Below are 45,873 nucleotides of genomic sequence, written 5' to 3' on the forward strand. Positions count from 1 at the left end.
TATTACCTTTAACACGTGCTGCTTTATCAGATAATGATAAGTCTGAAATTATTAACTACATTTATGGAATAGCCATGCTATTAATAGCAGCTTTTGGTACCACCTTAGGTTTCCCATTAGGTACAGTTGCAACAGCAGTTGGCGTTCTATTTATTGCCTACACTTGGCTAGGCAGCTTTTTAATAAAATAATGACAATACTTATACATCCAACCTATTTTCCAACCATTGCAACTTTTGTAGCCATTACAAAAGCAGATCATGTTATTTTAGAAACTCAGGATAATTACCAAAAACAAACCTATAGAAACCGCAGCTATATTTATGCTGCTAATGGTAAATTACAATTAAGTGTCCCAGTTGTTTTTAGTCAGAAAAACAGACAAAAATACAGTGAAGTACAGATTGCAAACGATTATAAATGGCAGGATAACCATTGGAAATCTTTAGAATCTGCCTATAGAACGTCACCTTTTTACGAGTATTATATAGACGAATTACAGCCACTTTTTACAGAAACCTTCAATAGTATTTTAGAATTTAATATGAAGTGCTTAGAAGTTATTTGCGAATGTCTTCAGCTGGAAATAAACATTACAAAAACCGAAGTTTTCGAAAGAGAACCTGAAAACATAAAAGACTATAGAGGTTTAGTAAATGCTAAAAAAGAAAACATTATTGCTTTAGAACCTTACAATCAAGTATTTTACACTAAACACGGCTATATTAACAATCTAAGTATATTAGATTTACTTTTTAATGAAGGTCCTAATACTATTAGCTATTTAGAATCTCAAAACATTCTGTAATGTACCAAAGCATTATACATTATGGTATTCACTTTTTACTGCCCTTAGCTGTAGCTTTATATTTTTTTAAACCACAATGGAAAAAGGCTTATATAATTATGATTTTAGGCATGTTAATAGACTTAGATCATTTATTAGCAAACCCAATATTTGAAGCCAACCGTTGTAGTATAAATTTTCATCCCTTACATAGTTACTATTTAATACCGTTGTACATATTCTTAGTATTTCCAAAGAAAACAAGATGGATAGGTTTAGGATTATGTATTCATATTCTTGCGGATGCTGTAGATTGTTGGATGATGAAAGGTTGAAGTTGAATAATAAAACTAATTTACCCTTTTCCTGATGCCTTTTTCTTAATCCAAACTAACCTTAGCCATAATAGGAAAGTGATCTGAATACTCAACATCATAAGTTTTAAAACCATTCACTTTAAAAGCAGGATCAGCAAATATAAAATCAATACGCATTGGAAAAAACTTGAAGTTATACGATCTTCCAAAACCGTTTCCAGCCTCTTTAAAGGTATCTACCATATCTCCTTTTACTTGCTTATAAACATAAGAGAAAGCGGTATTATTAAAGTCTCCGCAAATAATAGTTTTATACTTACACTTATTTCTATGCTTTAAAAACAAATCGGCTTGAGACTGTTGCATTTTAAATGTTTTACCAACACCATTAAATAATTTCTCAGATTCTTTAGTGGTTAGGGTTTCAACTTTCGGGTCTATACGTAACGACTGTAAATGTATATTATAGATTCTAATAGTGTCTTTAGCCTTTACTATATCTATATAAATAGCATTATTAAAGGTATTTGGGAACTCTACAGATCCAGAATTTATTATTGGATAATTAGAAAAAATCGCTTGTCCGTAGTTTTTCTTTTTTCCTAAAAGCTTTTCATATTTATACTTGTAAAAAGACAATTTTGTACTTTCTCGTGGATGGTATTCTTCTAAAGCTAAAACATCTGGTAATTCTGTTTTTATAAAATCGACTAACTTCTCTTCGGTATCATCATTAGGGATCCATTTATAGAGATTAAATAATCTCACATTAAAATTCATAATAGAAATATTGTTTTCATCCTCTATGGTCTTCGATTCAGAAAACTTATACAAAGAGCCAAAAATAGAATATCCAATAGCTAATATAAGTAACGATAATAGCAGTTGTTTTTTTATTTTAACTAGCCAATAAACAAAAAACAAAACATTTAACAGTATTAATATTGGGACACCTAAACCCAACACAGAGAGGGCTGCAAACGTTTTTGGAGGCAGTAATGGTAAGATATAAGAAAGCAGTAAAATAAATGCCACAACAGAGTTGAAGAAGAACATTATTTTTTCGAAAAACTTTAATTTTCGCATTTTACTTTCCTGCTTTAAATAGATATTCTTTTTCTGCGGCAGAAAGACTATCGTAACCGCTTTTACTAATTTTATCTAAAATAAGATCTATTTTCTTTTGGTTATTAAACTCACTAAATTCGCCTTTAGTATAACCACCAACCTTAGATTTATCTTTATAAACTGTTTTAAGATTTCCTTTTTTACTCGCCTTAAACCATGTTGTAATTTTACTTACTGTATTACTAAACCAACTCCCAATATCATTTCCTTTATCTAATTGTTTAGTATAAATATATCCAAAAACAGCTCCTCCTAAATGAGATAATTCTCCTCCTGCATTTGCATAAGGTATTAAAGCTATAAATGAAATAAGATACAATACTGTTAGCACCCAAAGCTTAAGCTGAAACACACCAAACAAGTTTAAGACATAGTTTGGGGATTTAGTGGTTGCACCGACTAAAACTGAAAAAACAGAAGCAGAAGCACCTAGTAATATCGCAGATTCATCTACCAAAGCAGGTAAGAGATTATACGAGACAACAAATACTAAACCACCTACTAATCCACCAACAAAGTAGTAGTTAATAAGTTGTTTTACAGAAAAGAAGGTTAAAAATATACGTCCGAAATAATACAAAGCAATCATGTTTCCTAAAAGATGCCAAAAACTAGTATGCATAAAAGCATAAGTAAGAAACGTCCAAGGTTTAAATATAAGTTGATTTAAATCTTCGGGTAGCGCTAAGTAATCTTGAAATAATAATAAATATGATTTTGTTGCTAAAAAATAGACGGTATTAAAAAGTGCTACAACAGCAAAAACACCAATGTTTACGAAAATTATTTTTTCGTGAACAGACGCTAAATTATACTTGTATTTTAAATCTGAAAGCAAACTCATTAATTAGCTCTATTTTTTTTGATTAGTTGTTTCTTCCAATACCACATCATAATAAATCCTGTAATTGCGCCACCTATGTGTGCCATATGCCCAATATTTGTAGAACCTACTAATGGTGTTCCTGTTAAAACTGCAGAAACAACATCTCCTGCTACATAAGCCATAACTAAATATTTAAGCTTAATAGGAATTGGAGGAAACATTAGCATAAACTCTACATTTGGAAACAAATAAGCAGTTGCAACAGCAACACCCATAACTGCACCAGAAGCGCCTAAACTAATTTTGTTAAAATTAGTAACTAAGTTTTTAAAAGAGTTCTCTGTTAATAATGACTCCCAAGCAGGATAATACTTTCCTTGACTTAGCGTAGACATTATATCTGTTTTATTAAAACCTGAATTAGTTAATGTATTTATTGCTAATTCTATTTGTATGTAATCTACTAAAACACTTAAAACCACCGCTCCTAATCCTGCAGAAAAATACAAAATTAAAAACTTATTCTTTCCTATCGCCCTTTCTAGCAACGTCCCAATAAAAATAAGCATTAGCATGTTAGACAATAAGTGCATGAAGTCTAAATGCATAAAAAAGTGTGTTACTACCTGCCAAATATGGAAATCGTTATTTAATGGATAATACATAACCATCCATTTGTTAAACAAGGTTGTATCTCCAAGCGTAATTGATGCTACAAAAAATATAACATTAATAATTACAATATGCTTTATTACTTCTGTTAACTTAATCATTATACAAACTTTTTATCCAACTCGTCTACAGTCATCGTTACAAACGTAGTTCTATTAGTTGGTGAAACGTTAGGTTCCTTACATGCAAAAAGTGAATTCACTAAATGCTCTTGTTCCATTATTGTTAGGCTCTGTCCTGTTTTTATAGCCAAACTTTTAGCTAAAGATTTAGCGAGTAAATCTGTTGGACTAAAGTTACTATCAGGCACTTCATTTTCCACGTCATTAATAAGTTGTTCTAAAATAATAGACACTTCACTTTCAGGAACACTTACTGGAACTCCTGAGATTTCTACTAATTCTTCTTTTATGGTTTGAAAAATAAAACCTGTATGTTCTAAATCTGTTTTTAATTGATTTATAATATTAATTTCTTGTGGTGAAAAATGAAGCTGTAGCGGAAACAGTAATTGCTGACTCATAGCTTCTTTAATCGTCATGTTTTTTAAGAAATCTTCATACAGCACACGTTGGTGCGCACGATGCTGATCTATTAATAACATACCAGATTTTATAGTACTTACAATGTATTTATTATGAAATTGATATGTACTTTGCTTCTTCTCTACTTGATTATCATTATCGAAAATCGACTCGTTTTTAGTCGCACTTTCAAATTGAACCTCGCTAAAATCTTGTTGTGTTTGTGTCCCTTTAGATTCTAAACCTACATACAAACTTTCCCAATTAGAACTTGGTGTCTTTTTGTAAGAACTATTACTTACAGTTCCGCTATTACTAGATTGTTTTTCTTCTCTAAACGGATTAAAACTTCTATCGATTTCTACAGAAGGCTCTCCTTTTTGTTGGTAGCTATACGGTGTATCTAAATTTGCATCTCGGTCGAAATCTAAAACAGGTGCTATATTAAACTGTCCTAAACTGTGTTTTACTGCCGAACGTAAAATGGCATACAATGTATGCTCGTCGTCAAACTTAATTTCAGTTTTTGTAGGATGTATATTTATATCTATTGTTTGTGGATTCACCGTTAAATTTAAAAAGTAACTTGCGTGAGCTCCATCTTTTAAAAGTCCTTCGAAAGCAGATCCTATTGCATGATTTAAGTATGCACTTTTAATAAATCTATCGTTTACAAAGAAAAATTGTTCTCCTCTAGTCTTTTTAGCAAACTCTGGTTTACCAACAAAACCCGATATTTTTAGTACTTCGGTATCTTCGTCTACAGGAACTAATTTTTCATTTGTTTTTGTTCCAAAAATATTTACAATACGTTGTCTGTAATTACTATCTGGAAGGTTAAACGTCTCACTACCATTATGAAACATTACAAATCCAATATTAGGATGCGCTAATGCCACACGATGAAACTCGTCTACAATATGGCGTGTTTCAACTGTATTAGATTTTAAAAAATTACGTCTTGCAGGAATGTTATAAAACAAGTTTTTAACCGAAATAGAAGTCCCTTTTGGTGTTACCACAACCTCTTGGCTGTTTACAGTACTACCTTCAATTTCTATACAAGTGCCAACATCTTCGTTTTCTTGCTTTGTTTTTAATTCTACATGTGCAATTGCAGCAATACTTGCTAATGCTTCACCTCTAAAACCTTTAGTGTTAAGTAAAAAAAGATCGTCTGCTGTTCTAATTTTAGAAGTTGCATGACGTTCGAAACTTAATCTCGCATCTGTAACGCTCATACCTTTACCGTTATCGATAACTTGTACAAGTGTTTTTCCTGCGTCTTTAATTATAAGTTTTATTGTGGTTGCTCCAGCATCAATAGCATTTTCCAGCAATTCTTTAACAACAGAAGCAGGTCTTTGCACAACTTCTCCTGCTGCTATTTGGTTTGCAACATGATCTGGTAATAATTGAATGATATCTGCCATTTACAGCTTAAAAAAATATAGTGAGATCGAAATCGATTATAAAAAGAAAAATTAAGACTAAAACGGAAATAATAATTAACACACGTCTGTTAACGGCTTTATCTGGTGAATTTTGATATTCATCTACAGCTTTTAGCAATCGCTTTTTAAGACCACCAGAAGCTTCTAATGTAGAGCGTTCGGAATCAAATTTACCTTTCATAGCAAACGGACTCCCATCACCCTCATAAAAACGAGGCTTATAATTATAACGCTTATTTTGTTTTAGTTTAAGTCCCATAACAATTATAGTTTATATTCAAGATAGTACATAACTGCAATAATAATGCCTAATAATAAAAGTAATAGCGGTAAGCCCATTTTACGTTTACCTGCACCTGTTTTCCTGGTACGTTTCCACTCTGAGGTCATCTCTCGCTTAGCATCAAAATCCGTTTTTGCATCCTTGATTTCGTCTTTAGAAAACCTAGAATTATAATTAAACGTTTTGTTTTTTCTATTATTAAACACAGTGTTATTTTATACTATTGAAATACACTCAAAAGTACTGAAAATACAGAAGAATTTATATAATGAAATGCTAAATTTGTTAACAGACACTTGCTAAAAGCAATATAAAGAGACTGAGTACATGTTAGGTTTATATGGAAAGCGAAGCAACTTTAAGTATCGTTTTTAGTATAAAACATAAAAACCCAACTGAAATTCATTTAGTTATCACAGAAGTTTGTTCCTAAAAAAACAGTAGTTGGTACTTGTTTAAAGTATATTCTGTTTTAAAATCTATTAGATTAATAACAGAATATTAAATACTACTATAACTTACTAATAACGGCCATTTTAATAGCAGCTACAGCAGCTTCTGTACCTTTATTACCATGTATACCTCCAGAGCGCTCGATACCTTGCTGCTCGTTATTATCTGTTAATACACAGAAAATCACAGGCACATCGTGCAGTATATTTAAGTCTTTTATACCTTGAGAAACACCTTCGCAAACAAAATCGAAATGTTTAGTTTCACCTTGAATTACACTTCCTATTGCAATAACAGCATCTACATTTTGTTTTTGCATTTTTTTAGAACCGTATATTAACTCAAAACTTCCAGGAACGTTCCAACGTGTAATGTTTTCTGGTAATACGTTATGCTCGATTAGCGTTTCGTAAGCACCTTTATACAAACCTTCTGTTATATTGTCATTCCATTCTGAAACAACAATCCCAAACCGAAAGTCCTTCGCGTTTGGGATTGATGCTTTATCGTATTCCGATAAATTATTATTTAATGTTGCCATGTTTATTTTCCGCTATAGCGATAAATTATTTGTTTGACATTGCTTGCGCTTTCCCAATAAACACTTCTACTGAAGAAGCTTCAGGTGCATTAGGATAAGTATCTTTAATAGTATTGAAATAACCTAAAGCTTCAGAAGCTTTTCCTAAATTTAAAGCAGTAATACCGGCTTTGTAAAAGAATGTAGGTGCAGTTAATTCGTTATTTCTCATTTTTGCAGCTTGTAAGTAATACTTTAAAGCTTGCTCTGGTTGCTCTAATTGCATAAAAGCATCTCCAATAGATCCTTTTGCCATAGGTCCAGCTGCTTGATCTTCACTTTCAAATTTATCTAAATGCGTAATTGCATTTTTATAATCTTTTAAGTTTAAGTAAGCCATACCAGCGTAATAGTTTGCTAAATTAGAAGCAGGTGTTCCACTGTATTCTTTTATAATATCTAACATACCATATTTACCTTCGCTACCTTTTAGTGAAACGTTGTAAAGAGAATCGCTAGAAATACCATTTGCAGCATCGTTAAATTGCTTTTGTGCGTGGTACATTTCGTTCATTCCATCTTCATTTGCTGGTTCTTGAACTAATTTAGTGTAAGCTAAATAACTTAAAACTAAAGCCGCTACAACTCCAATAATAATGAAAATGTATTTTTGATTAGCAGCAACAAAGTCTTCTGTTTTAGAAGCTGTCTCATCTAAGGCATCAAATACTTCCGCAGTTGTTGAGTTTTCTCCCAAGTCTTGCTCGATAACTTCTTGTTCTTTTTCCGTTTTTGGTTTGTAACCTCTTTTCTTATAAGTTGCCATGTATATTTTTATTTATGCCTCGCAAAAATAAAATATTTCTTCATATATAAAAGCTTATTTATTTGTTATTTTGCAAGCCACATATATTTGTAAAAATAACAGCTACAACATTTGTGAAAATAGTCTATGATTTTAAAATCACTTTCCTTAGTAAATTACAAAAATTTCGAGAGTAAATCTCTAATTTTTAACGACACCATAAACTGTCTTGTTGGTAACAATGGCGTAGGTAAAACAAATATTTTAGATGCTATTTACCACCTCTCTTTTGGTAAGAGTTATTTTAATCCTGTGGCCTCTCAAAACATTAAACATGACGAAGAATTCTTTGTTGTAAATGGCGATTATAGTAAGGAAAATAAATCTGAAAAGATTGTAGTTAGCCTAAAACGCGGTCAAAAAAAGGTAATTAAACGTAACGGAAAGGCATATAATAAGTTTAGCGAGCATATTGGATTCTTACCTTTAGTTATAATTTCGCCTGCCGATAGAGATTTAATTACAGAAGGAAGCGATACCCGAAGAAAATTTATAGACAGTGTTATTTCGCAAAGCGATAAAACCTATTTAGACGATTTAATTAAATACAATAAAACACTAGCGCAACGTAACAGTTTATTAAAATACTTCGCGCTTAATAATACTTTTAATATTGATACGCTAGAAGTTTACAATAGCCAATTAACAGATTTTGGCACTAGCGTTTTTAATAAAAGAAATGCTTTTTTAGAAACCTTCATCCCTATTTTTAAGGCTAGATATAAAGCCATAAGTAATGGTAACGAAGTTGTAGATTTAGTTTATAAAAGTGATTTGTTTGAAACAGATTTAAACACATTACTTAAACAAGTTATTAATAAAGATAAAATGGTACAATATACTAGTGTTGGTGTACATAAAGACGATTTAATCTTTAATATAGACAGTCATCCTATTAAAAAGTTTGGTAGTCAAGGACAGCAAAAATCATTTTTAATTGCGTTGAAATTAGCACAGTTCGATTTTATAAAGCAACAAAGTGGTTTTAATCCTATCTTATTGTTAGATGACATTTTCGATAAGTTAGATGAAGAACGCGTAACGCAAATAATAAAATTGGTGGACGATGAAAACTTCGGACAATTATTTATTAGCGATACACATGCTGAACGAACAGAAAAAGCCGTAAAACAAGTACATCAATCTTATGAGATATTTAAGTTGTAATTTGTAGTGTCATTGCGAGAAGTGACGCAGGAACGACGTGGCAATCTTTTAATTATATAAAATTCACACTATGAAGAAAAATATTTTTGTTTTATTAGTATCTATTATCGTTTTTAGTTGTTCTCAAAAACCAAAAACTTTAATAGCACACCTTGATGGCTATTGGGAAATTGAAAGTGTATCATTATCTAATGGCGCAAAAAAGGATTATAACGTAAACCAAACTGTAGATTATATTTCTATTGGTGATAATTTAAAAGGTTTTAGAAAAAAAATGAATCCTCGTTTTGATGGTAAATATGAAACTTCAAAAGATTCAGAAATACTTGAACTAAAAATAGAAAACGATAGTTTAAACTTATATTATTCGACAGAATTTTCTAAATGGAAAGAAACCGTTTTAATGGCAAATAAGAGTCAGTTAAAAATTATCAACCAAAATAACGATGTATATTTATACAAACGTTTTATTCCTATTATAGTAGAGTAAATTACTAATTTAATAAATGAGCCTTCCAATGTATTGGAAGATAAATATGGCAAAAAGAAACAATAGTATTTTAAACATTCAAGACGCACTACAAGATTTTGTAGAAAGTAATAAATTAGAAAAAGGATTAGACAAGGTTAATGTTCGCGATGCTTGGGTAAAATTAATGGGTAATGGTGTCAATAATTACACAACTTCTGTAGATATAAAAAACGAAACGCTTTACGTGCAATTAAGTTCTAGTACTTTAAGAGAAGAATTAAGCTACGGAAAAGATAAAATTGTAAAAATGCTTAATGACGAATTAGGGAAAGATTTAATAAAAAAGATAGTATTAAGGTAGTTTCTCACTAAATCAAGCTATTACTACTCCCTATAAAACACAGCTATATTCTCTTTTATTTTTAATATAAAAAACATTAAAACTTCAAAATCAAATAAACCTTTATTTGGTTTTATCTGTAATTTAAAAAAGCGCACAAGTACAAACATGTTACGAGAATATTAAAATAAACTTAGTATCAATCTGTAATTAAGACAGATACATCAATATTATTAAATTGTAATCAAAAAAAATAAAAGCAGATTCTTTAATAAAAAATATTATATTTGTTACTTATTATAAATTTAATATTTTTTAAAATGGCTCAAGGCACAGTAAAATTTTTCAATGATTCTAAAGGATTCGGTTTTATAACTGAAGAAGGATCAGACAACGACCATTTCGTACACATTTCTGGATTAATCGACGAAGTTCGTGAAGGAGACGTAGTAGAATTTGACCTTCAAGAAGGTAAAAAAGGTATGAACGCAGTAAACGTAAAAGTAGTATAATTATATATATTCAATTTACTTTATTACAAGTTAAAGCTCACTATTAGTGAGCTTTTTTTGTTTTAATGCTGTTACAACAACAGCAAAAAAAAGCGCAACTATTGGTTGCGCTTTTTTACTTTATATTATTTCTTTTTATTGCTTCATTAATTTAATAACACTCTTAGTTTCTTTAGAAACAACCGTCATAAAATACAATCCTGAAGCAACATTCGATAAGTCGATTGCTTTAGTTTCGTTCATATTAGACAGATCTACAGTTTTAATAAAACGACCGTTAATATCATAAATTTCGGCTTTCACTAAATTTATTTGTCCTGTTTTCTTTAAGTTAAAAGTTCCGTTTGATGGATTAGGATACACTTTAACAAAGTTACTTATTGCATCAAACTCTGAAACAGATAATGAATAATCACAGTTATAAACAGTTAACTCGTCTAAAAACCAACCTTCACGACCGTTACATCCATCAGTTCCTAAATCGAATCTAAAACTTATTATACTATTTGCAGTAACACCTAAAGATGATAAATCGATAACACTTGTTCCCCAACTTCCTTTGTTAGAACCAGGATCTGTACCTGTAAAAGCAGCTTGACCAGCCATAGGATTATCATTTCCGGCTCCTGCTGTATTTAACAATCCATTATAACCATTATTAATAAAGGCAGCAGTAGGCAAATTAGCCCAAGCTCCTGAGTCTATTTTATATTTAATGTTTCCACCATCCCAACTAAGTTCTGTTCCAACATAATGATTAAAAGCCATTTCAAAAGTACCTGTTGTAATATTTGGCATTGTAATTTCCGGACTTACCAATCTCATGATTCCATTTTGGAAATCTGTTGCGCAATCTCCTCCATAAGTATCACCTATAGGTGCATTTATAGCATAAATACCTGTTCCTACTCTCCCATTTGGAAGCGTTGCTTCTAATTGCCAATCTCTTGCCGTCCAAGTTGCAGTTGATGCTACTTGCTCAACAGTCCAACCTATCATTCCTGTTTCCCAATCTTCGAAAAAGATTGGATTATTTATACCTGCATCACAAATTGCTGGAGCATCTCCTATAATAGGTGTAAAACCACATTGTGTAGGCTCTATACGCAATTCTACTGCTAACACAGCATTTACAACTTGTTGCACATCGAAAGCTGTGATTATTTCTCCTGATGGTCCTGCCGTAGCTGCAGTTGTAGATAAACCTTCAAGGTTAATGCCTATTAAATCGTTAGCAGAAGCTTCTAAAGCATTTGCTAAATCTGTAAAATTACTTGTTCCTGTTAAATATTGACTCTGTGCTCTCCAAAATATATGAGCAGCTTTTGTAAAACCAATACCTGTAATTACTTGTCCATTATAACTTCCTCCATCAACCAACAAAGCATAAGCATGATTTGGTACACTTGAATTTATATGCACTCCTCCAGAATCTCCATCACTACACCAATACTGTCCATCTGTAACTTTTCCTGGATGCCCATTACAATTAGGGTTCCAAAGATCACGAATTGGAGCACTAAAAAATGTAGCGTCCTCTCCCATTCTCCATCTGTCTGAACTATTACAACCATTTCTTAAAGAAAAATCTTCTCCAGCATCTTCGTAATTATTAATTAAATCTATGGTTTCTCCCCAAATATCTGAATACGACTCATTAATAGCTCCAGATTGCCATGCATAAATTAAACCACTTGTGTACTCTGTATAGGCGTGTCCCCATTCGTGAGCAATAACATCGTCTGCTGCAGTACCGTCTGTATAATTTGTAGTCGTACCATTCCAACTTGCATTTGCTACATTAGGATTATTATTTATGGTAAGCATTTTTCCGCCAGCGCCATCAAAAGATTCGAAACCAAAAGTGTTATTAAAAAAATGATACATGTGTGCAGAAGTCTCTACCTCATTTTTTTGCCATATTGTTAATGTTCCAGGAAAAGGATCTCCTTCTTCCCAAACAGTGTTTGATAAATCATTTTCGAAAACCTCACGATCTAACGCATGTGCAATACCTGTAAACTGCTCTACAATATTTCCATTGTGTGCGTTTACAAATACAAACTCCCTTACATCGTTGTTGTTTCTTACTTCAATTTCATAAACCAAATAATTAGCACCTTTAAAGCCTTGCGCTAATCCTTTTTGGAACACATATAACTTACTCTGGTGCGCTTGTAATGCATCACCCGAATTATTAATATCTTGATTTTCGATAGTTTGAATAGCAATTGCATTAGCTTCAGTTTTAGATAAATTAACTGTAGCATTCAATTTAATATCTGTAATATAATTACCGTTTATAGCCGTTAAATTGTTTTCAGCATTAAAATGAAATAATAATTTTCCATCGTAAACAGGTACTCCATTATATAGCTGATTTAAAACAACATGCTTAAGTCCTAAATTATCGACTTCTTCTACTTCTAATTTAAAAATACCGTTGGTATCTTTAATATTGTAAATTGATTTGTTTTCATTTAAAAAATTGAACGCCTTTTCTACAACCGAATTACCATTCAGTTTTAAAGGATTATCGTTCGAGAATTTAATAAATTTAGGAACGTTAGAATCTTTGTTAATGGTAACAAATGCATTTGTTTTTTGTTTAAAGTTTTCAATAGCTCTTTCTGTGGTTTGCGCTTGAGAAAAAGCCGAAAACAAAAAGCAAACTAAGAGTAGACTTTTAATAATTTTCATAGAGATTTTTTTTAGTCTCGCTAAATTACTTGATTATCAGGTACAAAAAAAGCCCAACTCGTTAAAGTTGGGCTTAAATGTGTGTTTTTACCGTTTAAAAGTCTTAAAACATCTCTCTTCCTGAGAAATGAAAAGCACCTTCAATTGCAGCATTTTCATCACTATCACTTCCGTGTACAGCATTCTCTCCTATTGAAGCAGCATATAGTTTACGAATAGTACCTTCTGCAGCATCTGCAGGATTTGTAGCACCAATTAAAGTTCTAAAATCATCAACAGCGTTATCTTTTTCTAAGATGGCAGCTACTATAGGACCACGTGTCATGTACTCAACTAATTCTCCAAAGAAAGGTCTTTCGTTATGTACTGCGTAAAATGCTTCAGCATCAGCTGTAGTCATTTGCGTTAATTTCATTGCTACGATTCTAAAACCAGAAGCATTAATTTTTTCTAAGATTGCTCCAATATTTCCTTTTTCAACAGAATCAGGCTTAAGCATTGTAAATGTTCTATTTGTTGCCATTTTAATTTTTTATAAATTTGGTGCAAAAGTAGTACAATTCTATTTATAAACAATAATTTTCAATATTAAAAAATTGTATCTTCGCAACCTATGACTATACAAGATATTTTAGAGATAAAAGCACTCTTATCGACACCAAAAAAAATAGCAATTATACCGCATAAAAATCCAGATGGAGATGCAATTGGCTCTACACTAGGTTTATTACATTATTTATTACAACTTAATCAAGATGCTAAAATTATTGCTCCCAATGATTTTCCTGACTTTTTAAAATGGCTACCAGGTGTAGAAACCATTAAAAATCATGAGATGGAAATGGAGGAAACAGAAGCATTTATAAATGATGCAGATGTTCTTTTTACTTTAGATTTTAACGCTTTTCACCGTACAGGTAATATGGAAACCGTTTTGGCTAATAGTAGTGCTTTAAAAATAATGATTGACCATCACCAGCAACCAGACGACTATGCTAAATATATGTTTAGCGATGTGTCTATGAGTTCTACTTGTGAAATGGTTTATCATTTTTTAGATAAACTTGATGCTTTAGACAAAGTAAATGCACAAATAGCAACTTGCCTTTATGTTGGTATAATGACAGATACAGGATCGTTTAGATTCCGCTCTACAACAAGTACAACACATAGAATTATTGCTAATTTAATAGACAAAGGCGCAGACAATACTGCAATACATAATAATGTTTACGATACTAATAGCTACAACCGTCTACAATTATTAGGTTGTGCTTTAAGTAATTTAAAAGTATTGCCAGAACATAAAGCAGCATATATTACGTTATCTCAAAAAGAGTTACGCGATTTAGATTATAAAAAAGGAGATACAGAAGGTTTTGTAAACTATGCCTTATCGCTTAACGATACTGTTTTAGCAGCTATTTTTATTGAAGATAAAAAACAAGGTATTATTAAAATATCTTTACGCTCTAAAGGTAACTTTTCTGTTAACGAATTGTCTCGTGCTCATTTTGAAGGTGGAGGCCACACAAACGCTGCTGGAGGTAAAAGTGACACTTCTTTAGAAGAGACCGTTGAAAAATTTATTAGTATATTACCTGCTTATAGTAAAGCCCTAAATAATGAATAAACTTATACTTCTACTCTTTGCTTTTACTTGTGTTTTTGCTTGTAAATCGCCAGAAGCTAGAAAGCCAGAAACTGTAAAAACAGGTTCTTTTATTGAAGAATCTGCTATACGCAACAAAAAGCTATACGAAGCTGAGGAAAAAGCAATAGAAGCCTACATTACTGCACAAAGTACTAAAGAATTTAAAGCTTCAGAATTTGGATTTTGGTTTTCTCAAGACTCGTTGGTTAGTGTTGACAATTCTAAATTACCAGAATTTAGCGACATCGTTAATTTTGACTATTCTATTTCTGCTTTAAACGGACAAGTTATATATTCGGCTTCAGAATTAAAAAATAGAAATTACGCCATGGACCAAGAAGAACTTTTTACTGGTTTACGAGAAGGTTTAAAACTAATGAAAGCTGGAGAAACATATACCTTTATATTCCCATCGCAAAAAGCATATGGTTATTATGGAGATGAAAACAAGATTGGTAGAAATACACCTATAATTAGTCAAGTAACAGTAAACTCAATTACAACAAAACAATAATTACTAAAAATGAAGAACATTAAACACACTATGAAATTTTTAAGCCTTGTCTTATTCGCACTAGTAAGCATGAGTGCATCTTCTTGCCAAGATAATAATCAATATCCAGATTTAGAAGATGGATTATATGCGCAAATTGAAACTACTAAAGGTACAATGGTTGCTAAATTGTTTTACAAAAAAGCACCAGTAACTGTTGCCAATTTTGTTGGCTTAGCAGAAGGAACACACCCGAGTTTAGAAGGTGACTTAAAAGGAAAACCTTTTTACGATGGTATTATTTTTCACCGTGTTATGGATAAATTCATGATTCAAGGTGGAGACCCAACAGGAAGTGGAACTGGAAGCGCAGGATTTAAATTCTACAGCGAATTCGATACTACTTTAAGCCACGACAAACCAGGCATTTTATCTATGGCTAACTCAGGAGGTTTAAACACTAACGGTTCTCAATTTTTTATTACCGAAGTACCTTTTACAAGGTTAGATGCTTTTACAGCAGATGGTAGCTTAAAAAATTGTAATGCTGGTGGTACAAGTTGTCACCCTGTTTTTGGAGAGTTAGTAAAAGGTTTAGAAGTACAAGATTCTATTTCTAACGTTGCCGTTTCTAAAGACAGAAATACACTTAACAAACCTTTAGAAGATGTAGTAATAAACAAAGTAACAATTATACGTAAAGGAAAAGATGCTAAAGCTTTTGATGCACCTAAAGTATTTACAGAGTTAGAACCTCTTTTACCACAACGTTTAGAAGATATGCAAAAGAAGCAAGTTGAACTAGCAAAAGAAAAATCTAAAGCTGCTGCCGAAGACTTTAAAAAAGCTAATGCAGATTTAGCTGGAGATATTTTTGAGTCTCCAACAGGAATGGTAATGATACTTAACAAAACTGCTAACGGTGAAAAACCAAAAAGCACAGATAAAGTATTAATTAAAACAAGTGGTTACTTTATGAATGGTAACTTACTTTACACAACAGATGTTGAAGTTGCTAAGAAATTAAACCAATACGATGAGCAACAAGAAAAAGGTGGTGCTTACAATTCTTTTCCAATGATTTATAATGAATCTGCAGGTTTAGTTGCTGGTTTTAGAGAAGCAATGCTAAGAATGAATGTTGGGGATAAAGCAAGAGTCTACGTACCTAGTTATTTAGGTTATGGAGCAAGCGGACGTCCTCCAAGAGTTCCAGGAAATACAGATTTATATTTTGATATTGAAATAGAAGGTATACAGTAATAAAATTCTAAAATTTTTTACAAAAAAAGCCTTTCAGTTTATTCTGAAAGGCTTTTTTTATACTCTTAACGATCCCTTTAAAAGGAAGCATCTACTACTCTATTCTTCTTGATATTTTAAGTAAAATAACTTAACTTCGTTTAAAATATTCTTTTACTTAAAGAATTACAAACCAATATTTTACTACTATCGCTCATACATTAAAAACCTAATGCAATCTCTAATTATGAAAAAAACTGCGACAATTTTACTTATTCTTTTTATGGTAACCTCTGTTTTTTCTCAAGTCCAAGAATCCGATTTAATTGGTACTTGGTCTGTTATAAAACTAGAAATTAACACTGCCAATTTAGACAACATTGATAGAGAACATTACGAACCTTTAAAAAAAGCTCTTAAAGAGTCTATATTCGAGATAAATGCTGACAAAAGCTTTACACTTAAAATTGATTTTAAAGATTTAGAAGATTATGTTCAAAATGTGATTTGGTCTTTTAATAAAGAAATAGCAATGCTTACTGTTAATGATAGAATAGGTGGAAAAAACGAAGATGAAGGCACCATAATAGATTTTAAAGTATACGAAAATAAAGGGCAATTTTTATTTACAGCATTAGATGATCTCTTTTATTTATATGTAAAAAAAGATAACGTTTCTACAACAAATCCAGAATACGCATATAAAACATTAGAGATTAAACATGGTGATGCAAACGAATTTAGTGACAGTAATCTAGCCAATATTTGGACCGATGCCAACAGCCTTAACGACCTTGCGTGGCATGCCTACTTAGAACATAACGATATTGATGTTTTACTTAAAGCTATTAAAATAATAGAACGCTCTGTTGCATTACAGAGAAACACTTTTAATTTAGATACTCACGCTTCATTATTATACAAAACAGGCAATTACACCAAAGCCTTAAAAAAAGCGAAAGAAGCTATTGAAAGTGCCAAAAATGATAATATAGATTACAGTGAAACTACTAAATTAATCGATAAAATTATTGACAAATTATAATCATTATAGCGTACTCGAAAATATAATATAAAAACACAATATTTATAATAATGATTTCAGAGCAGATTAATTCTCAAGCCAACAAACAGAAAATAAATATAAGTGAACCTTCAATATTGATTAGGATTAGTAAAGCTTTTAAACACTCTATGTCGGAAAGAGAACTTTATGACTTTACTCGCGGTTTTTGGAAAGTTAAAATTAAGAATGCTGAAAAGGCGATATATGGTTTTGCAATTTATCGAGGTGTAATTCAAGAAGTTTACGAAATTTCAAAATGGCAGAAAGCTGGCTCAACAGAAAATGTACGGAATTCAAATATTGCTGAACTAAAAAAAATAGAAAATCGTTTAGAGTTTATTGGAGAAATTGCAAAAAATAGTATCAGAGAAAAATATCGATTTAAATCAGTAGCACATTATTTCAAAAAAGGAAATTCGAATCCAATAATGTATATTAATATAAATGAAAAATAACTTGCTTTAGTATATCATAAACACTAAACCGCTTGTTCTCGATATTTGACATGACGAATAAAAATAGATTAACTTCGTTTAATATGACTAAAACACTATGCCAAAAGAATTAAAATTAGAAATTGAGCCGCACAATTTCAACACATTTATTCTAAAATCAATTTTATCCATTTTATTAATTCTCTTTTTAGCATTTATTCTCTTTGTGTTTGTAACACCAAATTTGAAAGACAATTACACGCTACCAATAAAAATAATTACAGTTTTATTTATCCTAATTTTAGTGTCACAATTTATTTTTAGTCCTACAATATATCTGTATTCGATATGTATTTCAGAAACAATAACAGAACTAAAATGGCAGAAAAACGGAAAACATAAATGCCAACAATTTACTAACGCGAAAATTACAACAGAAGTAATTCCAAATGGTAAAAACAATCCTTACCTAAAATTAGAAATTAACGACAAGGATTCTCAATTAATACTAAAACAGCACACAATTGGAGAATGGACTTTTAATAGACTTAAGAAAACTGAAAATGACATAGAAAAATACTATGCATAAAACCGAACTAAAAATTAAAACAATTTTATAGAAACATACATTGTTAGTAATTTAAATGAAGTATCTAACCTTAATAATAGTAGTATCCACTTTAGTTTTATCTTGTCAAAAAAATATTGAAATTGACGAAAATAGATTATTTATAAAAGGAGGAATTAAAAGCGGATTAGTAATATCTAAAGTAAAAGATAATCGATTTAAAAAAGATAATAAGTCATTTCCTCTCTTATACTCTATAATAGAAAAAGCGCGTTTAAAAATCAACGGTGAAGGTATATCAGCTACTTACAATTATGGTGAAGAAGAACATTTCTTCAATAAAAAAGCATTTGAATATAAAAGCGAACTCTATTTTAACATTAAAAACGACTTTTACGAATGGACTTTAGAAAAACCTACCAGCAATAAAACTTACGAAAAACTGCCAATTAATTTAGAAAAAGAACATTGGTACATTATACATAACATTACCTTTAGAGGATCTAATAGTTATTTGAGATTTTACATTAATAAAAATGGAGAATTTGAATATGACGATTTAAAATATGTCATGGTAAGTCCTATTTAAATCATATAAATGCAACCTTCAAAAATCAATTTCACAAATCTTAATTTAGTTCTTATTAAGAGCTTACTAAACATTAAACGGCTTATTCCCTATACTTGACATTGCAAAAAAATAAGCTAACTTCGTTTAACGTATGATATAAAACATTGTATGCAATTTGAGAAATAAAAACAATTCAAAATAAATAGATTTCACTTCAAGAATTTATAGACAGAGGAATCAGAGGTTGGAATGCCATTAACAATAGAAATAACAATACGACTAATAAATACGGAATAGTAGCATTAACAGAAGAGAAAAAACTACGTAAATTAACACCTAAACGTAATACGGTTTTTGGGATAAATTCAAAAAACTGTTTAATTAACAAGTTCCGTAAAACCTATAAATCAACCTCTTCAAAAATCCATATAAAAAAAAGCTACTAATTCATGAGTATTACCAAACCAACCAAGAATACATTAAAAACAGCATGGCATACACTTATAAGTAACTCTGCATGGCGTTGGTTTCAGAAAGCATTTGTATTGATTATTTTTTCATTAGCAGTAAATCATTTAGCTACGCACGATAATTTTATAGATAGTGAATCTTACAGATTCCCTATAGAAGGTTTTCTATCAACTATTGTTTTATTTATTCTTATTGGAATTATTACCAATCTTAATTTTAAATTTTACAAGAAAAAGTATTTCTCCAAAAAGATAGAGCTTGCTACTATATTATGGTTTATGGTTTCTACTCTTGGGTATATTACAATTATGTACATTCCTGTAAATATTATTTTAAATATAGTTGTAGGTGGACAAACAGTGTTCTATTATTTATTAATTGGTTTGTTAATTACCTTATTATTGAGTTTTATTTTTATAAGTATATTGTATGCACCAGACATATATAGTTTATATAAACTCTCTATAAAAGATGCTGAAATCACTATTGAAAGCGGCGCGAAAACAACCAAGCTTACCTATAAAAATATCGCGTGCTTTTACAGCGAAAATAAAATTGTATATACTGTTAAAAATGATGGCACAACAATTAACACTGGTTTTACATTGAATGAGCTCGAAGAAAAAATAAACGATCAATTGTTTTTTAGAGCCAATCGGCAAATTATCATTAATAAAGATGCTGTAGACCAAATTGAAAAGATTGAGAATGGTAAGTTAAATATTCGATTAAAAGCTTCCATTAAAAATGATGCAATTACTAAAATCAATATCAGTCGTTACAAACGAAAAGCATTTATGAGTTGGATTCAATAAAAGAAGCCTAAAACAACCGACTATTCAGATATAAATTTAAGACCATTCAGTAACAACACGAGTATTTAAAGAGGTTCTCAGAGATTTTGTTCATTATTTCGCTTAGAAATTAAAACCACAAAAAATGAACAAAATTAACTTACAACCAACATTAATCCCATTAATTACCATTGCAATCATCTTGTTTATATGGTTTGGACCAATCCGAATAAACTATATAGAAAACATTATTATTTCTATAATAATTATTATTGCAAATTATATAGAATATAAAGGAAACCCATTTGCAGCACTTGGATTTCAACGTAAAAAATTCACATTAAAAAACATCCTGATACTTGCACCATTAGCTGCACTAGGTCTCTTTGCTTTTTATGTATTTGCAGTTGTTCCTGGAATTACAAAACTAACAGGAGTTCCTATAGATTATTCAAGTTTCGATCAATTAAAAGGAAATCTTCCAGCCTGTTTAATTGCTTTATTAGTAGTGTGGGCCACTGCAGGATTTGGAGAAGAAATTATCTTTCGTGGTTATTTTATGCGACAATTTGTAAAATTCTTTGGAGAAAGCAAAGTTAGTATTGCATTTAATATTGTCTTACTTGCTTACTTTTTTGGCTTTATGCACAGTTATCAAGGAATTACAGGACAACTGGTTGCAGGTTTTATAGGAGCACTATTTGCTCTAATATTCTACTTACGTAAATACGATTTATGGTTTATTATTGCTGTACACGGTTTTTTTGACACCTTTGCTATAATTTGTATTTACTATGGTTTGGCATAACAGAGACGCTAAACAGACCTCTACAAATCTAACATAAACAAATAAGTGTAACCTTAAAAAACAATCTCATCAACCTTAATTTAACTATGAATAACAACTTGTTTTAATAGCTTATTGAACCACCAAACTCCTTATTCCGAAAACTTAACTTTATAAAAAAAATAGTCGAACTTCGTTTAACGTATGATATAAAACATTGAAACGATTTTATATCAATGAGACATCGGGTTATCCATAAGTTGAAAACCGAACTTAATAGATCAAAGCCATGAATAAATGAAAAAAAGAACAAATGTACATGAGTTAATAAATTTAAGAAGTGGTTTGTATGCAAGTGTACATAAAAGTGAACTATTTTCAGAGGAATACGAAACTCTTTATAATGTTGATGTTAAATTATCTCACAAACTATTATTAGGAGATGGAATGTGCATTAGTCATGGTTATAATTTCAGCGTAGCAGAGCGTTTTTCCCTTTTCCCTTCTGTTCTACCTAACCAACGAGATATGACTAAAGAGCAATGGAAAGAAAAATATCATTTTAACAGATGGTCAATGCACTTACAAGATTATTGGGAATCAACTAAAACAAGAGAAAAGATAGATGTTCATAAGTTAATCAACATAAGAAGTGGTATGATTACTGTTGAACAACAGAATCTTGATACAGGTGAATTTGACCGCATAGATTATATAGATACTAAATTATCACATAATTTACTGAATGATTCATTTTGTAGTCGTCATTTGTACAAAATCCCTCTTTTTTTGAATGGTTTTTATTATATAGATTTGGATGAGCGCAATATTAATAAAGAGAAATGGAAAAAATTGAATCATAAACATAGGGCTCATTTAAGATCAATTATGGATGAAGACTATTTTTAACAATGATTCATAATTCAAAAAACCAATGGCTAACACCGTATAAAATTAATTGCTAGGTTCTAGCCTACTTACGAAAGTCGTCGCGGGCTTTCTATTCGTAATTTATTTGCTAAATTTAGTTTCTTAAACCACGCAACAAACCGTTAAACGATCCTTCAAAAAAGTACTATTCTAAAACTGTACTTTTTTATTTTTATACTTAAATTTAAATAAGTGTAACCTTAAAAAACAATCTCATCAACCTTAATTTAACGATGAATAACAACTTGTTTTAATAGCTTATTGAACACCAAACTGCTTATTCCAAAAACTTGACTTTCTAAAAAAAATAGTCGTACTTCGTTTAACATTTTTGTATAAAACATTGAAACGATTAATATCAAAGAAACATTTTAAGTCATTTTAGAATGAACCAAAATCAATAATGGATTATTTAAAAGAGAATATTACTTGGGAAGTAATAGTATTAGCATTTATACTTAGTATAATATACGATTTATTAAAAAAAATCTTTTTTTGGTTAGTTGAAACTTCTTCAAAAGTTGCTAAATGGAAATCCAATAGAAATATACTTTCCTTAATAAAGTTTTATAAAGTAGAAAACGAGCATATTGAAAAAATAGTAAAAAAAGATGAGGTTTTCTTAAAAAAAGCTGCGAAAGAATTAATTTATGATTCAATTTTTGGTTTTACAATTTTTATCTTGCTTTTAATTTTGAATAATATAGAGAGGCGTATATTATTCTATGGAGTACTTGGATCATGTTTTATTCTATTGCTTAAAGTTTTCTCAGGTTTCGTATATTATATAAAGCTTTTTTACAAAGCAAAATACCATAAAAAGTTCATTAAGATTAATAAGCAACGAATTTCCAAATTAGAAAAAATATTATCATCAGAACTATAAACGCTTTACAACAACCCACATAATTAATGGCTTGTTCTAGCCTACTTGGAAATCTCTTATTAATTTCCTTCTCATTCATTTTGTTTTGCTAAATTAGTTACATACAAAAAACCACTAAACGAATCTAAAAAAAAGCACAGTCCTAAAACTGTGCTTTTTCTATTTTGTATTATTTAGAAATTCAATAAGTGAATCTTCTAATACATTATTTCTTAGGTATCTCTTTTAAGATCTCTAAAACAAAATTCCAATATTTTTTAGCCGAAGAAATACTTGCTCTTTCATCTGGAGAATGCGCTCCTTTAATAGTTGGTCCAAAACTAATCATTTCCATCTCTGGATAGTTTTGACCAAGAATACCACATTCTAATCCTGCGTGACAAGCTGCAACGTGTGCTTTCTCTCCGTTTATTTTTTCATATAAACTACTTAATACTTTTAATATAGAAGACTCCATATTTGGTGCCCAACCCGGATAATCTCCAGACAACTCAACCTCACAACCTGTAAGCTCAAAAGTTGCTCTTAAAGTATTTGCTAAATCGTCTTTAGAACTCTCTACCGAAGAACGTGTTAAACAACCCACTTTAATAGCACCATCTTTAATAATTACTCTTGCAACGTTATTAGATGTTTCTACTAAATCTGGAATATCTGCACTCATTCTAAACACACCATTTAAAGCAGCATATAAAGCACGAGTAATACCTTCTTGAACGCCTAAGTCCATTATTTTTTCTGGAGTATCCACTTTAGAAATCACGACTTCTAAATCTGGCTCCATTGTTTTCATTTCTGTTTGAATAGATTTTACTAATAAATCCATTTCAGTAATAAAAGCATCTTCATGTATAGCGTCTATAGCAACTACAGCATTACTTTCTCTTGGTATTGCGTTGCGTAAACTTCCACCATTTATTTCAGAAATACGTAATCCAAAATTTTCGAAACCATCAAATAACAAACGGTTCATTATTTTATTTGCATTACCTAAACCTTCATGAATTTGCATTCCAGAGTGTCCGCCTTGTAAACCTTTTACAACAATGTGGTACCCAATTTTAAACTCTGGTGTTTCTTCTTCTTCGTAAGTTCTTGTAGCAGTTACATCTATTCCTCCTGCACAACCTACTCCAATTTCATCGTCCTCTTCTGTATCTAAGTTTAATAGAATACCTCCAGAAAGCAAGCCTCCTTTTAGTCCCATTGCACCTGTCATCCCTGTTTCTTCATCTATAGTAAACAACGCTTCAATTGCAGGATGCGCGATAGTTGTACTTTCTAAAATAGCCATAATAGTTGCCACTCCTAGTCCATTATCTGCACCTAAAGTTGTGCCTTTTGCTTTTACCCAGTCACCTTCAACATGCATCTCGATACCTTGAGTATCGAAATCGAAAGTAGTATCACCATTTTTTTGGTGTACCATATCTAAATGCGATTGCATAACAATAGTTACGCGATCTTCCATTCCTTTTGTCGCTGGCTTTTTAATAATAACGTTTCCAACTTCGTCTTCTATCGTTTCGAAACCTAGTTTTGCTCCAAAATCCTTCATAAAAGCAATCACACGTTCTTCCTTTTTAGAAGGTCTTGGCACTGCATTTAAGTCGGCAAATTTGTTCCACAATTCTTTTGGTTCTAAAGCTCTTATTTCTGAATTCATCTGTTATTTTATTTTATGAATTGCAAAAGTACAAAAAAGACTTGTGGTGATGTTAAAACTGAAGCCATCTAACAGAAAATTAACTATTTTTGAATTATGCTGAAAAACAAAAAAATATTAATTGCATTCTCCATAATTCCTGCCATTCTATTAGTAAAACTACTTGCTAAATTTCCAGAATTTATTGAAACCTATTACAGCAAAGGCTTATACCCATTAACATCAAAATTATTTCGCTATACCTTAGGATGGTTGCCATTTTCGTTTGGCGATATTGTTTATGCGTTTGCTATTATCTATAGTATAAGATGGCTTATTAAAAATAGAACACGCGTTTTTAAGGATTTTAGAAATTGGTTAATAGATGTGTTTTCGGCTTTATCTATTATCTACATTGCTTTCCATTTGTTTTGGGCAATGAATTATTACCGATTACCGCTTCATAAAAACCTAACTTTAAAAGCAGATTATACTACTGAAGAACTGCTAAAAGTGACTCAAAACCTCATCGATAAGTCTAACGCTATTCATCTTAAAATAACAAAAAACGATACTGTAAAAGTAGATTTCCCTTATTCTAAATCTCAAGTTATATCTAAGGTACCCGAAGGTTATTCGGCATTACAAAAAACATTTCCGCAGTTAGAATACAACGGAACGAGTATAAAAAAATCTATGCTTAGTTTACCATTAACGTATATGGGTTTTAGCGGATATTTAAATCCGTTAAGTAACGAAGCTCAAGTAAACAGTTTAATTCCTGTGTTTAAATTTGCAACAACCGCTTCTCACGAAGTAGCACACCAATTAGGTTATGCTGCAGAAAACGAAGCTAATTTTATTGGCTTTTTGGCAGCTACAAACAACGAAGATATTTACTTTAAATACTCTGGTTATACTTTTGGTTTACGCCATTGTTTGCATGAGGTTTACAGACGCGATCCAGAGCAATATCAAAAATTTACAGCAACCATTAATCCTGGTATTTTAAAAAACTATCAAGAGGTTCGCGAGTTTTGGGACAACCATAAAAACCCAATAGAGCCTTTATTCCATTCTACTTATAGCACGTTTCTGGAAGCCAACAACCAAAAAGGAGGCATGAAGAGTTACAGCTATGTTGTGGCATTGCTTGTTAATTATCTTCAAGACAAAAGACTTTAACAATATTCATTAGTTTTAAAACTTATCTAATTACTATATTTAGTCTTTAATATTTTTTCAAACTAACTCATGATTAAAAAAACTCTACTATTCGCTTTTCTTGCGTGTACAATTAATCTTTTTGCACAAGAAAACGTTCCAAAAAATGATGGTGTAAAAACCATAAGTTCCAACTACACAGCCATTACTAATGCTAAAATTCATGTCTCGCCTACGCAGGTTATAGAAAATGGAACTTTAGTAATTAAAGATGGTAAAATAGTTTCTGTTGGAGCAAACATTTCTATTCCTAAAAATGCTGTGGTTACAGATTTATCTGGAAAAAGTATTTATCCCTCTTTTATAGACATCTACTCTACTTTTGGAGTTGAGCAACCTAAAAGACCAGAAGGCAATTCGCGAAGACCACAATACGATGCCGCAAGAGAAGGCTATTATTGGAACGACCATATTAGAGCCGACCAAAATGCAATCGATAAGTTTAAGTACGACGACAAAGAAGCTAAAAAACTTATGGAAGCTGGTTTTGGAGTAGTAAACACACATATAGAAGATGGTATTATTCGTGGTACAGGAACCTTAATTGCTTTAAATTCTGAAGGCAGTGATGCTAATAGAATATTAAAAGAACAATCTGGGCAGTACTTAGGAACTAGTAAAAGTAAAACGTCTAAACAAGCTTACCCAACATCAATAATGGGTGCTTTTGCATTATTGCGCCAAGTAAATATGGATGCCAAATGGTATGCCTCTGGAGCTGCAAAAGAAAAAGACAGAACTCTAGAAGCTTTTAACAGAAACAAAAATCAGGTTCAAATTATTGAAGCTGGTAGTAAATTAAATGCGTTGCGTTTAGATAATATTGGCGATCAATTTAACACTCAGTATGTTTTTGTTGGTGGTGGCGATGAATACGAATACATTAAGGATATTAAAGCAACTAACGGAACCTTTATTTTACCATTAAATTTCCCAGATGCTTACGATATGGAGAATCCGTTTTTAGGAAACTCTGTCGATTTAGCCGATTTAAGAGAGTGGAACCAGAAACCACACAATCCAAAAATATTAGCAGATAATAATGTAAACTTCGCGCTTTCTACATACAAGTTAAAAGATGCAAAAGAGTTTATGCCTAATCTTTTAAAAGCTATCGACGCTGGATTATCTAAAGAAAAAGCATTAGCTGCATTAACTACAATTCCTGCTCAAGTTTTAGGACAAACGAGCACATTAGGAACATTAAAAGCTGGAGCTTATGCTAACTTTTTAGTGACTTCTGGAGATGTATTCGAAAAGAAAACTACAATTTACCAAAACTGGGTTACTGGTATTAAAAATGAATTAAAGCCAATGGATAATACAGATATTCGTGGTGATTATACTTTCAATTTAGAGAACACAGATTACGAATTAACTATTAAAGGTGAAATAGAAAAGCTAAAAGCAGAACTAAAAGCTAACGACAAAAAACTAGGTTCTAAAATTAGTTTTAATGACGATTGGCTAAACCTTACCTTCTCTACAGTAGATACTACAAAACAAGAGTTTATCCGTTTGGTTGCTAATATAGATAACACCTCTACCTTTAACGGAAAAGCTATTTTCCCGAATGGAAATGAAATGTCTTTTACAGCAAAAAAAGCAGAAGAGAAAACAGGTGAAGATAAAAAAGACGAAAAGGATAAAAAAGAAGACGATGATGAAGAGGATAAAAAAGAGAACAAATTATTTCCTGTAACCTATCCTAACATGGCTTATGGTTTTGAAAGTTTACCACAACAAGAAACTTTATTATTTAAAAATGTTACCGTTTGGACTAATGAATCCGATGGTATTTTAAAAAATACTGATGTATTAATTAAAAATGGTAAGATTTCTAAAATCGGTAAAAATTTAAGTGCTTCTAACGCACAAATTATAAATGGTGAAGGCAAGCATTTAACAGCTGGAATTATAGACGAGCATTCGCATATTGCAACCTCATCGGTTAACGAATCTGGACATAACTCTACTGCAGAAGTAACACAAGAAGATGTTATTAACCCAGAAGATATTGGTATTTACAGAAATCTTGCTGGTGGTGTAACTTCTATACAAGTACTACATGGTTCTGCAAACCCAATTGGTGGTCGTTCGGCAATTATTAAACTTAAATGGGGAGAAACAGCTAATAACTTAATTTACAAAGATTCTCCTAAATTTATAAAATTTGCTTTAGGTGAAAACGTAAAACAAAGTAATTGGGGAAGTACAAATACGGTTCGTTTTCCACAAACAAGAATGGGTGTAGAACAGGTTTATACCGATTATTTTCAGCGTGCAAAAGAATACGATGCTAAAAAGAAAAGCGGACAACCTTACCGAAAGGATGTAGAAATGGAAGTGATTGCAGAAATATTAAACAAAGAGCGTTTTATAAGCTGTCACTCGTACGTGCAAAGTGAAATTAATATGTTAATGAAGGTTGCAGAGAAATTCGACTTTAACATTAACACATTTACACACATTTTAGAAGGTTATAAAGTAGCCGATAAAATGAAAGCACACGGTGCTGGTGGTTCTACCTTTAGCGATTGGTGGGCTTACAAATACGAAGTAAACGATGCCATACCATTTAACGCTGCAATAATGCATAATGCAGGTATTACTGTTGCTATTAATAGTGATGATGGTGAAATGTCTAGACGTTTAAACCAAGAGGCTGCAAAGTCTGTTAAATATGGTAACGTAAGCGAAGAAGATGCTTGGAAGTTTGTAACCTTAAATCCTGCAAAATTACTACATATCGATAATCGTGTTGGTAGTATAAAAGTGGGTAAAGATGCAGATGTTGTTTTATGGAGCGATCATCCAATGTCTATTTACGCTAAAGCGGAAAAAACAATTATTGAAGGTATAACGTATTTTGATATTAATCGTGATAAGCAATTAAGAGAAGCTATTAAAAAGGAGAAAAACGAATTAACATCGTTAATGCTTCAAGCTAAAAACAAAGGTTTAAAAACGAAGCCAATTGAGAAGAAAGAGAAAGCTCATTTTCACTGTGATTCTGAGTTTTAGAAATTACTAGGCAGCTTTACTCTAGTAGCTTACTTTTAAATTAATAAAAAAGTTTTTCGCTTTCGCGGAAATAATAAAATACAATTAGAATGAAAAAATTAAAATATAACATACTGGCTTTTGCTTTATTACTTTCATCGGTGGTAATTGCACAACAAACTCCAGCATCTAAACAAACAAATGCTATTTCTATTGAAGGTGCAACCGCACATTTAGGAAACGGACAAGTGATAGAGAATTCGCTTATTATGTTTAACGATGGGAAAATTACTTTTGTTGGTAGCGCAAACATGAAAATTGCTCGCCAAGGTAAAGTAATGCAAGCCCAAGGAAAACATATTTACCCAGGTTTTATAGCACCAAACTCTACTTTAGGATTAGTAGAAGTTGATGCTGTTCGTGCTAGTGACGATGCCGACGAAGTTGGTGCTATGAATCCGCACATTAGAAGTTTAATCGCTTATAATACCGAATCTAAAATTGTTGAATCTATGAGGCCTAACGGTGTTTTAATGGGCCAAATAACACCTCGTGGCGGACGTATTTCGGGAGCTTCATCTGTAGTACAGTTTGATGCTTGGAATTGGGAAGATGCAGCTATTAAAGCAGATGACGGTATTCACATGAATTGGCCAAGTCCGTTTTCTCGTGGTCGCTGGTGGTTAGGTGAGCCTTCTATGTTAAAAGAAAACAAAGATTACAAAAAACAAGTTGAAGAACTAAGTACTTACTTCGCAGAAAGTAAAGCATACCAAGCAAGTAATAAGTCTCCAAAGCATTTACCTTTCGAGGCGTTACAAGGTTTAATTGACGGTTCTAAAAAACTATACGTACATGTAGATGCAGAAAGAGGGATTACAGACGCTATTACTTTTACTAAACAAAACAACATAAAGCATTTGGTAATTGTTGGTGGTTATGAAGCTAATAAAGTAAGTAGTTTATTAAAACAAAACAATGTTCCTGTTTTATTACAACGTGTACACAGCAAGCCAAAAAATGATGACGATGATTACGATTTACCTTTTAAATTAGCAAACGAGCTAGTAACATCTGGTGTATTAGTAGGTTTAGAAAATGCAGGAGATATGGAACGTATGAATGCTAGAAATCTTCCTTTTTTAGCAGGAACTTGTGCTGCTTATGGTTTAGATAAAGAACAAGCTTTAAGTTTAATAACTTTAAATACTGCAAAAATTTTAGGTGTTGCTGCTAAAGTAGGTTCTTTAGAAGTTGGAAAAGATGCTACACTTTTTATAAGTGAAGGCGATGCTTTAGACATGAGAACAAATAAGCTAGAAAAAGCGTATATTCAAGGTAGAGACATTAGTTTAGAATCTCACCAAACCGAGTTATACAAACGTTACTCTAATAAATATAAAAACTAAATATTATGAAGGTTTTATTATTCTTTTTACTACTAAATTTTATGGCTTTCTCTCAAGAAAAGGAAGCACCAACTAAAACACAACCTCTATTTTTATCTACTATAAATATAGATGGCTCATATTTTACGCAAACAAATTTAGATGCTATTTCAAAAAGTATAAAAACAACCTCCTCTACTCTAGTAAAGTTAGACAAGATTGATAATCGTAATCTAGTGGCATTAACAAGAAATGCTAATAAAATCTATAAGTATTCAGATTTTAACTCTAAGTCTAATTTAAATGTAGCGTTAGATAATGTTATGTTTTCTGGTAATTTTTTCAATCCGAAAGAAACCCATTACACAGCATTATATAATGAATAACAAAATAGTACAAACAAAAAAAGCGAGCCAAACGGCTCGCTTTTTTTATTCCTTTATATTCTAATTACTCAACAGCAACTGCTGGTTTCTTGTAAAAAGAATCTTCTTGAGCCGTTTTTGTTAACTTAACATCTGTAAACAATAAGTCATTTTTCATTTCACCAATAGTGAAACCTTCAGCTTTATACCATTCTAATTTAGATGGTAACTCTATACCATTAACCATTTGCCAATCTGCATAACGTACAAAGTTAAAACTAGTCGCTTTCTCTTTAGAGAAATAAGTAACTGTGTAACCTAACCAAGCCATTTTGTTTGTATCAGCATCGTAAAATAAAATGTATTCATCGTCTGACGATTGTCCAACACCAGCATCGAAACTAATTTTTATTCCTGGATACTCTTTATCGTTATAAACTAAAGGCTCTACTTCTGAGTAAGAAATACCATTATCTGCAAAAACAAAAGGCATACCATAGAAATAAAACATTAAGTTGTAGTAAAACTCAGGTTTTCCTTCGTATTTATTATCTCCTTTATCCATTACCCAAGCCTCAGTACCATCGAAACCTAACTTAAAAGCATCAGTTTCTATTAAAGAACGTCTGTTATGCAAGTCTACTGTTGTTTTTTCATCACCAGTAGGCTTTTTCATTGTAAACTCTAATGTTTTAAAGCTATTCCAAGCTTCTACACTACCGTGTGCATTAAATACTTTAGACACATTTTCTGGATATACAGAAGTTGTAACATCTAATGTTTCTTCAGCGTAATCTACATTCTCAACTGGTTTTGTTTCTTGCTTACAAGATGCAAATAGGATAGCTACAACTGCTAATATTAAGTAATTCTTCATAAAATATTTTGTTAGTTTTTATTGTTTAAGATTATTTTGTCGTAACCCGAAACTTATCATTACAAAAAAAGCTTCAGTAATTCACTGAAGCTTTTTTTAAGTTTATTTAGACAGCTATTTACTCTACAAAAGTTCCAGCTTCTGGCTTTGCAAATAATTTAGAGTCTGCTGCTGTTGTAGACAACTTAACATCTGTAAATACATTTGGTGTTTTAGCTTTATCTGTAGGCTTATCGTTTTTAAAACCATAACCTGTTATCGAATTTGGTAATTTTAAACCATTTACTTCTTGCCAATCGCCGTATTTTCTAAAATGTAATTCTTTTTTATCTATACCTTCTACAAAAGAAACGGTATAACCTAACCACTCCATTACATACGTTTCTGGATTGTAGTACATAACGTAACGATCTTCTGGTGTTTCACCAACTCCTGCGTTATAAGTTACTTGTATTCCTGGATACGTTACACCATCTATTACAAGCGGTTCTGCATCTGCATAATTAATACCATCGTCTGCTAGTACAAAAGGCATAGCATAGAAATAAAACATTAAGTTGTAACCAAACTTAGGATTGTATCCTTTATAATCACCATCGGTTTTATTAACAAACCAAGGTGTTTCGCCATCGAAACCAATTGTTGAATTTGGACTATCGATTAAAGCTTCTCTTGAATCTAAATTTGTTAAAGTTACTTCTTTACCAGATTCTTTTTCTTGAGTAAAAGAAAGTGATTTCATAGATTTCCAAGCATCTATTCCACCATGTGCATTAAAAACTTTAGTAAGATTTTCTGGAAAAGCAGGTGTTTCTACTTTTGCTTTCGCAGATTCCATAATGGCTTCTTTTTCTAATACCATTTCTTTTTCTTGCTTACATGCCGAAACTATAATTAGTAATGCAAAAAGGAATAATTGATTTTTCATTTGTTGTGTTTATATTTTTGGTTTTTACGAAACGTAAATTTAACGCTTACAAAAAAAGCTTCAGCGTTAACTGAAGCTTTTTAACTTAATTTTATAACTATTATTCTATTATTAGCTTTTTTACGGTTTGAGTATTTTCGTATTTCAGTTTCACAAAATATAGTCCTGACTTTAGGCTTTTTACATCAAGCTGTAATGTTTGGTTTATAGTTGTACTTATCACCATTTTTCCTTGAATGTCTATTACTTTAACAGTGGCATTTCCGCGTAAAGCGTTATTTAATTTAATATTTAAAATACTTGTTGCAGGATTTGGGTAAAAAGCAAAATCTATAGTATTAAATTCTGTGGTGCTTAAAGCGACATTAAATTCTAAATAATCTGCTATTCCACTTGCATTAGTATCATCATCTGTTGGATCTCCATTGGCATTGTAGTCTTCGTTAATTGTTAAAACACCATCGCCATCGTCATCATCGTCTAAATAATTTTCGATTAAATCATTATCTGTATCCACGAAAGTATGTTGTGTTGTTTTACCAGAAACTATGGCAATTTCATCTATTGTAGGTACATTATCACCATCATCGTCATCGTCTAAATAATTAGGAATGGTATCCATATCTGTATCATCATCGTCTAAATTCCCGTTTCCGTTTATGTCTTCATCTGTATCTGTTACACCGTCTGAATCACTATCAACACAACTAACTTCTGTAACTATAAACGAAGCGTAATCTGAATAGCATCCGGTATTATTATCACCCACATATAAACCATAAACATCTGCCATAACTACATTAAGTGTTGGTCCAGTTTCTCCTGTCATAATTATACCATTCTGATACCAATCAAAATAATAATTACCTGTTGAAGTATCGAAACCAGAATCTATAATAACCGATTCTCCTGCACAAAAACTGTATTCGCTATCTATTGTCACTGTAGGTAATACGCTTACAGTTAATTGCAAAGCAACTGAACTTATACAACCTGAAACGTTATCTTCTGCTCTCACGTAAACAATTTGTGGGTTAGCTGTATTGTAATACGGACTAACAATTTCGACTGTACCATCGTTCATCTCCGCTCCTATTTGTGTACTAAAGTAGGTTAAAGTAATATCTGTTTGGCCATTTAATATTTCTGCATTAGCATATTCTAATACAAAATCTTCTATCTGATCACCTGTATTATTCACATCGCATTGGTTTAATATTGAAGGTTGAATTAGTAATGGTAGAGAGTTAACAATTATATCAAAATCTACCAATGCAAAACAGCCAGTTGTGTTGTTCTCTGCTCTTGCAAAAATAGTTTGAGTGTTCGCTACAACATTACTATATGTGTTTGATAACATATTTACATTATTGGTCGCATCTGCCATTGTTTCGTAATAAGTAACGGTATAACCAGGTGCTCCTCCAGTAATTTCAATATCGGCATCAGTTAATGTAAACGTTCCAAATCCATCGTTATCATCATCACAATATTCTAGTGGTGCTGGTGTAAATACAATTGGGCTTTGGTTAACAACTAGATCTAAAGTTGTAGTATCAAAAGCACCCGTACTTAACTCCTCTACTCTTACATAAACCGTTTGTGGGTTTGATGTATTTGTAAATGGACTTGCTAAAGGATTCATGTTTGCATCTGCATCCATTTGATTTCCGTAATACATTACTGAGAAATCATTAGAATTCTGACCTCCTAAAACCTCAGCATTTTTAATCGTTAAATCGAATACTGCAATGCCATCAGCAATGTTGTCATCGCAAATTTCTAAAGGCGTTGGTGCATTTGCTACTTGTGCAAAAGCACAAAAGTTAGTAATAATAAATAATAGCGAAAAAAGTAATTTTTGTTTCATGGTAGTGTTGGTTGGTTTTGATTGATTTGATGTAATTACTTATAAAACACCTATAAGCTACAAACTCCTATTATAAATATTTTAAGAACAGTAGATTTAGCTTAAATTTGCTTTAAGTATAAATATAAGATTTTCCTTAATTAAAATGAATATTAAACAGATAAATAGCACCCAAAATGCATTAGTAAAACAAATTGTTTTATTAAAAGAGAAATCTCGCGAACGCAAAAAAACAGGATTATTTTTAATAGAAGGTGCTCGTGAAATTGAATTAGCAACAAAAGGAAACTATACATTAAAAACTGTTTTGTTTTATGCTGAATTATTTACTATTGACAACCTTAAAACGCTTAATTTAGATACTACAGAGCTTATTGAAATAAGCAAAGAAGTGTACCAAAAAATAGCATATAGAGAAACTACCGAAGGTATTATTGCTATTGCAGAAAGCAAACAGAATACTATTGAAGCTTTAAATTTTAAAAATGATAATCCGTTAATTTTAATTGCTGAAGCTCCCGAAAAACCAGGAAACATTGGTGCTATTTTACGTACCGCAGATGCAGCTAATGTAGATGCTGTAATTATAGCAAACCCAAAAACAGATTTATATAACCCAAATATTATACGCTCTAGCGTTGGTTGTGTTTTTACCAACCAAATTGCAACTGGCTCTACCCAAGATATAATTGCTTTTCTTAAAGCTAAAAATATTAATATTTACTCTGCTATTTTACAAGAATCCCAAGACTACCATAAACAAGATTACACGCAACCAACTGCAATTGTTGTTGGCACAGAAGCTACGGGATTAAGTGATGCTTGGCGTAAAGCTGCAAAACAGAATATAAGTATTCCTATGCAAGGCGCAATAGATTCTATGAATGTATCTGTAGCAGCAGGTATTCTAGTTTTTGAAGCCAAAAGACAACGCGATTTTAAATAGGAGCAAAAAAAATAGCTTTTAGAACACTAAAAGCTATTTTTTTTAAAGACTTAAAAATCTATTTAATTATTCTTTTATAGCTAATGCCTTCGTTAGAAATTAATTTAATTAAATAAATTCCATCATTATAATTCTGGAAATTTATTTCTAAATTATTACTTTCTTCTTTTGCTTTAGACGTTATTAATTGGCCTTGCATGTTATAGATTTCTACTTTTAAAATACTACTATCTCCTGCTTCAATAAATAAAATATCTTTTACAGGATTAGGATAAACCTTCACTTCTTTCAACTCAAAATTATCCACACTTAATAATGCCGGATCTGTTGCTATTTTAAAGTTATTAGTTATAAAATTACCTGTAAAACTATTTCTCATGTTTACATAAATAGTCTCTGGATCCATTGTATTTGTATACGCCTCTGGATTAGTAATCTCATTAGTTTCGGTTTCAGCATCAGCTAAAGTTAAATAGTATTTAAAATCGAAATTATAAATTGTGGTATCTACTGCTCCCAACATTTGTGCTTCATTAACACGTAAATTAAAAACAGATGTTCCGTTATTATCTGTATCATCAATTACTACATCGCCTGGTTCTTGTTCCATAAGTGGCATAGCTCCAAAAGAGCTTTTTCTAACAAATAAAGCACTATCGTAAGTGGTATCTGCTGCATCTGCAATAACAATTTTTATAGAATAAATATCTCCAATCACTAAATCTCCCAAAAGCATAAAAACGTTTGTTTGTCCGTTAAAATTTATTGGAGAATCTTGAGGTAAAATATAATCTGGATTTGCTGTAGCGGCAGATGCATCGTAATTATATCTATTAAAATATACTTGGTTTGTTGGTGCACAAGAGTCGCTTCCGCCACCGCGAACGTTTAATATAGAAATAGGATCGCTAGTACCAGGAACTAATGCAATATTTTGCGATGTTCCGGTAACAATATTTGTTAAGATAAAAGCAAAAGTGTCCGGGAAATTACATTCAAATAAACCATATTCTTCAGAAGCTAGTATAAAATCTAAACTCACTGTTGGTACTTGCGCTTCAAAATCGAATTGAATAAAAGATGCATTATTTGTACTCGATACAGCAGTATAAAATTCTAAATCAGTATCTCCTGGCCATGACGAACTACCATAGCTCATAATAGTAGTATTTGGGCCTGGAATAGACAAAACATTTCCTGTACTTAATACAATACCTTCGGTAAAATCTAAATCGGTACCATTAGAATTAAAAGCAGCAAGTCCATTAACACTCCCAAAATCTAATCCAGAACTTGAAATAAAATTAGAAGCTGGAAAATTAGGGTTTCCTATTAACTCATCTTCAATAAGCTGTTGTGTTGTATAACTTTCGTTTATTGTAATTTGTGCAAAAGAGTAATTAAATGCAATTAAGATTGCTAAAAGTAGTAGTTTTCTCATATTGTGTGGTTTAGAACATAAATATATAAAAAATCTTATTGATTACCTTTGCCAAGATTTAAAAACTAACATCTAATTTTATTAAATGACCTCAACGACTTTATTCTATATTCTTATTGCAATTTTACTTATCAGTTTTTGTATCGACCAGCTATTAGACGCCTTAAATGCTAAACATTATAACGATACTATTCCCGAAGTTTTAAACGATGTTTACGATAAAGAAGAATATCAAAAATCTCAAAATTATAAGAAAACAAATTATAAGTTTTCCTTACTAACCGCTGCTTTTTCTTTGGTAATAACCTTAGCTTTTTTCTTTTTAGATGGCTTTGCTTTTATAGACGCATTAGCAAGAAGTATTACTAGTAACGAAATAGTAATTACACTTATATTCTTTGGCATTATTATGTTAGGCAGCGATATACTAACGACACCTTTTTCTTATTACAAAACTTTTGTTATTGAAGAAAAATTTGGATTTAATAAAACCACAAAAAAACTTTTTATAGCAGATAAAATAAAAGGTTGGTTAATGATGGTTATTGTTGGCGGTGCAATATTAGCTTTACTAACATGGTTTTACCAAACTACAGGAAACACATTCTGGATTTATGCTTGGGCATTAATTGCGGTATTTACTCTATTTATGAATCTCTTTTATTCTAGACTAATTGTACCTTTATTTAATAAGCAAACACCATTAGAATCTGGAAGTTTAAGAGATGCTATTTCTAACTACGCAAAAACTGTAGGTTTTAATTTAGATAAAATTTATGTTATCGATGGTTCTAAAAGAAGCACCAAAGCAAATGCCTATTTTTCTGGTTTTGGAAGCGAAAAACGTGTAACACTTTACGATACTTTAATTAACGATCTTGAAGAAGAAGAAATAGTAGCAGTACTAGCTCACGAAGTTGGCCATTATAAAAAGAAACACATTATTTTTAATCTTGTAGCCTCTTTATTATTAACTGGTTTTACTTTATATATTTTATCACTTTTAATTTCTAATCCATTATTATCTGAAGCTTTAGGAGTATCAAAACCTAGTTTCCATATTGGCTTAATTGCTTTTGGTATTTTATATTCTCCAATCTCTACAATTACTGGTTTAATTATGAATTGGTTCTCCCGTAAATTTGAATACCAGGCCGATGATTATGCAAAAAATACATATAAAGCCGAACCTTTAATTACGTCGCTTAAAAAGTTATCTAAAAATAGTTTGAGTAATTTAACGCCGCATCCTGCTTATGTTTTTATGCATTATTCTCATCCTACCTTGTTAGAGCGTTTTAGCAATTTGAAGAAGTAAAATTGATTTTAATTTGTAAAAAAAATAGTCGAACTTCGTTTACTTATGATATAAAACATTGAGATGTTTTTTTATCAACGAGACATAAACGAACCTTTTCAAAATACTACTCCAAAAATCAGAATTCATCCTACGTTATTAGAGCGTTTTCATAATTTGAAGAAATAGCATTAACTTGACTTTCTAAGAAAAATAGTCGAACTTCGTTTACGTATGATATAAAACATTGAAACGCTTTTATATCAACGAGACATTGGCAACAAGCGCAAAATAACACGCTGAAAAATGAAAAAATTAACAATAATTATATCCATATTTTTAATGGCATTTACAAATTATGTAGATGTTGGAGATCCATCTATTCAAGCAGTTTGTAAAATAACAACTGAAAATGGTGAAACACACGAAGGTTTTGTAACTTTAATAAATGGAAGTTATGATGGAATGCATTCTAATGGTTTTTATCTCTATCAAGATGAACATTATAATTGGACAACATTATTTGACTTTGAATTACATAGTTTAAAAAAGAATGGAAAAACGAAATATAACATTGGAAATTTTAGTCCAGATGCAAAGGAAATTTATTTTATAGCTCATACTTGGGGAAATGATGTTTATTCTTCAAAAGATTCTAAAAAGGTTATTAACGACTCTAATGGAAAACACTTAATTAAGAAAACGGAATTAATTCATCAATATAAAATGTTCGATTCAATTCCTTTATTTAAGGAACTTCAAAGAACTTATCACATAAACTATAACAAAACAGATTCTAACACGAAGAAAATAGCAATGAATAACATTATATCATTCGAGATTCTCAAAAACCCAAATTCAAAATGGTTAGAAAAAATTGAACAAGCTCGAAAAATATATTTAAACGACAATAACGGAGAAGAATCGACTGGAGATTATCTGGAACCAATATGGATACACGAATTAATTAAAAACCCGAAAAAGTTTAAGGAATTGAAAGAATATTTTAAAAGTTGGAAAAATAAATAAAAGCCAGTTGCCAACACCGTGTATAATTAATTGCTTGGTTTTAGCCAATTTACGAAAGTCCTCGCGGACTTTCTATCTGTGTTTTATTTACTAACTTTAGTGCTTAAAACACGCAACTAATCATACACAACAACGTAAACGAACCTTTTCAAAATACTACTCCAAAAATCAGAATTCATCATACATTGTTAAACAGTTTTCGTAATTTAAAGAAATAACACTAACTTGACTTTCCTAAAAAAATAGTCGAGCTTCGTTTACTTATGATATAAAACATTGAAACGCTTTTACATCAACTAGACATTGTGTGTAAGGTAAAAAAAAATCAAATACATAACTTTACTTAAACTTAATATAAAAATTATGAATCTAGAAACTGCCATTTTAGTAGTTATTTCAGTACTCGGAATTTTTTCCGCCATTATGGTTATAACCAGAATATTTGGGTTAAGAACATTTGCAAAAATGTCAAGTTTTGATTTTGCATCAACTATTGCGGTAGGTTCAATATTAGCCTCAATTGTAATAAATAAAGATCAAGGAATCTTAAAAGGTATTTTAGCTCTTTTTTGTGTAATAGGATTTCAAACATTATTCTCTTTTTTGGTCAGAAAAAATGATTTATTTAATAAGCTATTTACCAACAAACCACAGTTCCTAATGAAAAATGGTGAAATCCTTTATGATAATTTGAAAAGATGTAACATTGGAGTGAGCGACTTGATGGCTAAATTAAGAGAAGCTAACGTACATAAGCTATCAGAGGTTCAAGCAGTAGTTTTTGAAAGTACTGGCGATATTTCTGTATTACATAGTTCTGAGATTAATGAAGTGGAAGATATAATTTTGAGAGATGTAGAAAGCAAATAATTCTGTCAAAAAAAAATTCGCTCTATCGAACAAGAAAATAAATAGTTAAATGGACTTAACATTATTACGGTAAAGCCCTACACATAACACCGAATATAATTTATTGCTTGCTTCTTGCCTAATTGCGAAAGTCCTCTCAACAAATCTTATACCAACACATAAACGAACCTTTTTCGAAAATATTCCTCAAAATAAAAACATTGATTACTTGATAAAATCTACTTATCAATATAAAAACAACCACTATCTTCAATTAAAGTTTTAATTAAAAAGAATAAGTGCTATACAAAAGAGGCTAAACTTAATTAAATAAAAAAAATTAACTTAGCATAACATTCCTAATTTGTTAAGTACATAGATTTGATATCTATTAATAGACATTTAAGCAACTAACCACTAATGAAAGTAGATACTAATTCTGAAATTACTGCCATAATTGCTACAAATAAAGATGGTATAGTATATCAATTTAATGATGCAGCCGAAATTTTATTAGGTTACTCTTCAAAAGAGGTCATTGGTTTAGAAAAAGCGCCTTTTTTTCTAATAGAAGATGAGTTTAATAATTTTAGAAAAGATATTGCTACTAGATATAAAGAAAACCTAGATTCCGATCCTTATAAATTATTAGCAAAGCATAATGGTTACGATTCTCGCGAATGGACAATCATTAAAAAAGACGGTTCCAGGTTTATAGGCCACTCTACACTTACGCCCTTAAAAAATGAGCATGGAGAAAATACTGGTTTTTTAAGAATGCTAAAAAACATAACAGATCAAAAAAATATAGAAAACGAACTATTGCGTAAAAACCAAGTATTAAATGCTGCCGAAAAAATAAGCATGATGGGACATTGGCAGTGGGATACTATTACAAATAGTGTAAAATGGTCTAGCAACCTTTTTAACATTTTTGAAGTCGATACCAACCAAACTTTACGTTTTGAAACCTACTTTAGTTTTGTACACCCAGAAGATAAAGCTACTGTAAGTGCTTCTTTTGATAAATCTATAAAAGATAAAGTTTTTTACGATTTATTACATCGTATAAAATCGACTAGCGGTAAAACAAAAACAATACAACTATTAGGCGAAGTACTTACAGACAAGGCAGGAAATGTAATTGAAATTATTGGTACCTGTCAAGATGTTACCCAACAAAGAATGGCCGAAATTAAATTTAAAGGCTTACTAGAATCGGCGCCAGATGCTATGGTAATTGTAAACGATCATGGAAAAATACAATTGGTTAATAAACAAGCAGAAAAACTATTTGGCTATCAATCTCAAGAACTAATTAACAAACCTGTAGAGTTACTTATACCAGAAAGATATAGTAATATGCACTCGTTGTATCGCGAAAACTTTTTTGGCATGCCTAAAACCCGAAAAATGGGTGAAGAAGGTACAGATCTTTATGGTATTAATAAAGACGGAAAAGAAATACCAATACAAATAAGTTTAAGTCCGCTTAAAACAGAAGAAGGTTTATTATTTTCTGCTGCTATAAGAGACATTACAATTCAAAAAAAGGCAGAAAAGAAGATATTGGAAGCTAAAAATAGTTTAGAAGTTTTAGCTAATAAGCTCACGATACAGAATACACAATTAGCAGATTTTGCACAAATAACATCTCACAATTTACGTGCACCTGTAAGTAACTTAAATTCATTATTAGATTTTTATAATATAGCAGAAACTGAAGATGAAAAAGTTATTTTATTTGAAAAATTCGAAACTGTAATAAACCATCTTACCGAAACTTTAAACACCTTAATTAAAGCTTTAAAATCTAAAAATGAAGGTATTGAAAACATGGAAACTATTACGTTTGATGATATTTTAATTAAGACAAAAGAAATATTATCTGGACAAATTTTAAAAACAGACGCTAAAATTACTAGCGATTTCTCAAAAAGTCCAAATATTGAGTATAATAAGTTTTATTTAGAAAGTATTTTTCTTAACTTGTTAAGTAATGCTATAAAATATAAATCTGAAGATAGAGCTCCCGAGATTTTTATTCAGTCTGTAATAGAAGATGGTGTGCAAAAAATTGTGTTTAAAGATAATGGTCTTGGCATAAATTTAAAACGTCATGGCCACAAAATGTTTGGCTTAAACAAAGTGTTTCATAGACATCCAGACGCTAAAGGCGTTGGTTTATTTATGACTAAAGTACAAATTGAATCCTTAGGAGGTAGTATAACTGTAGAAAGCAAAGTCAACACAGGCTCTTCTTTCAAAATTAATTTTAACAAATAAGAATGAATAGAAATTTCAACTTTTGTATTGTAGATGATGATGATATCTATCAGTTTACCATAAAAAAAACAATTGAGTCTCTAAATTTAGCAAAAAAAATAATTGCTTTCTCTGATGGTGAAGAGGCTTTAGATTTTATGATTAAAAATCTTAATAATGACGAAGAACTTCCTGATGTTATATTATTAGATATAAACATGCCAATAATGGATGGTTTTCAATTTATGGAAGAGTACATTCAAATTAAACCCAAATTAGATAAAAAAATAACTATATATATGGTTTCTTCTTCGGTGGATCAAACAGATATTGATAGAGCCAATAGAATAAGTGATGTTTCAGATTATATTATTAAACCTATTAAACCGGGTAAAATAAAATCTATTATAGAGAAGTTATCTGCATAAGAAAAGATGTAGAGATAAAAAAAATAAGGCTTAATACAATTATTGTATTAAGCCTTGTTTTTTTTTAAAATTAATCGACTACTCCACTACAAAATCAAAATACTCATTTCTATAAGGTTCACCACGTAAAGTAAAATGCCACCATTCTTTAGGGTAATTTCTAAAACCATTAGTAAGCATAACTGTTTGTAGTTTTTGTCTGTTTTTAGACTGCTCTTTAGTCAGGTTCTTGTTTTCCACCCAAGATTCGCTGCCAAAAAAATCGTAAGGCGATCCCATATCTAGCGCTTCTCCTGTTTTTAAATCTACAATAGTAATATCTAAAGTACTGCCACTACTGTGTCTAGATTTAGAAGCAATATAACCTGCTTTAAACAAGTTTCTTTTATTTACCTGAGGATAAAACTGTTGTTTCATTAATGTATCGTTAACCACTTTTGCCCAACGTACAAAATGATTTACTGCACGTTGTGGCCTGTAAGCATCGTATATTTTAATGCCCAGATTTTGCTTTACCAATTCTGTTTGTACCTTTTTTAAGGCAGCAGCTGTTTGTTTGGTCATTATTGCCACATTGGCATTATAGCCATCTATTGTTTCACCAACAAAGTTATTATCTCCACAATATTGTAAATCTACTTGAATAGAAGGTATTTCTATTTTAGCGTACACAAAACCTTCTGGTAATTGTGCAAAAGACACCATTGTATATAATGTTAGTAAAAAGGAAAAGGTAAATCTCATAGTACAGAATTTATACGCTAATTTAGATAAATAATAATTTATCAATAGTATTTTACTGTTTTACGTTTAGTAAAAGCTTCAAATTAATTAATATTTATGTTTCCTTCAGAAGAAATAAAACTCAATTTACCAGATGCAGATATTAGCTACTACCCTAATTTCTTTTCTAAAATTGAATCGCATGCGTTTTATAATTCTATTCTAAATGAAACCAATTGGCAACAAGATGCTATTACCGTTTTTGGTAAAACACATCCACAACCAAGATTAACAGCTCTTTTTGCTAATAACAACAAACCATATCGCTATTCTAATATTACAATGTATCCCGAAAAATTCTCGGACGTTTTATTAAAAATAAAATTAAAAATTGAATCTAAAACCAATGCTAAATTTACCACTTGCCTTGCAAATTTATATAGAGACGGAAACGACAGTAATGGTTGGCATGCAGATAATGAAAAGGAATTAGGTGAAAATCCTATAATAGCTTCTGTTACTTTTGGTGCTGCACGTTATTTTAATTTAAAGCATCAAAAAAACAAAAACTTAAAACAAAAATTGCTATTAGAAAATGGCAGCTTACTATTAATGCAAGGTACTACGCAGCATTATTGGCAGCATCAAATTGCAAAAACAAAAAAAGAAATAAAGCCTAGAATAAATTTAACTTTTAGAGTTATAATTTAGATTAACGAAAGTATTAAACACAAAAAAACCAAAGTCCCTCAACTTTGGTTTTCTGTATTTGCGATATATCTTTGGTTAGATTTAGGGTTACTATATCAAAAAAAAGCGATGCAAATATTAATTAATTAATCCATTGACTAAAAAGTATGTCTCTTAGTACACTGCAAATGTAGGGTAGTTATTTTGTTTTGGACGTTTAAAAGCATCATTATTCGATGAAATACCATAAATTTTAACATTTAACGACGAAATAGACAATAAAGTCGTTAAAAAGCACTCCTCAAATAGAATAAAAAACTATTTTCTGTTCAATATTAAACTGTAAATTTGCGTTGTAAGTGTTACAAATAGCATTCATATTGTAATACAGTAATATTTAAAATAAATATATCATGAAAATAAAGTTTCTAATTGTTTTAATGTTTTTAGGTAGTTTTTCTTTCGCTCAAGAAAACAACTATACCGCTCAAGAAATTGCTGTTAACAAATTAATTGACGGTACGCTACTTATTCCTAATGCTATCGAAAAACCAAATCTAGTTATTATTATAGCTGGTTCTGGACCTACAGATCGCGATGGAAATCAGAATTTTTTAAAAGGAAACTCTCTTAAAAAACTAGCACAAGGCCTATCTAACAAAAACATTGCAACCTTTCGTTACGATAAACGTATTGTAAAACAAATAAGAAAAGGGAATATAGATAAAAACATGATGTTTGATGATTTTGTAGTAGATGCAAAATCTGTTGTTACTTTTTTTAAAGACTCAAAAAAGTATAACAAAATATACATTGCAGGACATAGCCAAGGTAGTTTAGTTGGTATGCTAGCAGCAAAAGATAATGCTGACGGTTTTATATCGCTTGCTGGAGCTGGCCAGTCTATAGGTAAAGTTATTATTGATCAAGTAGAAAAAACAGCACCTATTTACCTAGAAGATACTAAGCGTGTAATTAAGGTTTTAGAAGAAGGAAAAACGACTACAGACTTTCCTCCTGCTCTAGCCTCTATGTTTAACTTAGATGTACAACCTTTTATTTCTAATTGGATACAATATAACCCACAAGTAGAAATAAAAAAATTAAACATGCCAATACTAATAATAAATGGCACAAAAGATTTGCAGGTATCTGAAGCTGAAGCCAAACTTTTAAAAGATGCAGTACCAAATGCTGAAATAAAGATTATTGATAAAATGAATCACATTCTAGTACCTATTGAAGGTGGGACTTTAGAAAACTCTAAGTCTTACAACGAATCTGCAAGAGCGTTATCTCCAGAATTAATTGAAGCTATTATTGCATTTATAAAATAACAGAATTATTTATTTAAAATAAAAAAAGACTCACAACTATGTGGGTCTTTTTTTGTTTAAACTTATACCAATAGAAAAAGCGCCTTATTAACTAAGACGCTTTTTCATACTAACCAACCAAAAATATGGTAATTACCACTCTTCTTTTAAAGTAACCACACTCTAAAATTGTCGTTGCAGTAATTACTATTTGTATTTCAATTAACGTGCCAATTCTATTTTGTAGTATTAAAGAGTTCTAATTTTATGAAACTTTTCACATTTAAAAGCTAAACTGACAACGCAACTTACTTTATCTATTAATGCATATTAATTCGAAACTTAGTAGAATAGAAAAAGCGTCTTATTAACTAAGACGCTTTTTCATACTAACCAACCAAAAATATGGTAATTACCACTCTTCTTTTAAAGTAACCACACTCTAAAATTGTCGCTACGGTAATTACTATTTGTATTTCAATTAACGTGCCAATTCTATTTTGTAGTATTAAAGAGTTCTAATTTTATGAAACTTTTCACATTTAAAAGCTAAACTGACAACACAACTTACTTTATCTATTAATGCATATTAAATAGAAACTTAGTAGAATAGAAAAAGCGCCTTATTTACATAAGACGCTGTTTCATACTAACCAACCAAAAATATGGTAAT

Annotated in this window: 46 protein-coding genes (1 of these 46 only partly in view); 30 read left to right on the plus strand and 16 right to left on the minus strand. The window is 30.9% G+C overall.

The genetic code is table 11. The features are described from left to right. The 3 genes in view from Q0935_RS10625 to Q0935_RS10635 are tightly spaced (each overlapping or abutting the next) and all read left to right on the plus strand, a layout consistent with a single transcriptional unit that may run on beyond the window. A protein-coding gene (locus Q0935_RS10625; protein WP_299385712.1) for a tetratricopeptide repeat protein crosses the window boundary here: on the plus strand, positions 1–191 show its 3' portion. 1,039 nt of this gene lie to the left of the window's left edge; only the last 191 of its 1,230 coding nucleotides appear in the window; its start codon lies off the left edge, out of view; it ends in the stop codon at positions 189–191. Continuing rightward, positions 191–808, plus strand: a complete 618-nt coding sequence (locus tag Q0935_RS10630) for a WbqC family protein (RefSeq protein WP_299385714.1) — start codon at positions 191–193, stop codon at positions 806–808. The genes Q0935_RS10625 and Q0935_RS10630 overlap by 1 nt, the downstream gene beginning before the upstream one ends. Further along, positions 808–1,122 (plus strand): DUF6122 family protein, encoded by a 315-nt coding sequence (locus Q0935_RS10635; protein WP_299385717.1) that lies wholly within the window; start codon positions 808–810, stop codon positions 1,120–1,122. The genes Q0935_RS10630 and Q0935_RS10635 overlap by 1 nt, the downstream gene beginning before the upstream one ends. A 45-nt stretch (positions 1,123–1,167) precedes the next feature. Here Q0935_RS10635 and Q0935_RS10640 read toward each other — a convergent pair whose 3' ends face one another. The 8 genes from Q0935_RS10640 to Q0935_RS10675 form a co-directional block, all read right to left on the minus strand. Next, entirely contained in the window at positions 1,168–2,190 is a 1,023-nt protein-coding gene (locus Q0935_RS10640; RefSeq protein ID WP_299385719.1) for an endonuclease/exonuclease/phosphatase family protein, read from the minus strand. 1 nt (position 2,191) lies between these two features. After that, entirely contained in the window at positions 2,192–3,076 is an 885-nt protein-coding gene (locus Q0935_RS10645; RefSeq protein WP_299385722.1) for a rhomboid family intramembrane serine protease, read from the minus strand. After that, positions 3,076–3,831, minus strand: coding sequence for a rhomboid family intramembrane serine protease (locus Q0935_RS10650; RefSeq protein WP_299385725.1), 756 nt, complete (start codon positions 3,829–3,831; stop codon positions 3,076–3,078). The genes Q0935_RS10645 and Q0935_RS10650 overlap by 1 nt, the downstream gene beginning before the upstream one ends. Beyond that, a complete protein-coding gene (mutL, locus tag Q0935_RS10655; protein WP_299252137.1) occupies positions 3,831–5,687 on the minus strand; it encodes a DNA mismatch repair endonuclease MutL in 1,857 nt (618 codons plus the stop codon). Before mutL ends, Q0935_RS10650 begins: the two co-directional genes overlap by 1 nt. A gap of 7 nt (positions 5,688–5,694) precedes the next feature. Next, complete coding sequence (locus Q0935_RS10660; protein ID WP_299252134.1) at positions 5,695–5,967, minus strand: riboflavin synthase subunit beta; 273 nt, start codon at positions 5,965–5,967, stop codon at positions 5,695–5,697. Positions 5,968–5,972: 5 nt separating this feature from the next. Beyond that, a complete protein-coding gene (locus Q0935_RS10665; protein WP_299252131.1) occupies positions 5,973–6,197 on the minus strand; it encodes a hypothetical protein in 225 nt (74 codons plus the stop codon). 305 nt (positions 6,198–6,502) lie between these two features. Next, positions 6,503–6,985, minus strand: coding sequence for a 6,7-dimethyl-8-ribityllumazine synthase (gene ribH / locus Q0935_RS10670; protein WP_299385728.1), 483 nt, complete (start codon positions 6,983–6,985; stop codon positions 6,503–6,505). Positions 6,986–7,010: 25 nt separating this feature from the next. Next, positions 7,011–7,790, minus strand: a complete 780-nt coding sequence (locus Q0935_RS10675) for a tetratricopeptide repeat protein (protein ID WP_299385731.1) — start codon at positions 7,788–7,790, stop codon at positions 7,011–7,013. Positions 7,791–7,916: 126 nt separating this feature from the next. Between Q0935_RS10675 and Q0935_RS10680 the strand changes: the two genes are divergently transcribed. The 4 genes from Q0935_RS10680 to Q0935_RS10695 all read left to right on the plus strand — a co-directional run bounded on the left by Q0935_RS10680 (position 7,917) and on the right by Q0935_RS10695 (position 10,320). Further along, the gene (locus Q0935_RS10680; RefSeq protein ID WP_299252121.1) at positions 7,917–8,996 is read left to right on the plus strand and encodes a DNA replication/repair protein RecF; all 1,080 of its coding nucleotides are present in this window, start codon (positions 7,917–7,919) and stop codon (positions 8,994–8,996) included. A 70-nt stretch (positions 8,997–9,066) separates the two neighbouring features. Next, positions 9,067–9,486: a hypothetical protein gene (locus tag Q0935_RS10685; RefSeq protein ID WP_299385732.1), complete on the plus strand. Its 420-nt coding sequence runs from the start codon at positions 9,067–9,069 to the stop codon at positions 9,484–9,486. A gap of 46 nt (positions 9,487–9,532) precedes the next feature. Then, complete coding sequence (locus Q0935_RS10690; protein ID WP_299385734.1) at positions 9,533–9,829, plus strand: DUF721 domain-containing protein; 297 nt, start codon at positions 9,533–9,535, stop codon at positions 9,827–9,829. 299 nt (positions 9,830–10,128) lie between these two features. Further along, positions 10,129–10,320 (plus strand): cold-shock protein, encoded by a 192-nt coding sequence (locus Q0935_RS10695; RefSeq protein ID WP_055437464.1) that lies wholly within the window; start codon positions 10,129–10,131, stop codon positions 10,318–10,320. A 135-nt stretch (positions 10,321–10,455) separates the two neighbouring features. Here the strand turns inward: Q0935_RS10695 and Q0935_RS10700 are convergent, their stop codons facing one another. Both Q0935_RS10700 and Q0935_RS10705 read right to left on the minus strand, forming a co-directional pair. Beyond that, positions 10,456–13,020 carry a M4 family metallopeptidase gene (locus tag Q0935_RS10700; protein ID WP_299252111.1) on the minus strand — a complete coding sequence of 855 codons (2,565 nt, stop codon included), beginning with the start codon at positions 13,018–13,020 and terminating at the stop codon, positions 10,456–10,458. A 103-nt stretch (positions 13,021–13,123) separates the two neighbouring features. Continuing rightward, complete coding sequence (locus Q0935_RS10705) at positions 13,124–13,543, minus strand: nucleoside-diphosphate kinase (protein WP_055437462.1); 420 nt, start codon at positions 13,541–13,543, stop codon at positions 13,124–13,126. A 90-nt stretch (positions 13,544–13,633) separates the two neighbouring features. Here Q0935_RS10705 and Q0935_RS10710 point away from each other — a divergent pair, with 90 nt between their 5' ends. The 11 genes from Q0935_RS10710 to Q0935_RS10760 all read left to right on the plus strand — a co-directional run bounded on the left by Q0935_RS10710 (position 13,634) and on the right by Q0935_RS10760 (position 22,916). Continuing rightward, positions 13,634–14,653, plus strand: a complete 1,020-nt coding sequence (locus Q0935_RS10710) for a bifunctional oligoribonuclease/PAP phosphatase NrnA (RefSeq protein WP_299385735.1) — start codon at positions 13,634–13,636, stop codon at positions 14,651–14,653. Further along, positions 14,646–15,188, plus strand: a complete 543-nt coding sequence (gene gldI, locus Q0935_RS10715) for a gliding motility-associated peptidyl-prolyl isomerase GldI (protein ID WP_299385737.1) — start codon at positions 14,646–14,648, stop codon at positions 15,186–15,188. Before Q0935_RS10710 ends, gldI begins: the two co-directional genes overlap by 8 nt. A gap of 9 nt (positions 15,189–15,197) precedes the next feature. Further along, on the plus strand, positions 15,198–16,430 hold the full coding sequence (locus Q0935_RS10720; RefSeq protein WP_299385739.1) for a peptidylprolyl isomerase: 1,233 nt from the start codon (positions 15,198–15,200) through the stop codon (positions 16,428–16,430). A 226-nt stretch (positions 16,431–16,656) separates the two neighbouring features. Then, positions 16,657–17,454: a hypothetical protein gene (locus Q0935_RS10725; RefSeq protein WP_299385741.1), complete on the plus strand. Its 798-nt coding sequence runs from the start codon at positions 16,657–16,659 to the stop codon at positions 17,452–17,454. A gap of 50 nt (positions 17,455–17,504) precedes the next feature. Further along, entirely contained in the window at positions 17,505–17,930 is a 426-nt protein-coding gene (locus tag Q0935_RS10730; protein WP_299385743.1) for a hypothetical protein, read from the plus strand. A gap of 97 nt (positions 17,931–18,027) precedes the next feature. Then, on the plus strand, positions 18,028–18,498 hold the full coding sequence (locus Q0935_RS10735; RefSeq protein WP_299385744.1) for a hypothetical protein: 471 nt from the start codon (positions 18,028–18,030) through the stop codon (positions 18,496–18,498). A 55-nt stretch (positions 18,499–18,553) separates the two neighbouring features. Beyond that, positions 18,554–19,066 (plus strand): hypothetical protein, encoded by a 513-nt coding sequence (locus Q0935_RS10740; RefSeq protein ID WP_299385746.1) that lies wholly within the window; start codon positions 18,554–18,556, stop codon positions 19,064–19,066. Between the two features lie 431 nt (positions 19,067–19,497). Next, entirely contained in the window at positions 19,498–20,334 is an 837-nt protein-coding gene (locus Q0935_RS10745) for a LytTR family DNA-binding domain-containing protein (protein ID WP_299385749.1), read from the plus strand. Between the two features lie 124 nt (positions 20,335–20,458). Then, positions 20,459–21,121 (plus strand): CPBP family intramembrane glutamic endopeptidase, encoded by a 663-nt coding sequence (locus Q0935_RS10750; protein ID WP_299385752.1) that lies wholly within the window; start codon positions 20,459–20,461, stop codon positions 21,119–21,121. Between the two features lie 276 nt (positions 21,122–21,397). After that, positions 21,398–22,009, plus strand: a complete 612-nt coding sequence (locus Q0935_RS10755; protein ID WP_299385755.1) for a hypothetical protein — start codon at positions 21,398–21,400, stop codon at positions 22,007–22,009. 424 nt (positions 22,010–22,433) lie between these two features. Continuing rightward, a complete protein-coding gene (locus Q0935_RS10760) occupies positions 22,434–22,916 on the plus strand; it encodes a hypothetical protein (protein WP_299385757.1) in 483 nt (160 codons plus the stop codon). 205 nt (positions 22,917–23,121) lie between these two features. Here the strand turns inward: Q0935_RS10760 and Q0935_RS10765 are convergent, their stop codons facing one another. Continuing rightward, a complete protein-coding gene (locus Q0935_RS10765; protein ID WP_299385758.1) occupies positions 23,122–24,582 on the minus strand; it encodes an aminoacyl-histidine dipeptidase in 1,461 nt (486 codons plus the stop codon). 96 nt (positions 24,583–24,678) lie between these two features. On the opposite strand from Q0935_RS10765, the gene Q0935_RS10770 reads away from it, so the two are divergent. The 4 genes from Q0935_RS10770 to Q0935_RS10785 all read left to right on the plus strand — a co-directional run bounded on the left by Q0935_RS10770 (position 24,679) and on the right by Q0935_RS10785 (position 30,562). Continuing rightward, positions 24,679–25,746, plus strand: coding sequence for a DUF3810 domain-containing protein (locus Q0935_RS10770; protein WP_299385759.1), 1,068 nt, complete (start codon positions 24,679–24,681; stop codon positions 25,744–25,746). A 69-nt stretch (positions 25,747–25,815) separates the two neighbouring features. Continuing rightward, a complete protein-coding gene (locus Q0935_RS10775) occupies positions 25,816–28,809 on the plus strand; it encodes an amidohydrolase family protein (protein ID WP_299385761.1) in 2,994 nt (997 codons plus the stop codon). Between the two features lie 89 nt (positions 28,810–28,898). Next, the gene (locus Q0935_RS10780) at positions 28,899–30,197 is read left to right on the plus strand and encodes an amidohydrolase family protein (protein ID WP_299385764.1); all 1,299 of its coding nucleotides are present in this window, start codon (positions 28,899–28,901) and stop codon (positions 30,195–30,197) included. A gap of 5 nt (positions 30,198–30,202) precedes the next feature. Continuing rightward, the gene (locus Q0935_RS10785) at positions 30,203–30,562 is read left to right on the plus strand and encodes a hypothetical protein (RefSeq protein ID WP_299252059.1); all 360 of its coding nucleotides are present in this window, start codon (positions 30,203–30,205) and stop codon (positions 30,560–30,562) included. A gap of 64 nt (positions 30,563–30,626) precedes the next feature. Here the strand turns inward: Q0935_RS10785 and Q0935_RS10790 are convergent, their stop codons facing one another. The 3 genes from Q0935_RS10790 to Q0935_RS10800 all read right to left on the minus strand — a co-directional run bounded on the left by Q0935_RS10790 (position 30,627) and on the right by Q0935_RS10800 (position 34,216). Continuing rightward, complete coding sequence (locus tag Q0935_RS10790; RefSeq protein WP_299385767.1) at positions 30,627–31,418, minus strand: DUF6503 family protein; 792 nt, start codon at positions 31,416–31,418, stop codon at positions 30,627–30,629. Between the two features lie 118 nt (positions 31,419–31,536). Beyond that, complete coding sequence (locus tag Q0935_RS10795) at positions 31,537–32,346, minus strand: DUF6503 family protein (protein WP_299385769.1); 810 nt, start codon at positions 32,344–32,346, stop codon at positions 31,537–31,539. Positions 32,347–32,446: 100 nt separating this feature from the next. Beyond that, positions 32,447–34,216, minus strand: a complete 1,770-nt coding sequence (locus Q0935_RS10800) for a T9SS type A sorting domain-containing protein (protein ID WP_299385772.1) — start codon at positions 34,214–34,216, stop codon at positions 32,447–32,449. Positions 34,217–34,361: 145 nt separating this feature from the next. Here Q0935_RS10800 and Q0935_RS10805 point away from each other — a divergent pair, with 145 nt between their 5' ends. Further along, the gene (locus Q0935_RS10805; protein ID WP_299385774.1) at positions 34,362–35,162 is read left to right on the plus strand and encodes an RNA methyltransferase; all 801 of its coding nucleotides are present in this window, start codon (positions 34,362–34,364) and stop codon (positions 35,160–35,162) included. A gap of 58 nt (positions 35,163–35,220) precedes the next feature. Here Q0935_RS10805 and Q0935_RS10810 read toward each other — a convergent pair whose 3' ends face one another. Further along, on the minus strand, positions 35,221–36,603 hold the full coding sequence (locus Q0935_RS10810) for a choice-of-anchor L domain-containing protein (protein WP_299385778.1): 1,383 nt from the start codon (positions 36,601–36,603) through the stop codon (positions 35,221–35,223). A gap of 85 nt (positions 36,604–36,688) precedes the next feature. Here Q0935_RS10810 and Q0935_RS10815 point away from each other — a divergent pair, with 85 nt between their 5' ends. From Q0935_RS10815 to Q0935_RS10835, 5 genes are all read left to right on the plus strand, one after another. Next, a complete protein-coding gene (locus Q0935_RS10815; protein ID WP_299385781.1) occupies positions 36,689–37,921 on the plus strand; it encodes a M48 family metallopeptidase in 1,233 nt (410 codons plus the stop codon). A gap of 285 nt (positions 37,922–38,206) precedes the next feature. Then, complete coding sequence (locus tag Q0935_RS10820; RefSeq protein ID WP_299385784.1) at positions 38,207–38,929, plus strand: hypothetical protein; 723 nt, start codon at positions 38,207–38,209, stop codon at positions 38,927–38,929. Between the two features lie 363 nt (positions 38,930–39,292). Further along, positions 39,293–39,799, plus strand: a complete 507-nt coding sequence (locus Q0935_RS10825) for a DUF421 domain-containing protein (RefSeq protein WP_299385786.1) — start codon at positions 39,293–39,295, stop codon at positions 39,797–39,799. A 399-nt stretch (positions 39,800–40,198) separates the two neighbouring features. Next, positions 40,199–42,064 carry a sensor histidine kinase gene (locus Q0935_RS10830; RefSeq protein WP_299385788.1) on the plus strand — a complete coding sequence of 622 codons (1,866 nt, stop codon included), beginning with the start codon at positions 40,199–40,201 and terminating at the stop codon, positions 42,062–42,064. A 2-nt stretch (positions 42,065–42,066) separates the two neighbouring features. Further along, positions 42,067–42,471 carry a response regulator gene (locus Q0935_RS10835; protein ID WP_299252018.1) on the plus strand — a complete coding sequence of 135 codons (405 nt, stop codon included), beginning with the start codon at positions 42,067–42,069 and terminating at the stop codon, positions 42,469–42,471. 78 nt (positions 42,472–42,549) lie between these two features. Here the strand turns inward: Q0935_RS10835 and Q0935_RS10840 are convergent, their stop codons facing one another. Further along, positions 42,550–43,215 (minus strand): M15 family metallopeptidase, encoded by a 666-nt coding sequence (locus Q0935_RS10840; RefSeq protein WP_299385790.1) that lies wholly within the window; start codon positions 43,213–43,215, stop codon positions 42,550–42,552. A 96-nt stretch (positions 43,216–43,311) separates the two neighbouring features. Here Q0935_RS10840 and Q0935_RS10845 point away from each other — a divergent pair, with 96 nt between their 5' ends. Together Q0935_RS10845 and Q0935_RS10850 are read left to right on the plus strand one after the other, a co-directional pair. Next, positions 43,312–43,905, plus strand: coding sequence for an alpha-ketoglutarate-dependent dioxygenase AlkB (locus Q0935_RS10845; RefSeq protein ID WP_299252012.1), 594 nt, complete (start codon positions 43,312–43,314; stop codon positions 43,903–43,905). A 392-nt stretch (positions 43,906–44,297) separates the two neighbouring features. Beyond that, positions 44,298–45,221 carry an alpha/beta hydrolase gene (locus tag Q0935_RS10850; RefSeq protein ID WP_299385793.1) on the plus strand — a complete coding sequence of 308 codons (924 nt, stop codon included), beginning with the start codon at positions 44,298–44,300 and terminating at the stop codon, positions 45,219–45,221. Positions 45,222–45,873: the final 652 nt, after the last annotated feature.

It is taken from the genome of uncultured Lacinutrix sp. (assembly GCF_947500605.1).
Lineage (GTDB): Bacteria > Bacteroidota > Bacteroidia > Flavobacteriales > Flavobacteriaceae > Lacinutrix.

Coding starts and splice junctions, on each gene's coding strand:
- Q0935_RS10745 (WP_299385749.1), top strand. CDS start 19,498: ATGAGTATTACCAAACCAACCAAGAATACATTAAAAACAGCATGGCAT.
- Q0935_RS10765 (WP_299385758.1), bottom strand. CDS start 24,582: ATGAATTCAGAAATAAGAGCTTTAGAACCAAAAGAATTGTGGAACAAA.
- Q0935_RS10795 (WP_299385769.1), bottom strand. CDS start 32,346: ATGAAAAATCAATTATTCCTTTTTGCATTACTAATTATAGTTTCGGCA.
- Q0935_RS10770 (WP_299385759.1), top strand. CDS start 24,679: ATGCTGAAAAACAAAAAAATATTAATTGCATTCTCCATAATTCCTGCC.
- Q0935_RS10710 (WP_299385735.1), top strand. CDS start 13,634: ATGACTATACAAGATATTTTAGAGATAAAAGCACTCTTATCGACACCA.
- Q0935_RS10735 (WP_299385744.1), top strand. CDS start 18,028: ATGCCAAAAGAATTAAAATTAGAAATTGAGCCGCACAATTTCAACACA.
- Q0935_RS10705 (WP_055437462.1), bottom strand. CDS start 13,543: ATGGCAACAAATAGAACATTTACAATGCTTAAGCCTGATTCTGTTGAA.
- Q0935_RS10740 (WP_299385746.1), top strand. CDS start 18,554: ATGAAGTATCTAACCTTAATAATAGTAGTATCCACTTTAGTTTTATCT.
- Q0935_RS10730 (WP_299385743.1), top strand. CDS start 17,505: ATGATTTCAGAGCAGATTAATTCTCAAGCCAACAAACAGAAAATAAAT.
- Q0935_RS10750 (WP_299385752.1), top strand. CDS start 20,459: ATGAACAAAATTAACTTACAACCAACATTAATCCCATTAATTACCATT.
- Q0935_RS10820 (WP_299385784.1), top strand. CDS start 38,207: ATGAAAAAATTAACAATAATTATATCCATATTTTTAATGGCATTTACA.
- Q0935_RS10805 (WP_299385774.1), top strand. CDS start 34,362: ATGAATATTAAACAGATAAATAGCACCCAAAATGCATTAGTAAAACAA.
- Q0935_RS10800 (WP_299385772.1), bottom strand. CDS start 34,216: ATGAAACAAAAATTACTTTTTTCGCTATTATTTATTATTACTAACTTT.
- Q0935_RS10650 (WP_299385725.1), bottom strand. CDS start 3,831: ATGATTAAGTTAACAGAAGTAATAAAGCATATTGTAATTATTAATGTT.
- Q0935_RS10725 (WP_299385741.1), top strand. CDS start 16,657: ATGAAAAAAACTGCGACAATTTTACTTATTCTTTTTATGGTAACCTCT.
- Q0935_RS10760 (WP_299385757.1), top strand. CDS start 22,434: ATGGATTATTTAAAAGAGAATATTACTTGGGAAGTAATAGTATTAGCA.
- Q0935_RS10695 (WP_055437464.1), top strand. CDS start 10,129: ATGGCTCAAGGCACAGTAAAATTTTTCAATGATTCTAAAGGATTCGGT.
- Q0935_RS10690 (WP_299385734.1), top strand. CDS start 9,533: ATGGCAAAAAGAAACAATAGTATTTTAAACATTCAAGACGCACTACAA.
- Q0935_RS10755 (WP_299385755.1), top strand. CDS start 21,398: ATGAAAAAAAGAACAAATGTACATGAGTTAATAAATTTAAGAAGTGGT.
- ribH (WP_299385728.1), bottom strand. CDS start 6,985: ATGGCAACATTAAATAATAATTTATCGGAATACGATAAAGCATCAATC.
- Q0935_RS10825 (WP_299385786.1), top strand. CDS start 39,293: ATGAATCTAGAAACTGCCATTTTAGTAGTTATTTCAGTACTCGGAATT.
- Q0935_RS10840 (WP_299385790.1), bottom strand. CDS start 43,215: ATGAGATTTACCTTTTCCTTTTTACTAACATTATATACAATGGTGTCT.
- Q0935_RS10850 (WP_299385793.1), top strand. CDS start 44,298: ATGAAAATAAAGTTTCTAATTGTTTTAATGTTTTTAGGTAGTTTTTCT.
- Q0935_RS10810 (WP_299385778.1), bottom strand. CDS start 36,603: ATGAGAAAACTACTACTTTTAGCAATCTTAATTGCATTTAATTACTCT.
- Q0935_RS10635 (WP_299385717.1), top strand. CDS start 808: ATGTACCAAAGCATTATACATTATGGTATTCACTTTTTACTGCCCTTA.
- Q0935_RS10830 (WP_299385788.1), top strand. CDS start 40,199: ATGAAAGTAGATACTAATTCTGAAATTACTGCCATAATTGCTACAAAT.
- mutL (WP_299252137.1), bottom strand. CDS start 5,687: ATGGCAGATATCATTCAATTATTACCAGATCATGTTGCAAACCAAATA.
- Q0935_RS10775 (WP_299385761.1), top strand. CDS start 25,816: ATGATTAAAAAAACTCTACTATTCGCTTTTCTTGCGTGTACAATTAAT.
- Q0935_RS10790 (WP_299385767.1), bottom strand. CDS start 31,418: ATGAAGAATTACTTAATATTAGCAGTTGTAGCTATCCTATTTGCATCT.
- Q0935_RS10835 (WP_299252018.1), top strand. CDS start 42,067: ATGAATAGAAATTTCAACTTTTGTATTGTAGATGATGATGATATCTAT.
- Q0935_RS10720 (WP_299385739.1), top strand. CDS start 15,198: ATGAAGAACATTAAACACACTATGAAATTTTTAAGCCTTGTCTTATTC.
- Q0935_RS10700 (WP_299252111.1), bottom strand. CDS start 13,020: ATGAAAATTATTAAAAGTCTACTCTTAGTTTGCTTTTTGTTTTCGGCT.
- Q0935_RS10630 (WP_299385714.1), top strand. CDS start 191: ATGACAATACTTATACATCCAACCTATTTTCCAACCATTGCAACTTTT.
- Q0935_RS10640 (WP_299385719.1), bottom strand. CDS start 2,190: ATGCGAAAATTAAAGTTTTTCGAAAAAATAATGTTCTTCTTCAACTCT.
- gldI (WP_299385737.1), top strand. CDS start 14,646: ATGAATAAACTTATACTTCTACTCTTTGCTTTTACTTGTGTTTTTGCT.
- Q0935_RS10680 (WP_299252121.1), top strand. CDS start 7,917: ATGATTTTAAAATCACTTTCCTTAGTAAATTACAAAAATTTCGAGAGT.
- Q0935_RS10685 (WP_299385732.1), top strand. CDS start 9,067: ATGAAGAAAAATATTTTTGTTTTATTAGTATCTATTATCGTTTTTAGT.
- Q0935_RS10780 (WP_299385764.1), top strand. CDS start 28,899: ATGAAAAAATTAAAATATAACATACTGGCTTTTGCTTTATTACTTTCA.
- Q0935_RS10845 (WP_299252012.1), top strand. CDS start 43,312: ATGTTTCCTTCAGAAGAAATAAAACTCAATTTACCAGATGCAGATATT.
- Q0935_RS10785 (WP_299252059.1), top strand. CDS start 30,203: ATGAAGGTTTTATTATTCTTTTTACTACTAAATTTTATGGCTTTCTCT.
- Q0935_RS10675 (WP_299385731.1), bottom strand. CDS start 7,790: ATGGCAACTTATAAGAAAAGAGGTTACAAACCAAAAACGGAAAAAGAA.
- Q0935_RS10815 (WP_299385781.1), top strand. CDS start 36,689: ATGACCTCAACGACTTTATTCTATATTCTTATTGCAATTTTACTTATC.
- Q0935_RS10645 (WP_299385722.1), bottom strand. CDS start 3,076: ATGAGTTTGCTTTCAGATTTAAAATACAAGTATAATTTAGCGTCTGTT.
- Q0935_RS10660 (WP_299252134.1), bottom strand. CDS start 5,967: ATGGGACTTAAACTAAAACAAAATAAGCGTTATAATTATAAGCCTCGT.